The organism is Nocardia sp. GP40 (assembly GCF_050434125.1).
GTDB lineage: Bacteria > Actinomycetota > Actinomycetes > Mycobacteriales > Mycobacteriaceae > Nocardia > Nocardia albiluteola.
In genome coordinates this window covers 228408-285251 of record NZ_JBNPVW010000007.1, presented here as the reverse complement: position 1 = coordinate 285251, position 56844 = coordinate 228408, and the positions used below count along the sequence as shown (strand labels likewise).

The following is a 56844-nucleotide window of genomic DNA, read 5'->3' as shown; positions in this document are numbered from 1 at the left end:
GGCAATGATCCGGTCTCGATGCGCGAACCGGTTCTCGTCGGTGTCGACGGGAGCCAGAGCAACGCGCCGGCTGTCGCGATCGCGTTCGAGGAGGCGGCACTGCGGGGCGTCGGGCTGACGGCGCTGCGGTGCTGGAGTGATTCGAGCGACGGTGAACTGCTCGCCGGTGCATGGGAACAGGCGCGGGACAAGGAGCTGGCGCTGCTGGAGGAGGATCTCGCGGTCCACCGGGAGCGCTGGCCGGATGTCCCGGTGCGCAGCCTCGTCCGGCGCGACCGGCCCGCGCACGCCCTGCTGGCCGAATCGGACAACGCGCAACTGGTCGTGGTGGGCGGCCGCGGCCGCGGCGGATTCGCCGAGATGTCGCTCGGATCGACCAGCCGGGCGCTGGTGCAGTCGGTCGAATGCCCGATCCTCGTCGCCCGCGAGCCCGGTGCCGCGCCCCCGAGCCGATAGGAACCTGCCCGATGCGTCAGGACCGACCTCCCCGGCCGGGTGGTGTCGGGGCCTGGCATCCGGTGCGACGGCCCGGATGCTCGGCCGGGATCCGTGTATGCCTACTGGCACACCGCACCCCTGACAGAGCGGATCCGCAATGACCGAACTGGGACCGCTGGATACGGGATTCCTGGAGATCGAGGACGCCGATCGGCACGTCAGTCTGGCGATCGGCGCGGTGGCGATCATCGACGGGACCGCGCCCGGCCGGGACGAGTTTCGTGCGGGGGTGGCGGCGGGGCTGTCGCGGCAGCCGCGGCTGCGGCAGCGCATGCGCAGGGCACCGCTGGACATCGTCGCGCCGGCGTGGGAGGACGATCCGAATTTCGATCTGGCACACCATATTCGGTGGGTCGCATTGGCCGCGCCCGCGGACGAGGCGGCGTTGCGGGAACTGGTGGCCACCGAGCTGGCCAGGCGCCTGGACCGCGATCATCCGCTCTGGGAGATCGTCGTCGTCGAGCGCCTCGACGGCGGTCGCTGGGCGTTGATCGTCAGGGCGCACCACAGCATGGTCGACGGAATCTCGGGCATCACACTGTTCGAGGGCTTCTGCGATCTACCCGACAGCGAGGCGGAAACCCGCCGCTTACAACCTGGGAATGCTTCTGGCCGTGACCTTTTCGGCGTCCTGGCGCAGGTGCTGCGGCTGCCGTTCGCGCTGCCCGGATGGGCCGCCGCGACGGCGCGCACCCTGGCTCCGGTGGTGTATGCGGCCGTGGCACCGGCCGCACAGACGTCGCTGAACGGTCCGATCGGGCGGCAGCGGCGGTACGCCGTCGCGCGGGCCGAGCTGGCGCAGGTGCGGGAGATCCGCGCGGCCTACGACGTCACGGTCAACGACGTGGTGGTCGCGGCCGTTGCCGCCGCCTACCGGCGGTTGCTGCTGGCCCGCGGCGAGGATCCCGCATCGCACGGGCTGCGGATCCTGGTGCCGGTGGCGATGCGTGCCGCTGATGCGAAATACGTTCTGGACAACCGCGTCTCGGCGATGATCCCGCGCTTGCCGGTCGAAATCGACGATCCCGTCCAGCGATTGCGCGCCGTGCACGACAGGATCGGCCGGCACCGGGCGCGCGGCGAGGCCGAAGCCGAGGAATCGCTGCTGGCGTTCGCCGACAGGCTGCCGTCCGGGGTCGTGGCCTGGGTGTTCCGTCTGGCGTCGGCGCTCCCGCAGCGCGCGGTCGGCGCGCTGGCAACCAACGTGCCCGGGCCCGCGCACGCCCCGACCATGAACGGCCGGAGGGTGCTCGAGATCTGGCCGTGCATGCCGATCGCCATGCGCCTGCGCACCACGATCGCGATCCTCAGCTACACCGGACAGCTGGCGTTCGGCATCACCGGCGACTACGACAGCGTCCCGGACATCGAGGAGCTGGCGTCCGGCATCGCGAAGGAGATCGAAGTGCTGCTGGCTCACGCGCGGGGACGGCGCGTCCCGGGTGAGACACCGGGCTGAGCCGGGCCGATGGCTGCGCCCGGCAGCCCGGGGCGCCGGCGTGGATCTGGGCCAACGGCACGCTCCCGGCGCACGATGATGACGGCGCATCGTCAGGAGCCGGTGGCGGCGCACCCTTGGCCCTGCGGCATCGAATCCGCTGCCGCCTCGTCCAGGAGGGCGCCGATGGCGTCGAGGACCGTCGAGCGGGGCGGGAGGGGGAGGCGGCCCGGGGTGGGTTTCGAGGCCCAGCGCCCGCCGAATCCGTTGTCCGACATCGGCAGTAGGACGCGTTGTCCGGGGCGCCGCACGGTGACGCCGTAGTCGGAGAGGCGGTGTGCCCGCTGAGCGTCGAGGGCGCGGTCCGGGTGCGAGGCCACCAGGAAGGTCCATACTGTGTCGCGCGGATTGGTGACGACCGGGACGCTGTGCCGCCCGCCGAGGAGGCCGAGTACCTGGGCACCGAGGTGCACGGGCATGTCCACCGCGCCGATCCGGACATCGCATTGCACGGCGGGCCGGCCTGCCGCCAGGATCGCGGGCAGGTGGTATCGGAATCGCATCAGATGCGCGACATCGGTTGGAGTGTAACAGGATTCGAACATCGGAGTCCTCCCGAGACCTGCTGTGGCGGCCATTGGTAGAAGAGACAACCAGCTGTTCGTTGCGGTTCGATTTCCTGTGTATTGCTCGGCGATTGCTCCCGGCGGTCAGTGTTTCGGACTCGGCACTGTCGGCGTTCACGGCGACCGGTCTGGCCCGGGCACGCCCACGCGATCGCGGTTGCCGCGGTGGTGGCGTTGACCGCGGTGAACTACGGGGGAATCCAGAAGTCCGCGTGGCTGACCCGTGTGATCGTCGCGGTCGTGCTCGCGGTGCTGTCCGCTGTGGTCGTGGCCGGATTCACCAGCGGCCACGCCGATTTCGCGCAGCTGCGGTTCGGTGGTGATATCGCCGTGCCGGGAATCCTGCAGGCGGCAGGTCTGCTCTTTTTCGCGTTCGCGGGATACGCGCGCATCGCGACCCTCGGTGAGGAGGTTCGCGACCCCGCCCGCACGATTCCCCGTGCGATTCCTCTCGCGCTGGGCCGACCCTCGTCGTGTACGCGGCGATCGCGGTCGCGGCGATCGGCTTCTCCTCCTTCGGCGTGCTGCTCTACTGTGCGATCGCCAACGCCTCGGCCTGGACCCTCACTCCCACCGAGAACCGGCCGCCACTGGCAATACCTGCCATCGGTCTGATCGGCTGTCTCGCATTGGCATTCACCCTGCCCCATGCCTCGGCCGTCGGCGGGGCCGTGGTCGTTGCCCTCGGCGCCGCCCTGTATCTGTTCCGCCGCGCACTCACTCGCCGACAGCTTCGGTAACCAGATCCATCGGGATGGTCGGTGCAGTGTGGACTATTTTCGTTCCTGATGGACGACCATCACGGGGCAATATGCGTGCTGCACAAGGTAATTGGATGTCGACCCGAGAAGCAGGCCGCGAACTCCGCCGCGGCCGTGGCTGCCGACGACGATCAGTTGCGCCGTCTTCGAGTATTCCTGCAGCTTGGCGGCGGGCGCGGACAGGTATGTCTGCCGAGTCACCGGGACGTCGGGGTATTCCTCTTGCCAGCCTGCGAGACGTTCGGCGAGAATTGCCGACTCGGCTACTTCGGCGTCCGCGTCGGGAATCAGCGTGCCCGTACCGGCGAAGCGACCGAAATCCCAATCGGAACAGACGTGTACGGCCACGAGCTCGGTGTGGCGTTCGGCCGCCTCGGCGAAGGCCGCGGCGATGGCGGGCTCGCTGCGCGTGCGCGGTCACCGCCAGTAGCGTCGAGCCCAGATGGGCGAGGGTGCCGGCCGAACCGGTCGAACCCAGGACGACTGCGAATGCCGTCGCACTGCGGTCGATGAGCAGGTTTGCCGGGTTGTCGGCGCCCACCTTTCCGGATACCCGGAGCTCGGGTGCGGCGCGGCGCGCGACCTCCTCGGCGCGCTCGACCACGTCCCGGCCTTCGGCGCGGGCCGCTTCGGCGATGGCCTCCAAGGTCATCGCATACCCGGCGACACCGCTGGTGCCGACCCGCCCGGAAGGCAGAAGTGCCATCGAGTTCCCGGCGGCGCAGTGGCGTCACCGGCTGGACGACTGCCTCGCGGCCACCCGTTCTCGCCGCAGCGGATGGTGGGCGACTACATGCGCTGTATCAGCGAATCCTGTTGGGCGAGGACCGTACCGAGCTCGTCGCGTCCCGTATCGGGGTCCCGCCGTCCCGGTCCTGGGTGGCTCGAGCCGGTTCACCGACGGTGCCTGAGGGGGGCACACAGGCGCCGCGCTCGGCCCGTTGCTTGATGCCCAGCAACATCTTTCGTTCCATGAGCAGGCTGCCGGGCTCCATGACGACATGGTTGAACAGCCGCATCGGCCATGCGGTGCGCGGCATGGCGATGCGGTTGCGGCTGACCAGCCGGGTGCCGCCGGTGGTGGGGTAGAGGCCGAACGACCAGACCCACTGACCGTCCTCGGAGGCCAGTGCCATCGCGCGTTCGGGTTCGAGGATCGCCACCTGCAATCGCGGTCCGGTGGATCCCATTCTGAAGGTTGCGCCCCCACGCCCCGGACCCATCTGCACCAGCCACGGCCAGACTGCGCCGGGCCCGGCGGAGATGGTGACGGAGCGGGTGGCGAGGATGTCCGTGTCCGGCAGGAGATCGTCGCCGGGCATGATCCGGGCGATCTCCTCGCCGCTGGCGCCCCAGGTGAGGCATTTCGTCCGGCCGAGCCACCGATAGCCGGCCGCGAGGCCGCCCAGGAGTATCGCGGTGCCCGCGGCCGCGGCGGCGAGGGTCTTCGTCGCTTCGGAACGCATGGCTTCACCCCGCGGGTGTGGTGTCGGGCGAGGTCGTCAGTCCCTCGGCCAGGAGGATGCGGTGCGCGTACTGCGCGGCAATCGACGGCCTGTTCGCCGCGGTGTTGAAGGCCGGAACCTCCTCGAGTCCCCGGGCCAGCGCGGCCACCGCGTCGCCGAGTACCCGCAGCTTGTGGTCCAGCGAGTGGGCGGGCTCGATGGGTGGCGCCGTCTCCGGGACGTATTTGGCGTCGCCACGCAGCAGATCTCGCAGGTGAACGGGTAGCACGGTGAAGACGTGGTCGAGCTGTCCGGGGGAGCACAGGGTGTTCAGCGCGTCCGTGACGGCGCTTGCCAGCGCTGTGACCTGGTCCTGCCCGACGTCGGCGTCGTGGGCGAACTGTGCGACGAACGTGGCGGTGCGGTGACCGGCGGGTACGTGAGCGGGCACCCAGTTCTCGTAGTAGACGCCCCGCAGCAATTCGGGCAACTGTGCGGCGAGATGGGCGGAATCGATCACGCCGATCCGGTCCCGGACCGCGTGCAGCCAGGCACGCAGCACGCGATACGCGAACCGGCGGTCGTCGGTGCCGATGCTCTCGGCGACGGTGTTGAGCCACTGATGAGCGGTATGTAGGGCGGGTGCGAAGGGGTCGTTGTGGTGAGACATGCCTGCCATCGTCGGCCGCGGGGGGATCCCCACCTAGAGCCACAGGTCCCGGGCCCGGACGCGACAAGCCCTTCACGATCCGTGTCCTCCAGAACTTGGATATGGAACCTGCTGGTCCAACCATTGAAACCGGGTGATCGGCGGGTGTGATCATGCTGTACCCATCGTGCGGTGCCCGTCGCTGCGATGGGGAAAAGCGGGTAGGTGGTCCCGTACTTTTACGGATGCGTGCCGATTGCTCAGCCAAGGAGACTCGAAGATGTCGGCGGACAGCATCTCGCTCCGAAGATGTCACCGCCGAGTGCAGTGCCCGTTGACAGACGGATGCAACCCCTGCGGATGCACAACGAGGTGTGACCGAGATCGAGCAACGACGCTCGGTGGGGTCGTCGCACTCCCATTCGGCCGACGAAGCCGAGGTATGTGCTCCTGGCTCGAGCCAGGAGCGACAGGCAAACCGGCGACGAGCGTGACGGCCGAGCTCGGCTCCATGCTCGCCGTCCGGTGATAACAGATCAAGGCTGATGGACGGAATCTCCGATCGGCCGAGAACCCCTCGCTCCCTTACGCATCCGCACTGTGCGGCGCCTGCTTCGACGCCTGTCCGGTGCGCATCGATATTCCCTCGATCCTGGTGCACCTGCGCGCGCGGGCCACGGCTGCACGCCGGACACCGACCGCCGAGTCGGCCGGTATGGCCGCCGCGTCCTGGGTGATGCGCTCGTCCCGTCGCTTCACCGTCGCCACGCGGCTACTGCCCGCGCGCCCTCACCATCGTCATGCTCGACGACAATCGCTGAGAAGCGGTGGCGGCTCGAGCTGAACAGCTCGACGAGCCCGAACGGTGCGCGGTCACCGAGGCAGAGGTCGAGCACCTCCCACGCGTCGGCGTAGAACGCGGCGCCGCGCGCGAACATCGCGGTCTCGTAGGCGGTCAGCGCCGCCTCGATATCGCCCGGGTGCGCGGCGATCGCGAGGGCGAGTTCGGCGCCGTCCAGCATCGCCAGGTTCGCGCCGTCGCCCGAGGGCGGCATCAGGTGCGCGGCATCGCCGAGCAGCGTCACGCCGGGCACGCGGTCCCAGTGATGTCCGTCGGGCAGGGTGTGGATCATGCGAGGCACCGGCGCAGATTCGCCATCGGTGATGAGTGCGGTGAGTTCGGGTGCTCAGTCGTCGAATTCGGCTGCGACACGGGCGGTCGCGGCGGCGGCATCGGTGGTGGCCGGGTCTCAGCATCCGCTCGGCATCGGTCATCGGGCGCTGAGGACGCGCGCCCACGGCTCGTCGATGTCGGCCAGACCCAGCACGGCGACCACGTTGTCGAGCATTCCGGCGCCGAACCAGTGCCGCACGGCGTCGTCGTCACCGAGCAGCTGCCGAACGGTGTCGACCTGCTTGGCGTAGCACCGACGCACGGCCTGTCCTACCAGCGGCTCACCGGCGGCACAGTTCGCGTGCATGAGGAAACGCAGGATGGTCCGGTCCGCGACGAGCGCAGCGTAGGCGCCGCGCGCCGCATCCAACGCCGCGCCGGCACCAGCCGGCGCGGGCGAGTGCGCGACCAAGGTTTCCGTCATCACGACGGACACGTGGTCGACCGCCGCAGCGAACAACGCTTCTTTGTTCGGGTACAGCCGATAGAGATACGGCTGAGAGATGCCGACCCACTCGGCTATCTCATGCGTTGTCGTACCGTAGAAACCCTTCTGCGCGAAGCATTCGACCGCGGCGGCCACGATGGCCCGACGTCGTTCGTCGCTCTTGATTGTCGTACCACCAGGGCAGTGCGCAGTAGTGGGATGCGGATGGCGGGCTGCGGTTTCCCGCAGCGCCCGGCAGCCGATCCGGAGCCTGCTGCCGAACGCTACCGATCTGCGAGATCGTGCCGGTCAGCTGTTGCGATCGGGGCTGTGCACCAGGTGTCCGCCGAGGATGGTGTGGCTGGGTTGGAGGTCGCGCAGGGATTCGGCCGGGCCGGCGGCGGGGTCGCGGTCCCAGATCGTGAGGTCGGCGAGGCGGCCGGGACTCACTGTGCCACGGAGGTTTTCCTCCCGCATCAACCGCGCGGCGTTCGTGGTGTGCAGGGCGACCGCCTCGTCGTAGGTGATCGAGTGGTGTGGGCCTTGGACGCCGATGACCGTTTCGCGGGTCATCATGCCCCACACCGAGCGCATGGCGCCGAACTGTCCGACCGGGAAGTCGGAGCCGCCGGTGACCAGGGCGCCCTGGTCGAGCCAGCCGCGGGCCGGAAACAGGTCGGCCACTCGTTCCGGGCCCCAGTATTCGCGTTCGACCTCGGCGGTGTCGTGCAGTAGCGGCTGCTGGATCGTCACCGGGATGCCCAGGGCCACCGCTCGTGCCCGCTGTTCGGGTCCGGCCAGCCCGCCGTGTTCGATCACGAGGCTGTGCGGGGCCAAGCCCGGATTGTCTTGCAGCACACGCTCGTACACGTCCAGCAGGATGCGTACCGCACGATCGCCGTAGGCGTGAGTGCCGACTCGCCACCCGCGGCGAACCACGGTGTTCACCGCGTCGACCAGGCCGTCCGGTTCCCACAGCAGAGCGCCGGAGTAGCTGTGGTCGCACGCGTACGGCTCCTCGGTCGCGCCGGCTTCGAGGCCGCCGTCGATACCGAACTTCATGCCCCACACCTGAAGCCACGGATCCGCGGAGTAGCGCAGCTCCTCCATACGGTCGAGTGCTTCGTCCAGTAACGTCGCCGTGGTCAGTCCGAACCCCGCGATCAACGCGCGGACGCGGGTGCCGAGCATGGCCTGGTCGCGGGTGGCCCGGAGCAGGTCGTAGTCGGCGAACGACACCGCACAATCGCGGACGGTGCCGATTCCGGTCGCGGCGTACGCGTGGCTGGCCAGACGTAGCCCGTCGATGCGCTGAGTGCCGTCTTCCTCGGGAACGAACTGTTCCACCAGCGGCATCGCGCTGTCGATCAGGCGGCCGCTCAAGCGGCCATCGGACTCTCGGCCGATCACACCGCCCGGCGGGACCGGGGTGTCGGTGGTGATGCCGGCCAGCCGCAATGCCACGTTGTTGACCACATCGTTGTGGCCGCCGCGCTTGACCAGGACCGGATGCCGGTCGGTGGCGCGGTCGAGCTCGTCGGCGGTCGGCATCCGCCGTTCCGCGAGGTTGAGCTCCTGCCAGTTGGTCGTGGTCCGGATCCACTGGCCCGCGGGCGTCACCGCGGCCCGCTGCCGGATCAGGTCCAGGAATTCGGTGATCGTGCGGGCTTCGTGCACCGGAACATCGTGTGCGCCATGGGCGGCGAAGATCAGGTGGGTGTGGGTGTCGTCGAACGAGGGCAGGACCGTGGACCCGGGGAGATCCAGGATCTCGGTGTCGGTTCCGGCCAGGTCGTCGAGCCCCTTCGGGTCGTCGGACACCGCGAGCTCGATGAGACCGATCGTCGAATCGCGGCCGCACTGGTTGCCTCGCCACGAGCCTCGTGGCGCGTCGTCGCCGAGTGCCTGGGGCTGTCCGAGCGAACCGTCGTGCGGCGCGCGGTTCCGCTCTACGCCGACCGGACGCTGCGGGGCACCGTCGTCCGCAATCCGGCCGGTGCCCGGTGCGGCTCCGATGGCACTGCGTATCCGGTGTCGTCCCAACAGAATTCGTCAGGTAGCGACCGCGCTCGCCCGCCGTCGGGACACGATCTGGGTCGACATTCTCGGTGGCGGTGACGAGGTATCCGCGGTGTTCTTCCTCGACAGCCCGCAACGCCGGAACTCGCTGCTGTTGCAGGACTTGCCGGCGACCGATGCCGTGGACTCCTGGACCGCGCACACCCTGCTGCGGGTGTTCCCCGAGACCCTGCGCTGGAACGCGGGCCTGCTCACCCCCGAGGAGGCCGCGCGGCTGGCCCCGGAACCGGTGCGGGCGGCGCCCGCACCGGCCGCAATCGACGGCACGCTCATCGCGGCCCTCGCCGAGGACTGCCGAATGACCTACACCGACCTCGCCGCCCGGGCCGGAACCACCGCGCTCGCCGCCCGTCGCCGCCTCGATACGCTGGTGCGCGGCAACGTCGTTCGCCTGGCCACCGAGATCGATCCCGCACTGCTGGGCGCGCACAGTGAAGCGCTGCTGTGGCTCGACAACGACTTCCTCGTCACCACGATCGGTGCATTGGGTGCGATCACCGCCACCGACACCACCCCGATTCTTGCGACCGCCAAACGCACCGGTCTCGCGCGGCCCTGGTCCACGGTGCTCAGCTGATGAGCTTGACAGAGAACTCAAACAACTGTTTGAGTTCTCGTATGGGGACCGAACGGACGGACCTGCGTCGGGCGGCCGGCCGGCGCACCCGCGACAGACTCCTGGCCGCGGCGCTCGAGCTGCTGGCACAGCGTGGGGTCGAGGGGGTGACCCTGAGGGAGATCACCGACACCGCGGAGGCGAACGTGTCGGCGGTCAGTTATCACTTCGGGTCGCTGCGGGGCCTGTGCGATGCGGCGATCGAGCACGCGCTGGAACGATATCTGGACGCGCAGATCGAGGCGGTCGGGTCGCTGGATGTCACGGCGACCGTCGAGGAATTGGCTGCGGCGTTCGCTCAGCCGATGGCTCGGGCGTTCGCCGCGGGCGGCCGGGATCTGGCGGTGCTGCGGACGGTGGCGCGGATCGGGATCGATCCTCCCGAGGGGTGGGAACGGCTGAATGCGAAGTTCGAACAGTCGCGCCGGGACGTGCTTCGGGTGCTGTCGGTGCGGCTGCCCGAGGTCGACGAGCCGGAGATGGTGTTCCGGACGCGGTGTGCCGCGGGCCTATTGAACTGGCTCGCGGTGGCGCCGATCGGCGCGGAGCTGGCGGCGTTGCCGCAGGGGCAGATCGAGCGCTGGTTGGCCCCGGTGGTGGCGGGTGCGTTTCTCGGCGGTTCGTGGCAGTCCGACCAGGTCTGAGATAGCCTGTCGCGCAACAATTCAAATGATTGCTTGACATCTTTCCCTGTGCCGGTGAATAATTCAATCAAGCATTCGATTTGTTTCTTGAGGAGAGCAAGACCATGGCTATCAGTGCAGAAGAAGTGGTCCGGGCGGCGTACCACGCGGCCGAGGGCAACGTCCTCGACGTTCAGGGCTTCGCCGACCTGTTCACCGCGGACGGCGTATTCAACAACGTTGTCGCCGGCGAGGTCTACCGGGGAGAACACCTGGGCGACCTGGTCACCTTCATGGGACAGTTGGCGCCCGACATCCACCGCGAGCTGCACCGCTTCCATGTCCTGAACGACAACCTCGTCGCCGTCGAGTTGTCCATCCAGGGCACCTTCACCGGCCCGTTCCAGACCCCCGCGGGGGTCATCGAGCCGACCGGCGCCAAGCTCGACATTCCGACCGCCGACTTCTGGTACCTCGAGGACGGCAAGATCAAGGAATTCAACTGCTACGTCGGCGTCAGCGTCATGCTCGCCCAACTCGGCGTGCAGCCCGACTTCGCCTCCGCCGTAGCCGCATCGGCCACCACGGTCGGCTGATCCCGCGGCCCTGATCACGCGGCGGTTGCCCGACCGACCTGGGTCCTGGAAGGGGCACTGGTTCACCAGGATTCGGTCGGCAACTACGGCGTGATCTACCCCGGGCCGGCCCAGCGGATGAGCGCCGGAGGATCTGCTGTGACCCCTTCACCGGCCGAGCTCATGCGGCGCAATCTGCTCGACGTCTTCAACGAGCCGGACCCGGGGCGCCGGGCCGCGGTGATCGCCGACAGCTATGCCGACGATGTGGTGTGGCACGAGCCCGACCGGAAGGTCCTCGGGCGCAAGGAATTCGAACGACGTGCCACGGAACTGCGCGCCGAAAACCCGGGCTGGGTGTTCAGGGCCGCCGGTCCCGCGGTGGAACTCGACGACATCGGCCAGCTGGCCTTCCGGTACGGGCCGGACGGCGCGCCGCCGATGGTGAGCGGCATGGACATCGCTCGCACCGCGAACGGTGTGATCATCGAGCTGTACACCATCGTCACCGAGATCGATCAGCCGTCGTAGGTCACCGCAGCGAACGAATGCCGGGCGTTGCCATCGAGCGGCCGGCGTTCCGCTGACGGTGACCACGGGAGCACCGAGCCGTACCGGACCAGCTCGCCGTACTGGGCGGGATCCACCGGTTCGAGGGCCAGGTCGACGAGTGCGACCGCGGCCTGGGCGGGGGTGGGTGCGCCGGACACGTCCCACCACAGGGCGGAGGTGGGGGTGTTGATCATGCCGGGGCACACGGCGGCGATCAGAATGCCTCGGGCACGGTCGGTTTCGCGGCGCTGCGCGGCGAGCGCGCGGACGGCCGCGACCTGACCGATCTTGGACGGGATATTGACGAAGCCGGGCCACGCTCCCGCCCGCGCGCTCCCGTCGGCCACTGCCTCGACCCACCGCCCGACCTGGATGTCGACCTCGTCGAGGGTGGCCGCACCGTCGAACCGGTCGTGCAGGACCGGCGCGAGTTGGTGCAGCGTGCCGAGTGAGCTGGCCACCACGATCAACCGGCCGTCGTCGCGCAGGATCGGCGCGAAGGCGCGCAGCAGCCGGGTGGTGCCGAAGTTGTTGACCTCGGCGTACTCTCGCACGATCGTGCGTGGGTCGTCGTCGGGTCCCACTCGCATGACGGCATTGCCGAACACGATGTCGACGCCGCCGTGCCGCGCGACCAGCAGGTCCGCGAGGCGTTCGGCGCCACCCGGATCGGTGACGTCGAGGATCTCCCCGCGCACCTGGGCGCCGCCCGCGGGCACGGCCGCCACCGCGGCGGCCACCCGGTCGTGATCGCGGCCGGTGAGGTAGACGGTGTCGGCGGGAGCCGTCCGCTGGGCCAGCAGTTCGACGAGCGCGAGCCCGAGACCCTGGGTGGCGCCGGTGACCAGTGCGACCCTGCTCATTTCGCCCCCTCGGTGACCGTCTTCTCCGACAGCTCCCACAAGTGTTGCGCGCCATCGGGATCCAGCGCGTAGCGCGCGACACCGTGCAGGGTGCCGGTGCGCCGGTCGACGGTCTCGCTCTCATTGCAGTCGGCGAAGTACCGACCGCCGACACCGGCCAGCTGCGGTGCGGTGGCCAGCAGGACCGAGGTGGCCGCACCCTGCGGTATCGACTTGATCAGCTCCGGCGGGACCAGGCCGCTGCCGCGACCGCCGGTGTGCCGCTGCAGATTCGTGTAGATCGCGCCCGGCATGACGGCGTTGGCGGTGATGCCGTCGGCGGCCCAGCGGCGGGTCGCTTCGACGGCGAACAGCACGTTGGCGGTCTTGGACTGTGCGTCGGCCGACCACGGATCGTAGGTGCGGAATGCGAAATGGATGTCGTCGAACACGATCGGCGAGCGCTGATGCCCTGCGGAACTCATGCCTTGACGCTAGAAGCCCACCGGTCATGTCGAAAGCGAGAAATACGCATCTGTGGTATGCGTAAATATCATGACCTTCACGGCGGCGTCGTTGACCGCGTTGCGGGTGTTCCGGGAGGTGGCCGAGCGGGGCACGCTCACCGCGGCCGCCGCGGCGCTCGGCTACACCCAGTCCGCGGTGTCGCGGCAGATCGCCGCCCTCGAACGCGCGGCGGGTGTACCGCTCGTGCAGCGCCGTCACGACGGGGTCCGCCTGACCCCTGCCGGCCGGATCGTGGCCCGCCGCGCCGCGGTCGTGGTCGACCAGATCGACGCCACGGCAAGAGAATTGGCCGGGCTACCCGACGAGCGGGCGACGGTGCGGCTGGGCTGGTTCGCCAGCGCCGGGGCCGGCCTGGTGCCGACCGCGCTGGCCCGCCTGCGGCACACCCATCCCGGCATCACCGTGCTGGGCCGGGAAGGCGGCACCCCCGCGCTGATCCGCGCCTTACGCGCGGGCACCGTGGATCTCGCGGTGGTGTCCTCGGCGCCGCCGTATCGTCCGCTCGACGCCGAGACTCCCGCGCTGCAGGTGCAGGTCCTCACCGAACGCGGCCTGCGCATCGCCGTCCCGGCCGAGCACCCGCTCGCCCGGGGCGACCACATCGATGCCGCCGACCTCCGCGGCCAGTCGTGGATCGCGGGACCCCGCAGCGACGGCGGGATGGGTACCTGGCCGGGTCTCGACGAGCGGCCCACCGTCGTGCACACCGTTGGTGACTGGCTCGCGAAACTGAACCTCGTCGCGGCGGGCTGCGGAATCACCACTGTGCCGGCCGGTCTCGTGCCGGTCGCGCCGCCCGGGGTCCGGATCCTGCCCGTCCACGGCGGTCCTGCCGAACAACGCCGGATGTTGCTGGCCCGGCTGCCCGGCCCGCTACCGGAGCCGGTCGCCCGCCTGGCCGAAACCCTGCGCGCCGTCGCGGTCGACCCCGCCGGTGCCGGTGGTCGTCGCAGCCCCATCGACGACTGACGCAGGTCCGGATCTGTGGGGTACCGGTCGGTCTGAGCAGTGTCCGCCGGTGAACTCGGTGACAACACTGGGAGCTGTCGATTCGACAACTGAACCAGGAGTTGAGAATGTCAGAATTCATCGGCGGGGTCGTCGTCCCCGAGACCGACCTCGTACACGAGGCCACCGAGATCGTGCGGCAGGCCGTCGACGAGACGCTCTACAACCATTCCCGTCGGGTGTATCTGTGGGGTTCGCTGAAGGCCGCGGCGCGCGGACTCGATGTCGATCCCGAATTGGCTTATGTGGGAGGACTTTTCCACGACCTCGGGCTGGTATCGGCTTACGCCGACAAGACCCGCCGATTCGAGCTTGACGGCGCGGAGGCGGCACGGAGTTTCCTGCTGCGCCACGGCCGTTCGGAGCGCGAGGCCCGCGACGTCTGGCTGGCGATCGCCTTGCACACCACACCCGAAGTGCCGCACCACCTTCCGCCCGAGGTGGCCGTGGTAACGCTGGGGGTCGAAACCGATGTTCTCGGACTCGATCTCGACGAGATCACCGCCGCGCAGCGCGCCGAGGTACTGGCCGCGCATCCCCGACCGGACTTCAAGAACAGGATTCTGCGGGCGTTCAACGAAGGCATGGCCGACCGCCCCGACACGACGTTCGGCACCATGAACGACGACGTCCTCGCCCATTTCGATCCGACTTTCGTCCGCCAGGACTTCGTCGACATCATCCGCGACAGCGCCTGGCCGGAATAATCGACAATCAGAAAGGACCGACACAATGTTCGACGAGAACACCGATCCGTTGACCACCGCAGCCGGCGCCCCGGTCGCCGACAATCAGAACAGTCTCAGTGCCGGACCGCGCGGTCCGCTGCTACTGCAGGACCTGTGGCTGCTCGAGAAACTCGCGCACTTCGATCGGGAGGTCATCCCCGAACGCCGCATGCACGCCAAGGGATCCGGGGCCTTCGGCACCTTCCGGGTCACCCACGACATCTCCCGCTATACGAAGGCGGCGCTCTTCGGCAGCGTCGGCAACGAATGCGAGATGTTCGCCCGATTCTCCACCGTCGCTGGAGAACGCGGCGCAGCCGACGCGGAACGGGACATTCGCGGCTTCGCCCTGCGGTTCTATACCTCGCAGGGGAACTGGGACGTCGTCGGGAACAACACACCTGTCTTCTTCTTCCGCGACCCACTGAAATTCCCGGACCTGAACCGAGCGGTCAAGCGGGACCCGCGCACCAATCTTCGTGACCCGGAGAACAATTGGGGCTTCTGGACGAATCTCCCGGAGTCGCTGCACCAGGTGACGATCATCATGAGCGACCGGGGTATCCCCAAGTCGTATCGGCACATGCACGGCTTCGGCTCGCACACCTTCAGTCTCATCAACGAGGTCGGTGAACGGCACTGGGTGAAATTCCACTTCCGCACCCACCAGGGCATCGCGAACCTCACCGATGCGGAAGCGGCGAACATCATCGCCCACGACCGCGAGTCGCACGGCCGCGATCTCTACGAGGCCATCGAACGCGGCGACTTCCCGAAATGGTCGCTGTTCGTGCAGATCATGCCCGAGGCCGACGCCGCGACCTACCGCTTCCACCCGTTCGATCTCACCAAGGTCTGGAGCAAGCAGGACTATCCGTTGCTCGAGGTCGGTGAGTTCGAGCTGAACCGCAACCCCGGCAACTACTTCGCCGACGTCGAGCAGGCCGCGTTCACACCGGCCAACCTGATCCCCGGCATCTCGTTCAGTCCGGACAAGATGCTGCAGGGCCGCCTGTTCGCCTACGGTGACGCCGCCCGATACCGGCTCGGGGTGAATCATCACCAGATCCCGGTCAACTACCCGCGTGCGGCCACACTGGTCAACACCTACCACCGCGACGGTGCCATGCGGGTCGACGGCAATCAGGGTGGCGTACCGGGTATCGAGCCGAACAACTTCGGCCGCTGGGCCGATCAGCCCGCATACACCGATCCACCACAGGAAATCGGCTCGACGGCAGCCCATTTCGACTTCCGCGCGGACGACGACGACTATTTCACCCAGCCGGGTGATCTGTTCCGCGCGATGAGTCCCGACCAGCAGCAGGCGCTGTTCGACAACACGGCCCGCGCCATCACGGGCGCCCGGCCCGGCACGATCGAGAAGCACATCGAGAACTGTGCGCGGGCCGACACCGACTACGGTGCCGGCGTTCGAAAAGCCTGTGCGGAGCTCGGAATACTGTGAGGGTGTGCGCTCTACCCGGCTGCGCGAAGATCGAGCCTGATCACCGCGTGGCCCGCCGCGCGTGGGGCTGCCACTCGTCGGCGACCAGTACCGCCACTTCGGCGGTATCGCTGTCGACGGCATCCTGTGCGAACCGGGCGACATCCGCAATGCCCTGGCTGTCCGCGGCGACCACCGCTTCGCGCTGTCCGGACTCCAAGTCGAGCAACCGATTCAGCATCGGCTCGGTCGGCCGCGGCAGCAAGCTCCAGGCGGCGGCCGGAGTTGACTGCTGCGGCCGGTATTCCGTCGGACCACCCGACAGGTGGAACCGCGGCTGTGGTGACCGTGACCGACACCGTCCCTGCGGGGGCGACGGCGGTGATCTGCGTCGACGAGTTCACGGTGAACGAAGTCGCCGGTGTGCCACCGGAACTCACCGCAGTCGCACCGGGCGGTGCCGGTCAGCACGACGGTCGTCCCGCCTGTCAGGTTCTCAGTCGTGGAGGTCGAGTGCGGTGAGGATGTCGCTGGTTTCGGTGCGGGTGGCGTAGTTGGGGTGGACGTCGATCCAGCGGATCGTCTTGTCGGCGTCAACGATCAAGACGGTCGGCATCGGCAGGTCGTATCCGTTGTCGGCGTTGATCTTCGACAGGTCCAGGCCCAGTGTTCGCTGGGCCGCGCGCACTTCCTCGGTGGGGGCGGTGAGGATGCCCAGCGCTCGGGCGACCTGGTTGCCCGGATCGGACAGGACGGTGAAAGTCAGTTCGTTCTTCTGTGCCATGGTCAGCGAGCCATCGGGTTTCTGCGGGCTCAGCGCGATCAGCCCGATGCCGCGATCGGCGAGGGCGGGTACCAACTGTTCTTGGTAGGCGCGCAGTGCCAGGTTGCAGTAGGGGCACCAGGCGCCGCGGTAGGTGACAATGACCGCGGGGCGCCCGGCCAGGGCGGCGTGCAGGGTGGTGGGGTTGCCGTTGACGTCGAGCAGGTCGGCGTCGGGCATCGCAGTGCCTGGTTTCGCGACGTGGTCGGGGAATCCGTCGCTGGTGAGGCGAGCTTGTTCGGCGGCGAAAGCGGCCAGAGCCGGTTCGGGGAGTTGATGGGCCGTGGACTCGTGCATCAGGTCGATACGCGCGGCGATGGTGGGGTTCGTGCTGGTCACATCGGTCCCTTTCCAAGTGGGAAGCGAGCAGGAGGCGTCACCCGATCGGAGTGGTTGCCGGCGGATGTGAATCGGATCCGCTAATCCAGTCCTACTCAACAAAAAATGGAATATCAAATCCAATTTGTAGGTGCCGTGCCGTGCCGTGCGGCGGCCGGTGGTGGTCGCCACCGCGGGGTGAGCAACCGAGAAGGGCGCTGGGAGTCGTCAGGAGGTGGCGGTGTCGCCCGGAGCGGGGCGGGCTAGCGAGGCGATGTGGTCGATGATCGTGTCCAGCGACGTTTCCAGCGGCGCGGTGTCGCGGTGCAGCTGGGTCAGCAGCAACGCTCCCTGTAAGGCGGCCAGGGTGGTGGTGGCGAGTTTGTCCGGGTCGGCGGTGGGGTCGAGGCGGCCGTCGGCGGCCATGGCGCGTAGTCCCGAGCGCACTCCGGATTCCCAGCGATGGAACGCCGCGGCGATGTCGGTGCGGGCGGCGGGGTTGAGCTCGGCCAGTTCGCTGCCCAGGGAGCCGAGTGGGCAGCCGCCCCGGCAATGCATCCGCCGCTGATGCGCGACGAGAAAGTCACGCCAGGCTCGGAATCCCTCGATAGTGTCGAGCCGCGCGAACATGGATTCCTGCCCGCCGACGATGGTGTCGCTCTGGTAGGCGATCACCGCGCGGATCAGCGCATTCTTGTCAGTGAAGTAGTGGTAGACCTGCGAGCTGCTCGCTCCGGCCGCATCGCGCACATCCTCGACGGTCGTGGCGGCGACGCCGCGCTCGAACATCAGCTGCGCGGCCGCCACCAGGATCCGCTGTCGTGTCTGCTCACCCTTCGGCGTCAGGCGCCGGGTCTTTGCACTGCTCACGAGCTCCACGATAGCGAATTTGGATCAGTTGATCCAACATGCCGAAGTGTCAACCGCGCCCCCGGCGGGGCCTGCGGAGCCGACCTCACCCCTTCCCGTGCCACTGCATATATCAATTTATGGAATTGACATTCCATTTTTGGCGAATCATAATATGGATTATTAAAGCCAAAAACGGTCGTCGAAGGTGTGTTTCCATGAAGAGCCTGCAGAGGCGTTACGGTTCCTATGCGCTGGTGACCGGGGCTTCGGCGGGCATCGGCGCCCGGCAAGGTCGTCACCAACGCCCTGCGCAGCCTGGGACGCAAACCCCTGGTCGTCCCCGGCAGCATGAACAGAATCAGCGACTTTATCGGCAAGTACCTCACCCCACGCCGCATGCAGACAATCATGTTCGGACAGCTCATCGGCCGCCCCGCCGGGAATCGACACAGCCGGCCGGCCGAGTGATCACGGATTTGTGAATTGCCGTCGGTTGGCCTCGACCGCGCTGCTGTACCCGGGAACACTCGACTTCGACAACGGTCGCCCATACCAGCAGAAGGGGTGTTTTCCCGTGACGACCTCCTCCGACCCGCCACCGGCACGACCTCAGCGTGAGACCGGTCCCGTGGCCGAGGACACGGCGACGGAAACGGAGTCCGGGTCGTACGGATTCCCGTCGGCGGCGTGGCGGTTCATGGCGAAGAATCCGCCGCCGGGATTCGACCGGATCCGGTGGCGCAGCCCGCTGCGCGGTCCGTGGTTGACCTCGGTGTTCGGCCTGGTGTTGTTGGTGGTGCTACCGATCATCGCCATCACCGGTTTGTTGTCCTACATCGCCTACGGCCCCGGATTGGGACAGGCCATCCCGGGCCACGTCGGCTGGTTGACACTTCCCACCTTCGACTGGCCATCGCGGCCGTCGTGGCTGTACAGGTTGACCCAGGGTCTGCATGTGGGGCTGGGATTGGTGATCATCCCGGTGGTGCTGGCGAAACTGTGGTCGGTGATCCCCCGGTTGTTCGCCTGGCCGCCCGCACGCTCGATCGCCCAGGTCATCGAACGAGTCTCGCTGCTGATGCTCGTCGGTGGGATCCTGTTCGAAATCGTCACCGGCGTACTGAATATCCAGTACGACTACATCTTCGGATTCAGCTTCTACACCGCACACTACTTCGGGGCCTGGGTGTTCATCGCCGGGTTCGTCGCCCACGTCGCGATCAAATTGCCGAAGATGATTTCCAGTCTGCGATCGCGCACCCTGCGCAGCGTGCTGTCCACCTCCCGCGCCGACACCGAGCCCGAACCCCGCGACGCCGACGGTCTCGTCGCTGCGGATCCGATGCCTGCCACCCTGAGCCGCCGCGGCGCACTGGCCCTCGTCGCGGGTGGCTCTACGCTGGTCGCGGTCCTCACCGCCGGACAGACCCTGGGCGGCATCACCCGGCGAGCCGCGCTCCTGGTGCCGCGCGGCCGCAGCTACGGCAATGGGCCCAACGACTTCCAGGTCAACCGCACCGCCGTCGTCGCGAGAATCGACCCGGCGGCCACCGGCCCCGCCTGGCGCCTGGAACTGCGCGGTGGTCCGGTCCCACTCGATCTCGACAAATCCGCACTCGCCGCGATGCCCCAGCACACTGTCGACCTGCCGATCGCATGCGTCGAAGGATGGTCGACCGTGCAAACCTGGACCGGCATCCGCCTCGCCGACCTGGCTCAGCACGCTGGCGTCCCCACACCCGGTTCCGCAATCGTGTCGTCGCTGGAACAGGGGGGCCCTTTCGGTAGTGCGGCGCTGCACCGCAACCAGGTGCTCAACCCCGATTCGCTACTCGCTTTTCGCGTCAACGGGGCCGAGCTGTCCCTCGATCACGGTTATCCGGCCCGAATCATCGTCCCCGCGCTGCCCGGCGTGCACTGCACCAAATGGGTGCGCTCAATCGAATTCCGGAGCTGACTGATGCGACGCCTGATCGCGTTCAGCAAGTCCGTCTACGGCGCGCACCCACTGCACCTGCTCGTCCTACTCGCCTCCCTCGCGCTCGGTGCGTACGCCGTATACACCCTCGGCCTGCGCCAGCTGTTCAACCCGAACGTGTGGTGGCAGTCGATCATCGTCTGGTTTGCCGTCGCGATCATCGGCCACGATCTGATTCTCTTTCCGCTGTACACGCTTGCCGACCGCCTCGTGCCCAAACCGACCCGCGGCCATCGGATACCTGCGACGAACTACCTGCGCATCCCCACCCTCGCTGCCGGACTACTGCTGCTGCTCTTTTTTCCGGGCATCATCGAACAAGGCGCGACCGCCTACCACAATGCGACAGGCCTGACTCAACAACCGTTCCTTTCCCGATGGCTCGTCATCACCGCCGTCCTGTACGCCCTGAGCGCATCGGCCTACGCCATCGCCTCATTCACCGCGTCCAAGCGGCGCCGCGGGCGAGGGCGATCCCGCGAGCAACCGCATGCAACAACGTGGGCAAGACATCGCGGCCGCCGACGGCCAGTCCAGCCCAGGACGAAACGCTTCCGGGCCATGACCAGCGCGCGGCGCTGGCGGGCCGGTACACGCAACCTGGCATGGGCCGCGCAGCGACGGATGCAGCGAGCCTTTCGGCCCCGTTGACAGATCGCGGCCGCACCGGTGGCGGATCGCATAGCCCTCCCCGGCTCAGCCCGGAGTAGCAGTCCCCAGGCCGTCCGCGGAGGCCCCAACCCATCGCTCGGCTCGAACTTCAATGGGGCGTCACGGAATTGCGTCCGAGGTGTCTGAACAAGTGGGCAGTGGTAGCCGCGCGAGCGGCACGTCCACGCCACGAAGACCGAACTTGTTGTTGCAGTTGATAAGTGGATGAGTTTCGACGGTAGGGAACAGCGTGTCGGACGGTCCGCCAACTTCCTCGATGTTGCTGCGCCGCGTGCTCTGACCGACTTGGCGGCAGCGTGCACGGGAGTGCGCGCTCAATCACGCTGTGGCGCTTAGATGCCCGTAACGATGACCGCGTGACATTCGGCGGCGGAAAGGCCAACGTGACCTCGAGCTACACGGCGGACGCAGGATCGACGGCGTCGCCGCCCGCGTCGGCCAGCGTGTCCTGGCTCCGGCGAGGAATGCGGCCGGTCGTGATTCTCCGGTGGGTGCGGTACCGCTCCTGGAAGGCGGTGGCGCCCTCCGCAGACGATTGCGACCGGATCCGCCGGGGTATGGGTTGCAATTCGAACTCGGACCGGAACAGTTCCAGTTACGCCATGATAGCCTCGCGATAAACCCTCGGTCGGGGATGCGTGGCCCTGGGTGCGTGGCGTCAGCGAATCCGGTTCGCTGCCTGCAGATTTCGCAATGCCCACGGCGACGGACGCGGCCGAAGCCCCGATATGGACCCGAAACACGTTCGCTACCAATCGATTCAGACGCCTTCGGGGCGGGCGGATTGTCGGACCATCCGGGTAACTTGGCAGTTATCAGCGCCCTATCGAAAGTCTCTGGGGCAACGTACTAAGGGGGCGGAGGGTCGTGTCGAACATCGACGAGCGTATCCGGATGGCTGTGGAATGGCTGCGCGGCAGCCAGATACCGCATATCAGCGGGGGTGCGGGCTGGGGCTGGATACCTGATGTGCCACCCAATCCGCAGAACACCGCCGAGGTGGTCTGCGTTCTGCATCGCGCCGGTTGCGAGATCCCGCGTGCCGCAAAGGTCGCCATGTTGGTGCGGGCAACGGTCGTGCAACGGCCGAACGGCGACGAATGGTACTTCCGTACCCCGATCGATGTCGCGTGGCGCATCCGCGCGCTACGCTGCCTGCAGGTCGAGGAGTCCGATCCCGATCTGGCCGGAGCTGTGCGATCCCTACTGGATCAACAGGATTCCGAAACCGGCGGATGGCGGATATCGGGTTTCCTCGGCCCGGTATCGATCACCGCGACCGCCGCCGCCGTCGAGGCGCTCATCGGTGACAGCGGCTTCGACGGTGAACGGCACCAAGCCATCTCGCGTGGCATCGGCTATCTGGTCTCGGCGATCTATCAGGACCCACGTTCGCTGCCGATCTACGCGGCGGCGCACATCGCCACGGTGCTCGCTCGCCCCGAGGTCGTCCGGATCGGTGACAAGCGTGCTGAGCGGGCGTGCGCGCTGGCGGTCACACGGCTGCTGACCGGGCTGCGCCGCGGCGAATGCGAGATCGAGACCGAGATCTTTCGTCGTGACGATCTCGTCGACACCTGGCGCCATCTCACTTTGCATCTGGCGGTCGGCGCGGTGATTTCCGCCGACAGCCGCACCATTTTCGATCCGGCGGTGCGTGCGGCGATCGTCGTGCTGCTCGATATGCAGGAGATGGATGCGCTGGCCATCTATCGGGGCGGCTTCCGCATCTCGGACGAGGGACCGGTCACCTCCTACGCCACCACGCAGGCGCTGGAAGCCCTGCTGCAGGTGCGGCCGGCGATCAACGAGCGGGTGAACCCGGGAAGGGTGTACGACGAGATCTGCCGGGCCGACGGTACCCATCGCACCGATCCGCAGGCGATCGCCTCGATGCGCGGCCACCGCATGCTGATGAATTCCACTGCCGGAGCGGCGTTGTTGCTGATCGGTACGGCGGCCGGTACCACCGTATTCGCGTTGGCGGTGGGCTTCGACACCGTATACGGCACGATCGGCAGTCGGGCCCTGGTGGTGTGGGGCACGGCGCTCATCGCCTTCGGCACCTACTGCGGGCTGGCCACGTACTTTCCGCGACTACCGAAAGGGCGGGTGGCGAGCGCGGTGTTCGCCGCGTTCACAGCGCTTGTGCTGCCTGTGGTCACTTATTTGCTGGCCTAGCCTCTGGCCTACTCGGGTTGCCCTGCCTCTGGCTACTCGGATCGCCCTGCCTCTGGCTACTCAGATTGCCCTGTCTCTGGCTACTCCGATTGGTCTGCCCATGGCTACTCCGATTGCCCTGCCCAGGGCCGCTCCGATTGCCCTCATGATCGCCGTGACCTGTCTGTGGGGTACCTCCAGCGCACTGCTGGCGGCACTGGCGGCCCCGACCACGGCGGGTCTGGTCGCCCTCGGCGGGGCGGTGCCGCTGCTGGTGTCGGCGCGATTGCGCGGACAGCACCCGTGGGCAACGCTCACCGCCCACCCGGCGTTGTACCTCGAGTTGGGCCTGCTGGAAGCCGCGAATCTGGCGCTGTACGTGGCAGCGCTGCGGATCGGCCCGCTGCCGGTGGTGGTCGCTCTGCACCTGACGGCGCCGGTATTGATCATCGCCGTGGCGCTGCTGCGCGGACGACGGGCGCCGACGCTTCCGGTACTGCTCGAACTGCTCCTGGTCGCGGCGGCGATCTGGCTGGTCACCGGACGCCACCCGGGCGGTACGGCGGCGGGGTCGGCCGTGGCCGGATGTGGACTGGCGCTCGGCAGCGCGGCGTGCGTGGCGATGCTGGTCAGTGTTATTGCGCGGCAGCCGGGTCCGAGCCACACGACCACCTCCGCGGGACTGCAGCTGTTGCTGGGTGGGGCCGCGAGCAGCCCACTGCTCGCGCTCGATCCACCGTCGGTGCCGGTTGCGGCCGAGCTGGCCGCGGTCGGCGCACTGCTCCTCGGGCCCGGATTCGCCCTGTATTGGCGGGCGCTGCGGTGGCTGGACGCGGCGACGGCCAGCGTCATCGGGCTCAACGAGGCGGTGGTGGCCACACTGGTGGGGGCGGTGTGCACCCGAAGTCTGCCCGGCTCCGCGACCGCCGCAGCGGGCGTGCTCATTCTGATCGCGGTCGGGCTAGAGCAGCGTTCGGCGCCACGACGGCGTGTGCCGCCCTGACGAAGTCGCTGCAATCCGATGGATCCTTGTCGCCGCGCGCGTCGTCGACGCCGGAGTTGACATCGACCCAGGACGGTCCCACCGCATCGATGGCCGCGGTGAGGTTGCGCGGGTTGAGGCCCCCGGCCAGCATGACCGGGAATTCCGAGTCGGCGAGCAGGTCGACGATGCGTGCGCTGATCGACCAGTCGTGCGTGCGCCCGGTTCCGCCGAGCCGGTCGGCGGACCGCGAGTCGAGCACTATCCCATCGCAATTCGGCGCCGCTCGCATGGCTGCGTCGATCGCCTCCGGCCCGGTCACGTGGACCGCGCGGATCACCCGCCGCCCGGCCGCCCCCCGCCGGACCGCGCGCACGGTGTCGAGCGAGATCAGCCCGTGTAACTGGATGCAGTCCACGCCGATCCGGTCGGCGAGGCGCAGTACGGCGCCCGCATCGGTGAGATGGGTGACCAGCACGCGCTCCATCGACGACGGCACCAGTCGCGACAGTCGCCGGGCCCGCTCGACGTCGAGTTCATCCTCACTGAAATGCGTCGTGCCCGAAATGAACCCGGCCGCATCGGCATTGGCCGCGACAACGGCCCGGAGATCCGATTCGCTCCGGATGCCGCAGATTTTCGCTCGGACGTTGATCATCGACACACGATACTGCCCAGACTGTGCCTACCCGCCTGGTTGTTGGAGGCGCGCCGAAGCTGACCGATCACCAGCCTGGGTCCGCCCTACCCCACCCTAAGGTGCGAACCGACGCCGGGCCTACCGCACGAATCCGATTGCTACCGGTACAGATCCATTGACAGTCCAAATGGACTGTGAAACCGTTTCGACACCATCGCTGCCGAGGTTTGGGATGCCGACATGACTTTCATCGGAGACACCGTCGACTACGAAGTGCGTGAACGTCGTGCTTACCTCACGTTGAACCGCCCGGACAGGCTCAACGCGATCACCGCCGACATGGCCCGAGAGATCGAGGACGCGGTTGCCCAGGCGAATGCCGACGATTCGGTGCGCGTCATCGTGGTCCAGGGAGCGGGGCGTGCGTTCTGCGCAGGCTACGACCTGAAGCTCTATGCCGAGGGCGGCGTGGAACACCAAGGCACGGTGTGGGATCCGATCAAGGACTTCCGGATGATGAAGGGCAATACCGACCACTTCTTCTCGCTCTGGCGATCGGCGAAGCCGACTGTCGCCAAGGTTCACGGGTATGCCGTTGCGGGTGGCAGCGATATCGCTCTTTCCTGCGATCTGGTGGTGATGGCCGAGGACGCCCGGATCGGATATATGCCTGCACGGGTGTGGGGGTGCCCGACGACCGCGATGTGGGTCTATCGTCTCGGCGCCGAACGTGCCAAGCGCATGCTGCTCACCGGCGACACCATCGACGGTGTCCGGGCCCGGGAGTGGGGGCTGGTCATCGACGCTGTTCCCGCAGCCGAACTCGACGCCGCGGTCGAAAAGCTCGTCGATCGTATGGCGGGTATCCCGATCAACCAGCTGGTCATGCAGAAGATGATGATCAACCAGGCCTATGACAACATGGGCTTGCAGACAACCCAGAATCTCGCCGTGTTGTTCGATGGCATAACACGGCATTCTCCAGAAGGTCGCTGGTTTGTCGACTTCGCCCAGAAACACGGCTTCGGCACCGCGGTCCAGTGGCGCGACAGCGGCCGCTTGATTCCCGACGGCGGAGGTGACATCCCCACCGAGGACGAAATCGCCCGAATGAAACGAGAACTCGACGAGAAGGCCGCGGCCCAGGCGGACCGATGAGGGCGCTCACCGAATCCACCTGGCCGGCGGATACCAGCCGGCCTGTCCTCGATATCTCCGTGGGCGAACTGTTGAAGCAGGCCGCAGCCGAGGTGCCCGATAGGCTCGCTCTGGTATCGGTTGCCCCGGAACGCGAAGCTCGCACCTGGACCTACGCAGAGCTGTGCGACGATGCCGAGCGGGCGGCCGCCTGGCTGCTCGACCGTTTCCGGCCGGGCGAACATGTCGCGGTATGGGCCCCGAACGTCCCGGAATGGATTGTGCTCCAGTACGGTGCCGCGCTCAGCGGACTGGTGCTCGTGACCACCAATCCCGCACTGCGCGGACCCGAACTCGAGTACGCCCTGGACAGGTCGCATGCGGTCGGCATCTTCTTCGTCGACGGCTTTCGTGGTTTCGATATGGCCGCACTGGTCCGAGCCGTACTTCCCGCGGTGCCCGCGGTGCGCGAGGCAATCGCCTTGGAGGGTTGGCTCGCAGAGGTGCGGAGTACCGCCAAGCGAGCGGAGCTGCCGGTTGTCGACCCCTGGTCCGCCACCCAGATCCAGTTCACCTCCGGCACCACCGGTGGCGCGAAACCAGCGGTGCTCTCGCACCGGGCGATGGTCACCAATGCTGCCTTCGTCCGCGACCGCTGCACCGAGGCGCGGGCGGCGACGTTCGCCACCGCCCTGCCCCTGTTCCACACCGCAGGTTGCGGTCTGGCCGGGATGGGATCGGTGTATAAGCGGGGCACACTGGTCCTCGGCGAGATCTTCGATCCGGCGACGATGCTTGCGGCGATACAGAATTACCGAGCTGAGATCTTCGGTGGCGTGCCTGCCATGCTGCACGCCATGCTCGCGTATCCGGCGCTGGCCAGTTTCGATCTCGGTTCGCTGAAGGTCGTGATGTCCGGAGGCGATGCGGTCCCGCCTGCCCTGGTCGATGGGTGGGCGACGGCCTGCGGTGCTGTGACCAGCGCGGTCTACGGCCAGACCGAACTCGGTCCGATCGTCTGCCAGACGCGCCCGACGGACAGCCGCGAGGACAATCTCTTCACGGCGGGGCAGCCGCTTCCCCAGGTCGAAGTATCCATCCGCGATCCCGTTACCGGCGCGGTGCGGGCCACCGGGGTCGAGGGCGAAATCTGCGCGCGCGGATACCAGCAGATGATCGGCTATCTCGATATGCCGACCGAGACCGCCCACACGATCGATGCCGACGGCCGGCTGCACACCGGCGACCTCGGAACGATGGACGAACGCGGATATGTGCGGGTCACGGGACGGCTGAAGGACATGATCATTCGTGGCGGGGAGAACATCTATCCGCGCGAGATCGAGGAGGTCTTGGCCGCGCACCCCGCGATCACCGACGCGGTCGTGCTCGGTCTGCCCGATCCTGCGTGGGGCGAAAGTGTGGCAGCCGTCGTCCGGCTCGACCCGGCGCAGCAGTCTCCCGCCTCGGGCGAACTGCACGACTATCTGCGAGAACGCCTCGCGCCGCATAAAACCCCGAAGTCCTGGTTCATTGGCGAGAGCTGGCCGGTGACTGCGCTGGGCAAGGTCCAGAAATTCCGGCTTCGCGATCAGATCGCCAACGGTGAGCTCAGGCCGTTGTGAACCGGAAACCGGGAGGCCCGACGCGTAGAGAACAGCGCGCGAGAACGCGTCAGGTCCTTCTGGACGCCACGATCAGATGTCTGGTCGACCATGGTTACGCGGGCACGACAACACAACGGATCCAGGACGTGGCCGGGGTCTCGAGGGGTGCGCTGCTGCACCATTTCGGCTCGAAATCGGAGTTGCTCGTCGCTGCGATCCACCACATCGCCGATATCCGACTGCACCACGTCGGTGAACTCGTTACCGATCTCGGCGACGGACCCGAGGCCCTGGAGCAACTGGTGCACGCGATCCGATCGGCGATGGCGGGCCCTCCCTTTCAGGCCGCTATCGAACTGTGGGCCGCCGCCCGCACCGACCGGGAGTTGCGCGCCGCGCTGCTGCCTGCGGAGACGAGACTGGGCTCCGCACTTCGCACGCTTTTCCACCGTCACGCGGGCATCCCCGATGCCGGGGCAGCGCGGATGGCATTCGAGTCGCTGATGGCCCTTATCCGCGGGCTCGAACTGACCCGCATCATACGAACCGATCAGTCCCTGGCCGACCAGATCATCGAGGACTGGCTCAGCAACGTCGCCCGGCTGCGCCGAGAATGACGGCTACACCGGCGGGAGCGGAGGCGACGCGGGGAAATGGACGGGTAGCGTAGTCAGTGCACGATGGAAAGCGCCTGTCCGCCAAGTCAGCTCGGCGGCCGGCACTCCGAGACGCAGCTCGGGCAAGCCGTCGAGCAACTGGTCGATGGCGTCCTGAGCGATCAGGTAGGCCAGCGAATTGGCCGGACACCGATGCGGCCCGCCGCCGAAGGCCAGGTGAGCACGATTGCCGATGTGCTGCTCCGTGCCGATCACCGGATCTGTGTTGCAGCCCGCCAAACTGATGACCACGGGCTGGTTGGCAGGCAACCAGAAGTCATCAATGAGGATCGGCTGCCGCGGGAAAACGAAACAGAAGTTGGCCATCGGCGGATCGTTGAACAGGACTTCATCGAGAGCGTCACGGGTCGACAGGCTTCCGCCCACGACGCTGCCCCCGAACTGTTCGTCGGTGAGGATGACGCGCAGCGCATTGGCTATCAAGTTCTGCAGCGGTTCGATGCCTGCCCCGTAGAGCGTGGCCACCTGGTTCACGATCTCGGAGTCGCTCAGGTCGGTCGAGTACCGAATTATCCGGGTCGTCACGTCGTCGCCGGGCTCGGCGCGCTTGAGATCGATCAACTCCAGCAACGACTCGATGAGAACCCTGCCTCCGCGCTCGGCATCGACGCCCTCGAACATCGCCGCCATCCCGGCAGCGGCGCGCTGCGCGATCTCGGTCGGGCACCCCATCAGAACATTCAGCACGCCGAACGTGAGCGGAAAAGCGTACTGCTGGATCAGGTCCGCGGATCCGTCCTCGCAGAACGAGTTGATCAACTGGACAGCGACCCGTTCGACCGTGTCGTGCACGCGGTACGGATTGACATCCGCGAGGCCCGCGACGATGGCCTGCCGATACCGGGCGTGAACGGCGCCGTCGTTACGCCGCGCGTTCGGTCGCCACTGCATGAGTGGAAGCACCGGGCAATCCGTCGCGATGTTCTGTTGCCAGGCACGCGGATCGGCCGGAAACCGCTCCGGATCGTTGAAGATCTGCAACGCCGTGTAGTACCCGATCACCAGTGTGGCAGGCACGCCAGGCGCCAATTCCACCGGAACCAGAGACCCGTACTGTTCACGCATCGCTTGATAGGCGCTGTGCGGGTCCTTTGCGAAATCCTTTGCATACAGGGAAATTCGCGGTCCGTCGATATCGATCGGTGAACCGTGCAGAGGCCGGCCCGATCGATGGCTGGAAGTCGTCACGAACGAATCCTAGGCGGTAGACCGGAGTTATCGGCCGAGATGCGAACGATGTGCCCAGGTTGCGTAGCGGGCGGAACAGCTCTCGACCGGCCGGACTCATCACGAAACTCTATGCCGCCCAACAAGATCGTGAAGTGATGCTGGAGTACCGAGGTGTCCGGCGCGCGCGGCGGCGGGCGCCGTCGATGGCGAGGTCGGATATTCGAACGGTCCGAATGCCTGGCGCCGTCATGGCTTTCACCGATCCGTGTCAACTGTGGATCTCAGTGGTGGTGTGGCCGGTTCCGCCACGGCCGTCTGCGCCGACGAGCTGGGCCCGGTCTCGCCCCGCACCTTCGGACCCGCACCGGGGTGGTCGGTCGATGGGCACCGGATCGAGGCGCCGCTGGAATACTCGCGAGGCCCGGGCAAGATCTGAGTCTACGGATCGATCCGCGTCCGCGACGGCCAGGCGGTCACCCTCACCGACCACACCGAAATCGAGGTCGTGGTGGGTGTCGAGTTTGCTTCGCGCCTACTGTGCGTGTCGTATTGACCGACGCCCGTCCGACTCTGAGGATGGGCGGCGTGACCTGGATCGGGAGCATAGTGCGGGCGCGGGGTGGGTGGCTGTGGATGGTGTTGGTCGTACAGGCCAGTGTGGTGGTCCCGGTGACGCTGGTGCCCGGTATCGCAGGCGCGAACCACGGCGCGGATGCGGAGTGGTCGGCCGCTTCGGATATGTTCGCGCCGAACGATTTTCGAGCCGCCCCGTATCTGGGTAACGGGCGGATCGGCACGATGCTGCCACCCAGCGGCGGTGGGTATCACGATTACGGTGACACCGCACGCACGGCGTATCCGTTGCAGCAGCCTCGGTATACCGGCACGTACTTGGCGGGTTTCTATGCGCAGGCGGCTCCGTCACCTCAGTACACACAGGTGATCGCGGCGTTACCGGCCTGGTCGGGGTTCACCGTCGGCGTCGCGGGTCACCAGTATCAACCCGAGGTGGATCCCGCGGCGGTACACGACTACCGGCAGACGCTGCACTACCGGACCGCCACGGCGACAACACAAGCCACCTGGGCACCGGATGCCGAGCATCGGGTACGGCTGCGTTACGACACATTCGTGTGCCGCTCGCGACCCGATCTGGCGGTGCAGCGGTTGATCCTCACCCCGGAGTTCTCGGGAGATCTCGATGTCACCGATCTGATCGACACCGCCGCCGCGCGACGGGTGTCCCCGGTGACCGCCCACGCCGATCCGGCCCGCAAACAGAGCGTCGCCGGGGTGCGCGCGGACGGTTCGGCGGACACCGCATTCGTGGTTTCGGCCGTCGACACGCCGCGGCACACCGCGCCCGCAGCGCTGCCCGGCACCAGCGGGATCCGCTACACCACGCCGGTAACCAAGGGCGGCAGTTACACCTTCACCAAGTACGTGGGGATCTCGTCGACCGACTACGGCCCCGATCCGCAGGCCGCGGCCACCGCAGCGGCCGAATCCGGGCGTGCGACGGGCTACGACGCCGTGTACAGCGCGCATACCGCCGCGTGGGACCAGCTGTGGCAGAAAGGGATCGATATCCCCGGCCGCGGCGACTACACACGGTGGATCCACGCGGGCCTGTATGCGGTGCTCTCCAGTGTCCGTGCGGGCGAGCGGTGGGCAGTGCAGCCCGCCGGTCTGTCGTCCGACGACTACGGCGGCATGACGTTCTGGGATGCCGACACCTGGATTTTCCCGACACTGCTGGCGCTGTATCCGGACCTGGCGCGCACGATAGTGGACTTCCGTAGCGCCGCCCTGCCCGTCGCGCGGGCCAACGCCCGCGGCTACGGGCTGCCGGGTGCGTTGTATCCGTGGAGCGACGGCCCCGCCCAGCGGTGCGCCTCACCGCTGGCCTGCGGACTCACCGAGGAACATCTGCACAACGAGATCGCCCTGGCCCAATGGCAGTACTACACCGCTACGGGTGATCGACAATGGCTGCGCACCAGTGGTGCACCGGTGATCACCGCGATCGCCGACTATCTCACCGCCCGGGTCGGCCCGAAAATGCCCGACGGCAAATACCATTACGTGCCCGCGGCCGGTGCCGACGAGTATGTCACCCTGTCGGTCGACAACGCCCTCACCAACGGCGGCGTGAAGAACACGATGCGCATCGCCGCCCAGGCCGCTCGGTTGGCCGGGCTGCCGATCGACCCGCGCTGGGCCGACATCGCTGCCAACATGGCCATGCCACCCGACATCGCCCCTGGCGTACCCGCCGAATACCTCGGGTACGCGGGCGCGCCGATCAAGCAGGCGGATACCGTCATGCTCAGCTACCCGTTCTCCTACGCCGCACCCGGGTACTCGCCGGTCGACACCCTGCACTACTACTTCGGCCGGACCGACCCGGACGGCCCGAACATGAGCAACGCCGTCGGTGCGATCCTCAGCGCCGAATACGATCCGTGCGGCACTCAGCATTACCTGGACCAGTCGGTGCAGCCGTACGTGCGCGGGCCCTACAACTTCCTGTCCGAGGCCCGCGGCGAGCGCTCCGGCGCCAACGTGATCGGCCAACCGGCGTGGATCTTCGTCACCGGCACAGCGGGTTTCCTGCAGGGGCTGCTCTACGCCCCCACCGGTCTGCGCTGGAGCGATACCGGTCCACGACTGAACCCCATGCTGCCCAACGGATTTCCGCATGGCATGACCATCCGCGGGCTCTCGGTGGGCGCGGGCACCGTCACCGTCCGCATCGCCCCGGACACAACGACGCTCACCCTCACCTCCGGTGACCCGATCACCTTCGACACCCCCGCAGGCCCGAAAACCGTCACCTCGACACGACCGCTACGGATACCCACCCGATCAGCCTGCTAACCACAGTTGCAAGCCCGGTTCGGGAGTGGGCCCGCCAGAACGGCTACGACGTGTCCAGCCACGGGCGGATCCACGATACGATGCCACGTCATGGGTCGGCTGGGCTCGCTGCGGCGATACCCGGAGACTGGAAGCTCGAGCCGAATTGGCCGCAGCCGCCAGGGTGTCGCCGTCCTGGCTGGGTGAGCTGTCGCACGCATGGGTCTGGTTGCGGTCGCGGGAGTACCTCTATTGGAGTCGGCCACGCCCCAGCGCTCGAACTCACGGAGGGCCATATAGCGCCCATAGGCAGCCATCGTTCTCGACCCACCGGCCCCCTTCGTCCATGCCCCGGGGGCAGTTGGATGACTTCGGGGAGGTGGTTAGGGTTGGAGCTGGGATCTCGAAAGGGACTGCATGCGACGCGGAGAAGTCTGGTGGGCCGAGTTCGATGAACGGCGCCCTGTGGTTCTGCTCGGCGGCGACGAGTCGTCCGGCTTCCAGGTGTTGCAGATCGTGCCGCCGTCGGGTATCGACATCAGCGGGTTGGGCATCGAGGTACAGATAGGTGCCATTGAGGGGCTGCCGTACCAAGGTGTATTACGGCTTGGGTTCCCGAATCCGGAATTCGCCTTCTGTACCTGGCTGACCACCGTCACCGCGGAATCGCTCCGTGAACGGGCGATGGTCTTGACGTCGGCCAAGCTCGACGAGATCGATGAGGCCCTGCGGCTGACTGCCCAGCCGCAGGAATCGACCCCTGAGGCGACGGCCAGGCTCAACGAGATCAGGGATGCGCTGCGGCGGGGCGAGTTTCAGAACTGATTTGCGTTCTTGTCGGCCATGGCGCGCACGTTGCCGGCCGAGTGCCGACGGCAGGCCCGCTCCTCGGCAATAGGGCGCGTTCGGCTCGGCGCCCTCGAGGTCGACATCGACGCCGAGCTGGCGCGGCTCGGGCCGACCGGGTGTCGGCCCCTTGCGAATGCGCGACACCCTGTTCTGACCAGCTGCCCCGGTCACACGCTGTCTCTGAACCCAGCCCATCGCGAGTTGCAGGAAATGCGAATGCCGGGGTTTCGCCAGCCTGGAATCGACTGTCCAGCTACGGGTTCGCGACTCGAGCTTGTCGGTCGGGCCCCGGTTGATCACCAGACGCCGGCGCGAAAGGAGGATGCGAAGCCTGGACTTCCGACCAGGTGTCGACGTCGCACTGACCGTCGGCGTTGTTCCCGGTGCTGAGGACCGTGCCGTCGGCGCGCAGCCCAAGGGTGTGCGTCGAGCCGCCCGCCACGGCGACGATGTCGCGCCAGCCGCTGACCTCGCACTGCCCGAAGCTGTTGTCTCCGGCCGCAAGGACCAGGCCGAACTCCGTGACACCGACGGTGTGATAACTGCCTGCGCTCAGCGCGACAACGTCTTCCCACTGCTCGACGTCGCACGCTCCGGTAGTTCGATCTCCGGTTGCGATGACCCGCCCGTCGGCCTGGAGGCCGACGGTGTGGAGATATCCGGCTGCGATGTCACACAGGTCACGCCAACCGCCAACCGAACACTGCCCTCGTCGACTGTTCCCCGCTGCCAGAGCCGTGCCATCCGACCTCACACCGACTGAATGCCAGTCGCCGCACGAGACAGCGACTACCTCGCGCCAGCGCTGCACATCGCACGCTCCTTCGGAGGTCCTGCCGGCTGCGAGCACGGTGCCATCGGTAAGGACTCCGAGCGTGCGACGCCAGCCTGCTGCGACTGCTACGATCTCTCGCCACGCAGCTACGTCGCATTGGCCGTCGCCATTCCATCCGCTCGCCAGCAAGGTGCCATCGGATCGAAGTCCGACGGTGTGAGACCTGCCCGTGTTGTTCGCCGTGTGAACGTTGCCCGCAGCAACGGCTATGACGTCTTTCCACAGTTCGACGAGGCATTCGCCAGCGGCATTGGCCCCCGCGGCGACAACTGTCCCGTCCCGGCGGCAAGCGACAGAGTGTCGCCTTCCGGCCCCCAGTGCCGACGTGCGCGCTTGCATCCTGACCTCCTGACGAACTCAGGGTAATGGACGATCAGCCCCTCGGCCTTCTCTGAACGCGCGGAACAAGCGGTGGAACCGGTGCGGGCCAGCGGTATCGGCGATCACTGTAGGTTCGGATTCGCTGTTGTCGAGGCACTCGGCAACGGCCCAAAATCCCGCGATTGCAGTGGCCCAGGAGCCTCCCGGCGCCGAGTGCGCACTCGCGGCGTCAACCAGTCATAGCGTTACGCTCTTGATTATGATCCGAATGCGTATCCGGGTCCCACCGGCAGCGTCGTCGCGTTTGGTCGGCGGCCGGCGGGAAGGGCCGAACATTCGATGCTGTGCGTGAATGAGTTCTGGCCGCGGTCGTTGCCATCGTCGCGGTGGGGTGGTTTCATGCATCCGTCAGGTAGTGCTCCTTACGCACGAAGGGGTTCACCATGAGTTCCCACTCGACAATCTCCCCGCAGCAGGCCGCCGACCGCCTCGCCATTCGTGAGCTGATCGACGCTTACGCGCACTGCGCCGACCGCAGGGACGCGACAGGGCAGCGGGCACTGTTCACCGAAGACACCCACTTCGTGGTGTATATGGACACCACCGCGCCGGAACCGACACAGGATCTACACGGACGTGACGCACTGATCCCGGTGTTCGACAACCTCAATATCTACGCCACGACAACGCATTTCAATGGTCAGAGCACCGTCGCGCTGGACGGAGACCGCGCAACTGGTGAAAGCTACTGTTTGGCCCATCACATCTCGTTCGACGCGACTGGGCAACGCACGCTCATGATCGCCTCGATCCGTTACCTGGACGAGTTCGTCAAACAAGGCGGCGAATGGTTCTTCGCCGAGCGACGGCTCATGGTCGACTGGACCGAAACACGGTCGAGCACACCGTAATTGCGCGGGCTCGGCGAGAGGAGGGGATGCAGTCTCCTGCCGGATTTCAGGGCCTCGATATATCCTCGAAGCTCGACCGCTGACAGTGCCGATCAGTGACCGGTGAGATGCCCCGAGGTGTAGTGCGGCTACACAATAGCGATCCCCGAGTCCCGCTCTGCTGCACCGGCGGCCATGGATCCGCTCGGCACCCTCATGGTGACGGTCGCCGTCGGCCTGCTCGTCTGGGCGCTGATCGTGGTCGCCGATTGGGGCTGGTCGGATCCGCGCGTCATCGCCGGGTTCGCCGGCGCCATGGTCGCGGCGGATCGAGGTCGATATCGACGCGGAGCTGGCCCGCCTCGGCCCGACCGGCTACCGACCACTACTGGTGCGCGACATCTTGTTCTGAGCTCTGCACATCGAGAGGAACTCCGATGCCAGGGCAGACCGACGGCGAAGCCCGTGACGCGGCGGAGCACCACCCGCCCGATCCCGACGACGAGTATCGGGACCCCGGTCAGCGCTCTCGCCAGGCGAGTATCTTTTCGAGCTCGGAGAAGTTGTAACCGGTGCTGTCAGGGTGGATTTCGGTTGTGAAGAAGGTGACGCCCTCCTCGACGAAGGCATCGGCGGTGGCCGGGTCCGTCCACGCCACTGCTCGTTCGATACCGGCTTCGTCACGTCCGGCTTCGGTGGCGAGACGCTTGAGCAGGTCGTTCTTCCGGCGGAACTCGTCGAGTGGCTCGAAACTGTGCCAGATATCGGCGTGGCGTGCGGCGGCGGGAATTGTTCGGCGCTCGCCACCGCCTCCGATGAGGATGGGGATATGGCGCTGCGGTGCCGGCGTCAACTGGCTGAGCCTGTGTTCGATACGCGCCAGGCCCGCATCGAACTGGTCCATCCTGGATTTCACTGTGCCGTAGTCATATCCGTAGACAGTGAAGTCTTTCGGATACCACCCGGCACCTACGCCCAGGATGAGTCTCCCGCCGCTGATGTGGTCGACGGTGCGGGCCATATCCGCGAGAAGATCCGGGTTGCGATAGGGAATCCCGGTGACGAGCAGTCCGATCTCGGCTCTGGTGGTGATTTCGCCCCACGATGCCAGGGCCGTCCAACCCTCGAAATTGTTGACGTCAGGTTGTTCGTCACTCAACAGGGGGGCGCCATCGACGATCTCCACGAAGGGCTTGTGGAAGTGGTCGTAACCGAAAATCGCGTCTACTCCCAGGTTCTCGGCGTGCACAACTGCGTTTCTCCACGTCTGGTAGTCCGGCGTACCGCCCGGCCACAACTGCACGCCGATCCGAGCTTTTCTCGCTGCACCTGCGACGGAATTCGGCATGCTGGCCTGGATCGACTCGGTCATTGCTGGTCTCCTCGAATTCACTGTTTGGTTTTTGAATCACCCTGCGGTCCTTCGGCAGACACGAATGTCGTGCGCGGAAGACGTGGAATTGGGTGGTGTTCAGTGGTCTGTGGTGGCGCGGGCGAGCAGTCGGCCGAACATGGCCGTCTGGACGCGACGGGGGGTTAGGTATTTGCCCATGAAATCGCTGATCTTGTTCATGCGTCCCGGGATGATCAGAGGTTTACGCCCCAGGGCTCGCAGGGCTTTGCGGACGACCGCGTCGGCGGGGGCCATGGGGAGTGGCAGTTTGGCGAAGTCGATGCCTTCGGCGTTTTCGACGCCTTCGGTGCGGGTGGGACCCGGTGCCAGGGTGAGCACATCGACGCCGGTGTGCCGCAATTCGTAGTGCAGGGCCTGGCCGAAATTGGCGATGTAGCTCTTCGCCGCAGCATAGTTGGCTAGGTAAGGGGCGGGCGCGAACCCGATGATGGAAGCGACCAGGATCAGCGCGCCGCGGCCGCGGGCGGTGAACCGATGACCGTAGGCGTGTGCGAGTTCCACGGGAGCGACGAGGTTGAGCTCGATCAGGGCGGTCTCGGCGGCGGTCGAGTTGTCCAGGAACCGGCCCGCGGTGAGCACCCCGGCCGCGGCGACCACCAGGCCGATGTCGAGATCCCGGGTCCGCCGGGTCAGCTCGCCGACCGCACCGGGACTGCCCAGATCCAGCTCGATGATCTCCGAGGTGGTGCCGTGCTCGACGCGCAGACGCTCGGCCAGCGCGGACAAACGGTCCTTGCGCCGCGCCACCAGCACGAGGTCGAACCCGGCGACGGCGAGCTGAGCGGCGAACTCGGCGCCGATGCCTGACGATGCCCCGGTGACCAGTGCGTAGGTGCCGTACCGCGCGTGCAGATCCTTCATGACGCTCTCCCTCGACGAGAAGGCTTGGCTTGGATAGGCCAATCGTGAACCCATAAAAATGGACTGTCAATTCCAGAAAATTCGATATCGTCGAGGGATGAGCGGTACGAAGACCCGGCGCTTGACGCCGAAGGGTGAGCAGACGCGGCTGCGGATCGTGATGGCGGCGGCGCAGTTGATGTTCGAGCACGGCGTCGCCGCGACGACCGTCGAGGACGTGCGCGATGCCGCGGCGGTGAGCAGCTCGCAGGTCTACCACTACTTCATCGATAAGAACGCGTTGATCCGCGCGGTGATCGCCTATCAGAGCGACACGGTCGTCGGCGGGCAGGAACCCATGTTCGCCCGCCTCGACACCGTCGACGGTTTCCGGGCCTGGCGGGATTTCCTCGTCGCGCACCAGCGGCGGCTGCACTGCCGGGGCGGCTGCCCCCTGGGGTCGCTGGGCAGTGAACTGGCCGAGATCAATTCGGTCGCCCGGGGCGATCTCGCCGCCGGGTTCCAGCGCTGGGAAACCGGGGTACGTTCCGGACTGCGAGCGATGGCCGAGGCTGGGCGCCTGGACCCCGCCGCCGACCCGGACAAGATCGCCACCACTACCTTGGCGGCCCTGCAGGGCGCACTACTGCTGACTCAGCTGCACCGCGACACCGCGCCGCTGGAAACCGCCCTGGACACGATGATCGACCACATCGCATCCCGCACGCTCCCGGTTTAAATTGGCATTGATATTCCATTTTCATGTCTGTAGGACTGGAGAAGCAAATCCATTTCTGCCGGGCTCCCACCGACGAGGTGCGCGAGGCCCAGCTCAGCCTGGGTCTGGATCTGTCGATGATCAACGCCGACAACGGATTCGGCCTGCCGATGCCGACGGTACTGATCATCGGCGCGGACAAGACGATCCGATGGATCGACGTCCACCCCAACTACGCCACCCGTACCGAGACCTCCGACATCCTGGCCGCACTCGACAAGCTCGGCTGACCGTCCACGGTCGGCGGCTCGAACGGAAAGCCCAGTCGGCTACGGCCGGCTTTTCGCCAACCACGGTCACCGTCCGGTTCTCGCCGACTACATCGAAAGGACCGTGCGTTGAGGTACGCCGGGGTTATCGCCCGATTGCTATGGCGCGCCCGGATTGTCGGTCCGACCGTCGGATCTGAAGATGGGCCAGCCGACTTCGGTGACGAGGTCTTCGTCTCGGGTCGCGTCGAGCGGGTTGCGCAGGTAGTACTCGCGTAGTGGTCCGTCGACGCCGATCTCGTGCCGTGCGGTGTAGGTGCCCAGATCGCCGTAGGTTACGTCGATGGTGGTCAGCGGGCCGTGGTGGGTGGCGACCGCGAGTTCGGCGCCGGGCACAACGAGCGGCTCGACCCGGCCGACCGGACGCGCGGGTGTGCTTGTCGGAGCGTCGACCGGAACGAACACCAGCGCTTCGCCCTGTTCGGTGGTGAGTATCTCGTTGGCGAATACGCCCCCGGCCGGTCCGGTCGGGCGCAGTTTCCGGGCTGTGGTGAGACCGTAGAGTTCACCGAGCGCGCCCTGCCACCAGGTCGCGATGTCCTGGCGGTTGACGATCTCGCGAATGGCCAGCGCGGGTTGGGCAGCGACCGTGCGGTGCTCGATGGCCGATCCGCCGGCCGGCTGGCTCAGCAGGTCGCGCAATGCGTCGACGGCACTTTGCGTTTGGGAAAGCTGGTGCTCGAGCCGGGCGAGGTGCGCGCTGATCAACTGGTTGCGCGCGGCGGCGTCCCGGGTGGCCAAGACGGCTTTCACGTCCGGAACCGGCATGTCCAGATTGCGCAGCCGGACGATCACCTGTGCGATCGGGACCTGGTCGAGCGAGTAGTAGCGGTACCCGGTGTCCTCGCCGACGTGTACCGGTGCGAGCAGCCCCACGTCGTGGTAGTGGCGCAGCGTCTTGACGGTCAAGTGCGTCACCCGGGAAAACTCGCCGATCGTCAGGCCCTCGCGCATGCCGTCAGTATCAACCCTCCCGTTACGGGAGGGTCCAGCGAACGGCCGACGGTTGACCCTCCGGCAACCGTACGGTCGAAGGTAATGGCATGGAAACCGTTACCGGCCAGCTGCCGGACCTCATCGCCGCACACATCGCGGCCGTCAACGCCTTCGACCTGGACGCGATCATGGCTACCTTCGCCGGCGACGCCCTGGTCAACGATGCGCAGCGGGAATTCTCGGGCGCTGCGGCGATTCGCGCGTGGGCCGGGCGCGAGTTGGTCGGTGACAAGGTCACGATGGCGGTGACCGAGGTCGTGGCCCACCGCACGCTGACGATCGTGCGAGCGCGCTACGACGGCGACTACGACAAGACGAACCTGCCGGCCGAGCTCATCCTGACCAACTACTTCACCGTCGCGGACGGCGAGATCACCAGCCTGATCACCCTGCACAACCGGCCCGCCACCGCCGAGCAGCACGCTGGATCCGCATAGGCGAACACCGGGAAAGGAGCACCCGTATGAGCACGACCGTTGTCACCGAGTTGTTCGCGCAGCCGGGCCGCGGGGATGACGTCGCGAAACTTCTCCTGCAGATCCTCGGGGAAAGCCTCGAGCACGCGGGATGCGAGGACATCCGCATCCTGCGTGATCAGGACGACGCCGATCATGTTGCCGGACTGACCCGTTGGACCGAACGGCACGACTACACCGACTATCTCGCCTGGCGCACCGAGCACGGCTTCACCGCCCAGTTCGAAACGATGCTGACTCGGCCGCTGGTCATCCATTTCTACGACGAGGTCTTCCAGGGCGAGGGCATCGCGCTACGCAACCGCTGAACGCGCGGCCACGGGCGACGTCGGGCCCGGCTCCTCAGCCGACCGCGCGGCCAGGAACGCTGAGGATCCTGGCCGCTCGCCTCGCCACCCCCATACGTCTGGCAAAAGCACCGATAGCAAGGGAGCGACATGACCGAGATCCGCCCATTCCGCGTCGAGATCAGCGACGCGGTGATCGACGACCTCCGCGAACGGCTGGCACGGACACGGTGACCGGAAACCGAGCCCGTCGACGACTGGTCGATGGGAATCCCACTGGCCTACGTGCAGGATCTCGCCGGGTACTGGGCGCGGTCCTACCGGATGCGCCGCGTCGCCGATCAGCTCAACCGCTACGAACAGTTCACCACGACCCTCGCTGCCCGGCTACGGATGGAGCGGCAAACCGGCGACCACCGGCTGGAACGTCGACAAGATCGCACACGCGTGGATCGAGCTGATGGACCGGCTCGGCTACCAGAGCTGGACAGCTCAGGGCGGCGACTGGGGAGCCCTGATCAGTTCCGCGATCGGACGGCTCGCCGATCCCGCGAAGCTGATCGGGATCCACATCAACTGGGCACTCGCCGACCCGGCAAAGCTCACCGAGCTCGGCGGACCGACCGAAGACGAGCAGCGCTACCTCGCGCGCATCGAGCATTCCAGCCAGGCTGAGGTCGGATACGCGATCGAGCAGGGGACCAAGCCGCAGACGCTCGGATACGGCCTGACCGATTCCCCGGCCGGACAACTCGCCTGGATCGTCGAGAAATTCAAGACCTGGTCCGACTGCGGAGACGACCTGGAGAGCTCGTTCACCAAGGACGAGCTGCTCGACAACGCGATGGTCTACTGGACGTGCGCCGCGGCGGCCTCCTCGGCCCGCCTGTACTGGCACTCCCTCGAATCGAGCCTAGGCAGCTTCGACGAGGTACCCGCACCGTCCGAAAATGAGTTCGACCAGTATGTCCCACTCGTAGCTCTCTTCCACGCGTTTCCCTCCCTGATCGTCAGCGTCCCGTTGACGCAAAGCGCAGCAGAATCCGCTGCGGCAGAAGGGAAACCACCGTGGCTGCTGTCCCGCTTCGCCGGAGCCGCATCCGACCGCCACCGACCTCCACACGGCCACCGGTTACGGATCCGCGCCGAACCTCAGCATCAAAGCCGCCGACGGCGCGGACTACGCCTACCGCCACATCGGACCCCACACCGGCCGGCCGCTGGTCCTTCTGGTGCACTTTCGAGGCAACCTCGATAACTGGGATCCGGCCCTGATCGATGCCCTGGCGCAACACCGTCGCGTGATTGCCGTCGACTACCAGGGCGTCGGCGGCAGCAGCGGCACTCCGGCCGACACCGTCGAACAGATGGCGCGCGAGGTACTGGCCTTCACCGCCGCCCTGCACCTGGAGACGTTCGACCTGCTCGGCTTCAGCATCGGCAGTTTCGTCGCACAACGAATCGCACTCACCCGCCCCGATTCGATAGGCAAGGTGGTGCTGGCCTCCACTGCGCCCCAAGGCGCACCGGACATGCACGGCTGGGCCGCCGACGTCATCGGCGCCATCGGCGGACCGGAAACCTCCGGCGAGCAATATCTGGACGTGTTCTTCACATCCTCGGAGTCCAGCCGCGCGGCCGGACAGGGGACCTTGTCGCGGATCTACGGACGCACTGAAGGCCGCGATGCCCCGACCGATTGGGCCACCCGCATGGCCCAATACGACGCCGTGGCCACGTGGGGTATCCCGAACATCGCCCGCCTGTCCGAGCTCACGACGCTCACCGCACCGGTCTTCGTGGCCAACGGCGACAGCGACCCCATGATCCTGCCGAAGTACTCCTACCTCGTTGCCGGCCTGCTGCCCAACGCGACCCGCGCCCGGGTGACCGTCGAAACCGGCAGCCAGAGAACGTCGTTGACACCCTTCGGAGGAGAACAACGCCGCACCTCCTACAGCCCTGATCTGGCCGCGGTGCTGTTCGGCGACGGGCGCGTGGACCAGGCCCGGAATCGGCCGCGCGCCGCCTTCGCGACCGATCCCCGACCACATCGCGACCCACAACCGCACGCAGGCACTGTATTTCGACGAAAACCACATCCTGCAGCGGCTGGACTACAACTCGGAGATCTTCGGCGGGCAAGCGACCGCCCACGTGCTGTCCGGTTACAAGACCGTCGACGGCATCCCCTTCCCGACGCGACGGGAAATCGTGCCGCGCCTCGCCGATGGCAGTGCCGCCGAGCCAGTCCTGATCGGCATGTCCCTCAGCGACATCGAAGTCGTCGACGGCTGAGGGCCAAGGGATCCGATGGTGCCCGCCGGGAACGGCGACTACCGGCTAAGTCACAGAGGACCCCTACCGAACGTTCTCCTGCGACGCGGTGGCGGCCAGGAGCTCCGGCGGCGCCTCGCCGCCGAGCAATTGAATGAGGGTGGCCAACAGGCCGTCGAGTTCACGACCAACCGAATCGACGACGGGATCGTCGAAGCTGGCGAATAACAGGCTGGGCTGATCGACAGCCAATGTCGTTCCGCCGTCGGGACCGACGAACACCAGGATCCGCAGGGGCGCGTGCAGCATGACCGCTGGATCGTGCCGGAACATGCGTTCGGCGATCGTGTGATTTCCCATCAGATACTGCGTGGCCCGCCATGTGGACGGCGAGCCCGCCATGGCGGAATCGACATCGCCTCGGTAGTAGCGCATAAATCCGTGGGGAGCGGCGAGCGCCGCGATCTCGAGGACTTCGTCCCAGGATCTCGCCTTTTCGAACGCGGCGGAATCCACTGGAGGAACAAGCTTTTCGAATATTTCCAGCGTTTCGAGGTAGGCCTGGGGCAACGCCACCAGCAGCCTGCGGGTTTGGTGTTCGGTCGTAGATGAGGTGCCCATGTCTGAACTTTCTGTGATCTTTACTGAATTCAGCGGCCATGAATCCGAAGACTCGGCGCCGAACAGTTGCGCTGGGAGCAGAGCTAGGAGGCGCGCAGCTGTTCGAGCGCCGTTGTCCAATTCTCGACGTGGTAGCCGGTCGCGAGCTTTCCGTCACGGACCGTGAACAGGTCGATTGCCATTGTGCGGAAGGACTTTCCGGTCGGCTTCATACCCCAAAACTGCGCCACCGGCGTGCCTGTCGCCTCGCCACGCACGATCATCATGTTGTCGACCACATGTATCTCGACCACCTCCCAGGCCAGATCGGGAACGGCCTCGCCCATGCTCTTGAACACATCGGCCAACTGGTCACGAGTCAGAAAATCCTGGTTCGTGTGGTAGGACCGGTAGTCGTCGTTGCACGCTGCGGCCAGCAGCGCGGAAACGTCCTTTTCCGAGGGCCTGTTCAGAGCCGAATAGAGCGGGGCGGAAATTTGCCGCGCCTGGTCCACCGTCATGACCGATTCATCACTCTTGACCATCGAACAGCTCCTTGTCGCAAACAACTTCTGATTCGGGACTCACGGCCCCGGACAAATATCAGCCTGCCCGGTCCGCGATAGCATGTGCATCACCCGTTTGAGTGATGGAGCGGCACTCGTCACCTTCGGGCGGTGACCTTGCGCAGCAGTCAGAAAACATCGGCACCGGAAATGCGGCGTCGCTCGAAGACCAGCCGCACCGCCGCAGAGCCCTCGCCGACGGCGGACGCTACCCGTTTGACGCTCCCACTGCGCACGTCTCCGATGCAGAACACACCCGGCTCGCTCGATTCGAACGGCAGCGGTTCTCGATCCTGCGTCCACGCTGTTCGCAGGTCGTAACCCGTGAGAATGAAGCCGTCGCGGTCGGTCGCCAGCTGTCCATCGAGCCAGGATGTGCACGGTGTCGCGCCGATGAATACGAAGGCGGCACTGACGTCGAGGGTCGAGCGGCGGCCCGATCGCCGGTCTATCAGGTCGAGTCCGGTGACGGCCGAGTCGGCGTGCAGGGCTGTGGCTTCGGTCCTGGTCCGCACGTGAACTTTGGGGTTGGCGGTGATCGCGTTTATCAGATAGCGCGACATCGAATGGTCCAGATCTTCTCCACGCACCAGGAGATGAACGGCAGCCGAGGTTCGCGAGAGGAACATTGCTGCCTGTCCGGCGGAATTCGCGCCGCCGATGACGGCCACCGGCCGCCCGAGGTAGTGCTGAGCCTCGGTGACGGTCGCGGCGTAGTGGACACCGTTGCCCTCCCACGCTTCGATACCCGGTACGCGCAGGCGACGATATTCGACGCCAGTGGCGACAATAACGTCGCGAGCCTTGAACATGCGTCCGTCATCGCAAGTCACACAATACTTTCCGGCGCTACTGGAGAAAGCTGCGACTCGAGCGTTGCGATGCAGTCGCACGCCGAACTTGTCGGCCTGCAGGGCTCCCCGCGCGGCCAGCTCCGCACCGGAAAGACCGGCCGGGAATCCGAGATAGTTCTCGATCCTCGACGATGTACCGGCCTGGCCGCCGAACGCCGCGGCGTCGAGCAGGACGGTCCGGAGTCCTTCGGAGGCGCCGTACACCGCGGCAGCCAAACCGCCCGGCCCTCCGCCCACTACCAGCAGATCGCAGACTTCACTGTCTTCGTCGGCCGCTTCGGCAGCTGGTTCACCGAACTCGGCGGTGAGATCCGCCGGCTGGGGATTGCGCAGCAGCGGTCGGCCGGGGATCAGGACGATGGGCAGGTCCGCCACGGGGACTTGCAGTTCGCGCAACAGCGTCTCGGCATCGGGATCTTCCTCGAGATCGATCCAGTGGACCGCGACGCGGCTGAGTGAAAACCGCTGGAGCAGCGCACGGAGCCGTTCGTCGTAACGAGAGCCGATCAGGGTCAGCCCCGCTCCCTTGCGCTGGAGATTCGCCCGTCTCTCGAGAAAGGTGTGCAAAATGATCTCGCTGAGCTGAGGGTCTTGCGCTATGAGTTCTCGGACCTGGGGAAGCGGCACCCGGATGACTCGGCCCGCTGTCGTCGAAACCCCGGCGAAGCGTGACCGTTCCCCGGTCAACATGCCGATCTCGCCGAGGAACTCCGAGGGGCCGTAGGTTGCGACGACGTGCTCTTCCGATTCGCCGCGTCGCTCCACGATGCTGGCGGAACCCTCGAGGACAACGAAGAGGTCGTAGGAGTCGTCTCCGGCCTCGAACAACACTTCACCAGCGGTGATCGTCTGCTCCGCGCCCAGCGTCGCCAGTTTCGCGAGCTGGTCGTCGGCAAGCGGGGTGGCGGCGGTCCACGCCGGGTTTCCCTGGCGCCCTGGTTCTTCCGTCATTGCGGTCACGACCTCATTCCGAGAATTGAAAGCGGTCACCGAAGATGGGTAGGTACACCGATCTGCTCGGTGATCCACGAGGCTGCCAGAGCCGTCCAGGCGGCAGTGTCGCCAGCACCCTCGGCAAGGCCGAGGCTGTGGGGCCCATGTGCGAATACATGGGCTGTGTGCGGCACCTGGTGCGCGGCCAGCGCGGCGGCCAGGCGGTAGGTGTGCTCGGGCGGAACATAGGCGTCCTCCGCGGTGTGCCAGAGGAAGAAGGGCGGGGCGGATGCCGTGACCATTTTGTCGAGTGAAGTCGCGCGACGCAGCTCCGGTGACGGATGCTCGCCGAGCAGTATCAGCTGTGAAGGTTTGTAGGTCTCGGTTTCCATCGAGGTGATTGGGTAGCCGAGAACAGCGAATTCTACCGACTGGCGGATGTCGGTGGTCGGAGTGAGCGCAGCGAGCCCGGCAAGATGCCCGCCGGCCGAGAAACCGATGACACCGATCCGACTCGCGCCCGCAGCGCGACGGCGCTGGATCTCGTCTTGCAGCGCCAGTAAGGGCCCTGGATGCCGTGTATTGAGCGGGTAACGGAAGACGCTTGCCGACACACCGAAGGTAGCGAGCCAGTCGACGATCGGCTCGGCCTCATGTGCAGCGTGCAAGCTGTATCCGCCACCCGGTAGCACAATCACATGCGACGACCCGGCACCCGACTCGCGGCTATGGTGCGACGGTCTGGTCTCGAACCTGGCGTTCACGGCCACCTCCTCCTGGACTCACGGCACCGCCGGCTTTGCCCCGCGCTGCTGCCTTCAGATCACCATCGCACGGAGTTCCGATCGAGCGCGGATCGATTCCGCTGCGATCGATGAGGGAGGTCAATGCGTGTGCGTGCAGATCCACGGGGTGAACACCGGCGAGTGCACCGTTGGATTTTCCTTTGCCGATCGATGTGCGGACAGCGTCGATGATGACTGCATCCATGCCTGACTCCTGAAAGGGTTCGCGTAATTGATTTATATTGCAGCGCAGGGACTTTCGGACAAGGAGCGCCGCTCATCCGCTGCCGCCGCGGGAATGTTGGGCGTCAGGCCCGGCCGGCTGCGATCTCCGCGAGTTGGGCGCGCGCCTCCGCCACCAACTCCTCGTCCCGGTCCAGCGCACCGGCGTTTTCGACCGCGTACACATCGATCATGGGCATGGCGGCTCCTCCTCGATCGAATTCTCGCGGGTGCGGTGCACGAGGAGGCCGGCACCGGGCGGCTACCCGGAAAGACCGTCCTGGTCGCTACCTGATCACGCCGCACACTCCACCACCCCGAACCCGGAGCCCCGGTCGGATTCACGCCCGTCGATCACCGCGCGAATATCGGCGTGTGCAGCCGCTCGTGCGCCGTCGGCGGTGGTTCGACGGTGTTGTGCTCCAATGCCGGCTGTTCGCTGGTATTCGCCTGGCTTTCGGTCGATGGCCTTGCAGGCGAGTGGACGATCTCGATTCGGTGCAGGTTCATGGCTGTGTTGCGGAGGGTGGCCATGACCTGGGGGGCGTGGCCGGCGGCGACGGTGGAGCGGTCTTCGTCGAGCTGGGCCAGGACCGGTCGGGTGCGGTGAGCGAACATCGACACCAGCGACGCTGCCGCCCGGCCACGGCGAGCACCACGCAGGGTCTTGCCGTCCAGCGACACCACCACCGAACCCACGGTATCGGGAACCGCGGCAGCGAGCCCGGTGAAATACGCGTCCAGCCGTCGGTCCAGATCCGCGGCATCCAGGCCCGACAACACCCGCCGGAACGTCTTCTCGCTGGGACAGCGGTGCCGAATCCCCAACCGGGCCAGCGTATCCGGTGACGCAGTCCGAGCTCAGGTCGCGAACCCAGCCGCGCATACCCGCCGCGACGGCCAGGATCGCGACCGTTGAGGGATCGGCCGGTCTGGATTCCGGGGTGCCCACTGGGTCCTGGTCGGCGGGCTGAGCCCGGATCCAGCCTCAGGTCGCCAAACCCGTATACGCAGGCGAATCCGAATTCTGGCGCACCGAGCATGCCCCGTCCGCAGTCATCGAGCCTTCCAATGGACGCCGTCACCCATCAGCTCGACGGCCTGCTGCTGGGAGACGTCGCTGCCTTGCCATTGCAGCGTGCCGGGCTCATTCTCGGCCTTCTTGGAGTAGTTCTGCCAGCTGGTGATCACATCCTCGAATGGTGGGGTCTTCCATTGCCGGTCGTTGGCGGGACCCCATTCGAATCCTGAGGCGAGGCGGACCTGCTGCGATATCCCCACTTCCCAGTTGCCGCGCAACTTCCGGCAGAACGACCCGAACCGTGCCATTTCCGAGGTCGTGCGGGCCAGGAGGTGGAAGGCCGTCGTCACATTGTCGATATTGGTGACGTCGTACCCGAGAATTGTGTTTTTCAGGTATCTGTGGAGCACATCGAGGTTCTTGAAGAAGTCGTACCGCGACAGCCGCGGTCCGCTGGCGGCCCGGTTGTATTCCGACGGGATATAGGCAGGCTCTCGACCCATGTAAGAGTCAGCCGGGCATGGCAGCAGGCTCAGCCGTTCCCGTGTCCAATTCTCTCTTTCCTCACTCGACCAGGCCGCCACAAAAGACCAACCCCTGCGGCTGATGGTCCAGCCGCGCAGATAGAGATTCCTGGTCTCGAAACACAATCGAATGATCCGGGGTTCGTATACATGGGTAACGTTCAGATTGAAGGCAACCCACATGAATTCGCTGCCGGGTGCGTAGTTGTCGAACCCATCACGCAGATGCTGGATCATCATCATGTAGGCATTGGGCCCGAACGCATCTCGCTGGAACACTCCGCGTTTGGGGTCATCGGGACTCCACATCACCATATCCGGTCCCCTCGACTACTGCAGCCGTTCGACGAACGAAACTCGTTGCCAGAGAGGACATTCCGAACCGGAGAGATGTTCCGACTCCCTCTGACGCATCCGAGAACTCAGTGTGCGGGATCGACACGCAGCGGTCAAGGGCAGGGCGACCGGCCCGCTGTGGACCGATGACACATCAGCGCGCGCGGTTTGCTTGACGGACCGCGAAGCATGACGCAAACTGGACGGGGCGCCCACATGCAGGTGTAATGCATTCTCCTGCAAGGTTTTTAACTATTCTCTGGCGGTTACGACTGCACCGGACCGACATCAGCCTTGCCGCATCCTGTCCCGGGAAAGGGCGACGCTACACGTAGGGGAGGGCGACCTGTGGGCAACGACGGTTCGATCGACCTGGACGCGCTCGCGGCCCATCTCACGGGGCTCGGCGACCCACCCGTTCTCGACGGGGCGGATACCGCATTGCCCGACCGATTACGCAGTGCGCTCACCACCTTTTCCGGCCGCACACTGGCGGGTATCGCGGGTTCGGGCCGACCGCAGATCGACCAGGGCCGCACCACTTTGACGCTGGCTCTGACCTGCGTCGCATCGGCCTGGCCCGCCGACGCCAAGGTGGCCACCACCGTACAGTCCGCGAACCTGACGGTGACCCGGTCGGGTGCGGTCACGCTGACGCTCGACGGCCGGTTCGACGGGATCGCGGTCGTGGTCACCCTCGAGGCCACCGATCCCGGCGGGTCTCGAGCAACGGTGCGGCCACCGCACCCCGGCGCATTCACGCTGGATGCGCTCGCAGGCAAGCTGGCCGGGAACGAAATATGGCGCAGCATCGAGACCGGCCTGAAGGATCTGGGTTTGGAACGTGCGCTCGGACTGGTCTCCGGTATCGACTATCACTTCGAGCAGGACTCTTCGGACGGACCGGACAGCGAGGTGGTGACATCCACGGCGGTGGCCACCGCGTGCACGCTCGGCGATCTCGCCCTGGACGTCGAATTGTGGCCGACCGAACGGCGTCTCAGCGGCGGTCTGCACGAGCGTCGGCCGCTCGGCGTCACGCAGCTGCTGAGTTCCTTCGGCCTTCCGGTCATCGATGTACCGACAGCTCTGACCATAACCGAACTCGACTTCGCCGCCGGGCTCGGCGACACCTATCGAATCACGGCGAGCCTCGCCGGTGACTGGTCCATCGGTCATCTCACCCTGCGCGAGTTGTCGGTTTCCGTCTCCTACAACACATTCGAGAAGTTCGTGGTCCGCTTCTCGGGTAGCGCACAGCTCGGATCGGTTCCGGTGGCCGTCAGCGCGGCGAAATCCACCGGCGCGGAGGGTAACTGGAGCTTCGAAGGCGGGATACCGGCCAATGACCAGCTCACGATGGGGGCACTGCTCGCGCACATGGGCCTGACCGGAGCGCCGCAGCCTGTGGAAACCCTGGCGCTGAAAAGTCTTTGGTTCTCCTACCGTACTGGCGGCGGCGACTTCAGTGCCAGCTGCCAGGGCGGACTGGAGATCGCCGAGGGCATCACGGCATCGGTCGGCATCGCCATCACCCGCGACGGGAAAGGTTCCCGATACCAGGGAACGCTGCCGGTAGGCGAGGTCGAGCTGGATCTGCTCTTCGACGCCGAGCGTGGCACGGACGCCTTCGTCGCCGCCTATCGCAATTCCGGCGGCGACGCAATTGCGTTGCGGGACTGGGTAGCTGCCATATCCACCGAACTGGCGGCGGAGATTCCGGGGAGCCTGCGCATCGGGTTGACCGACGCCAAAATCATCCGGGTCAAACCGGCCGCCGGGCCCGCGGTGTTCGCCATCGGATTCGATCTGTCGGCCGGTATCGATCTCGCCCAGCTGCCGCTCATCGGCGGATTCCTGTCCAGCATGGGCGCTCTCGGTGTCGATAACCTCCAAATCCTTTACAGCACAGGCGCAATCGATGCCACGACCACCGCCGCGCTCGACGCGCTGCTCGCGCGTTTCAAGGTGGTACCCCTGCCGAGTAAGGGCCTGGCCAAAGGCATTGCCGTGCAAGCAGAACTGCGGATCGGCACGAGCACCACACCGGTGGCGCTGGGCCTTCCCGCCGATTCGTCCGGCTCACCGGGTGCCCCGGCATCCGGTACCTCCGAGCCCTCCGCTACCCCTGCTGCGTCCGGGCCGGCCGGTCGGGCGTCCGGGGGCGTCCCGGCGACCGCGAATACGCCGCCTGCCGCATCGAGCGGGCCGGGCGTATGGATATCGGTGCAAAAGCAACTGGGCATCCTGCAGGTGAACCGGATCGGTGTGCTCTACCAGAGCAGTACGCTGAAGTTCGCACTCGATGCCGCGGTCACGCTGGGTCCGCTGCAGCTGACATTCGACGGCCTGGTGGTCGGCTCACGACTGGACAAATTCGCCCCGACCTTCGGGCTGTCCGGGCTGAGCCTGGCCGTCACCACCCCGTCGATCACGATTTCCGGTGGCCTGCTGCATGTTCCGACGCCGCCCGCCGGGGTCGAATTCCAATACGACGGCACCGCCGTCATTGCCGGACAGTCCTTCGCGCTCGGCGCGGTCGGCTCCTATGCGCAGCTGGTCGGCGGAGATCCTTCGCTGTTCATCTTCGCTCAGCTCAATGCCCAGCTGGGCGAGCCGCCGGTGGTGGTCAGTGCGCTGATGGCCGGATTCGGATACAACCGCGCACTGGTCGTGCCCAGCGCGCGCGAGGTCCCGAATTTCCCGCTGCTCGCACTCAACGGCCCGGACCGCAAACCCACCGAGGTTCTGGACGTGCTCGAAGGCCGTCTTCCGGCCTCGCCGGAAATGCCTGCGCGACAATGGATTCCACCGGACAAAGGCAGTTACTGGCTGGCTGCGGGGGTAGAGCTGACCCTGTTCGAGCTCGTGAAAACCAAACTGGTGCTCATCGCCGAATTCGGCCACGAATTCATTATCGCCCTCCTGGGCACCGCGACCCTGCAACTTCCGCAGGCCGGGCAATCGCCGCGCACGTACGTCTATGCCGAGCTGGGACTACAGGCGTCCCTGCGTCCCGCCCAGGGCACCCTGATCGCGCAGGCCCAATTGTCCGACGCCTCCTATGTGCTGGTGAAGGATTGCCATCTGACCGGCGGATTCGCCGCGGCGGTGTGGTTCGGGCCCAACCCGAACGCCGGACAGTTCGTGATCACGCTCGGCGGCTATCACCCCGGATTCAACCGCCCGTCCTACTACCCCGTGGTACCCCGGCTGGGTATCAGATGGATCCCCAGTACCGCGGTGTCGATAATCGGCGGGGCTTATCTGGCCGTCACACCGTCGTGTGCCATGGCGGGAACCGGGATCGATGTCCTGTTCCACGAGGGTCCGATCCGGGCCTGGTTCACCTCACACGCCGATCTCCTGGTGGCCTGGAACCCGTTCCACTTCACCGCCACGATCGCGATATCCGTCGGCGCCTCGGTGCGCATCGACACCTGGTTGTTCCACGGGGAGGTCGGCGTCTCGGTCGGGGCCCGGCTCGCCCTGTGGGGGCCGCCGACCGGCGGTTCGGTGAGCGTCCACCTGCTCGTGTACACCGTCACCATCGGCTTCGGCGCCGACCCCGACCGAGGCCGCACCGCTCCGCTGACCTGGGTGCAGTTGGCCGGCATGCTGCCCGAGCGCGCGAAAATCCTGGGCCTCACCCCGGTAAGCGGTCTGGACGGCACAGTGCCGGACACCGGCTCGGGTGAGCGCAGCAGCAATGGACAGCGGTGGCTGATGCGCGCCCGCGACCTGCGTTTCACCACCGGATCCGCGATTCCCGCCAGCCGGTTGCAGATGGGCGGCGAATCCGTGGAAACCGGTGCCGATATCGACGTGCGGCCCATGAACCTGACCGGCGTGACCGGAGTGCACCAATTGACCGTGCGGTATCAGGGTCGGCCCGTCGAGGGGTGGACCGTCACCGCGCGCAGGCAGCATCTGGCAGCGTCACTGTGGGGCGCGCCGCCGGTCCCGTTCAGCCATCAGCCCGCGCGACCGAGCGCCGACCTCGTCGCGAATCTGCTGTTCGGATGCGCGGTGCAGGCACCCCGGCCGGTGCTGGCCGGCTCACGCGGGGTGTTCCCGCTGAGCGAGTACGACGGCGAGGAGATCCCACCCGGGCTTTCGCCATTACCACCGGACCCCGCGGTAGACAGTGACCACCTCTTCGCACCCGATCCGGCCGCCCTGCAATTGCTCGGCGAGATCGACAGCGATCAGGTACGAGGCCGCCGCGATCAGGTGTTCGCGGCGCTCGCCGATGCCGAACTGTGCACCGGCTCCAACGACCGCCTGACGGGATTGGCATCCGGCGCGGGTCACCTCTACAGCCAGGCGCCGATGATCCGGAAAGCGGGTGCCCCCCAATGAATTCGAGCCCTGCCCATCCCGCACGGGACTCCCTCCCGATCGGCGATATCGAACTGCACGACAACTATCTCCCCGGCGTGCCGGCGGGTGACTACACCGCCGAGGTCACACACGACCTGCGGGCGGGTCCGGGTGGGTCGTCGATCATTGCGGATGGGGCGTTGCGGACCGTGCAGCGGTTCACCGTCCGCGCCCCGCAGGTGGCGATCGACACCGGCGCGATAGTCGCCGCCCAGCCTGCGGACGGCAGCATCGGGCGATTCGCGGAAGTCCTGCCGCATGTGGTGCTCGGTGACCCCATGCTGCCGTGGGAGCGCGCTATGGGCGCCGCACCCGGCACGCCGTGGCTGGCGCTGCTGGTGCTGACCCACGACCAGCTCGTCGGCGACTCTCAGGATCCCACTCGGGCGCTGTCGGCGACCGTGCAGGACTTCACGGCCCCCGACCCGGCAGTGCTCAAACCCGCTCTGGTGCCGGAGTCCGATATCGAGCCGAGCGCACCGTGCCGCTACATCCAGGTCACGACCGAGGCGTTCCGCGCGGTCGCACCCAGACTGGACGAGGCGCGCTGGTTCACGCACTGTCGCGGCGCCAACACCGGTGACCGGCCTATTCTGGGTATCGAGGAGGACGGACTGTTCTCCGTGGTCGTCTCGGGCCGTTTCCCGGCCGTCGGCCCGCCGGGATCCGCCGACGCCGTCGAGAACATCGCACACCTGGTCTCGCTGGAAGGCCACGAGCAGATCCTGACCGAGAACCCCGACTTCGGCGGTCATACGTCGGTCGCGCTGCTATCGCTGTACAGCTGGACGTTCCGGTGTCGGGCGGACCGGAAGATCGACTTCCGCGAACTCGCCGAGGGGCTGGCCCACGACCCGCACACGGGCAATCCCCTTGCACGCGAACAGATGTGGTTGCGGCTGCCCAATCCCTACCCGAACGCCGATATCGCCGACGCGCGAGGTCAGGTGGCGCGGCGGATCGACGATGGTTATGTCGCACTGCCATACGTGACCCGATCCGGGGAGAACACCTACGGCTGGTATCGCGGCCCCTGCACCCCGGTCGTGTCCGAAACGACCCCGCTGACGGCCACCGCCACCACTGCGGACGCACTCATCGGCTACGACCCGGTCTGGGGAAGTTTCGACCTGTCACGGGCGACCGCATTCGAGACCGGCCGAGCGCTCGCCATCGCCGATTCGGCATTCGCCCAGCAGCTGATGAGCTTCAAGCATGCGGCACGGGCGCTGGTGGACACACTCCACCATCAGGAGATCAGCACCCACCTCCCGGACCCGGATGATGGCGTGCCGAAGGCCACGACCGCGCGCGCGGCGTTCGGCGCGATGCTCGACGGCCCGCTGCTGACCGTGCTGGGCGGGCCGCCACCGGTCCCGACCCGGCCGTGGTCACCACCCACGCCCGATGCCGTGGCGAGCGACCCCGCAGCGGCTCTGGCGGATTTTCTCGACTCCCCCGGCACGAGGGCTGCGCTGGATCGAGCGCTGAGCACGGACCCGCTCGCCGGCGAACTCGAACCGATCGCGGCCTGGCTCGCGCAACGGATACTGCTGCAAGGCATTCCGTTCATCCACCTGGTTCCCGACGAGCGGATGCTGCCGCCGGAATCGCTGCGCTTCTTCCATATCGATCACATGTGGCTGGACGCATTGGTTTCGGGTGCGCTGAGCGTCGGTGCGCAGTCCAGCCGCGACACCATGCAGGACCGAATCATCAGCGCCGCAGTTCGTTCCGTGGCGGCCATGCAGGCGAACACCCATCGCGACACGCTACGGGGTGGGGGCGACTCACCGGCGACGAACGAAGGAACAGGAGCGGCACGACAGATCTCGGGCATTCTGCTGCGGTCGGCAATCGTCTCCGGGTGGCCGAATCTCGCTGTGCAAGGCTATGATTCGGCCGGCGGCAGGCTGCGGATACTGCGGCTGGATCACATGTCACCCTCGGTGCTGCTGTGCCTGTACGACGGCATACCGCAGGCGGTCGAGCTGGCCGAACCGCAGGAAGGGTTCCGGTTCGGCGTCGACGACGAGGGCCTCATCCCGCTGCGCAACCTGCGGCCGAGCGACTCCGGTCCGGCGCTGGGCGCGCCGTTCGATCCCGAGATCGCCTTTCCGGTGCTGGATCATCTGCGCGGCGACTGCCGTGTGCTGGCGCCGGGTTCGCTGGTAACCGCCATCGGCGGGGCCCTCGATACCGCACACGGGACCGCGGTCGGCCCGCTCACCCCGGCCGATCTGGCATTGCAGCTGGTCCGGGTTCCCGAGAAGATCCGCTTCGTCGGACCCACCGATCCACCGAAAGGCCGGTGACCGTGCATCCCACCCTCGTCGTCCCGATCGCGCTCGATGCCCTGATGATCACCCCGGCTGTCAAGGGCGAGAACACCTTTCGCATCTGGCCGCGGACCTACCGAGCGTTGGAGGACTATGCCGGTCTCGACCCCGACGTCGGCGACCGGCAGCTCGAGGATTCGCAATTCACCGCTGCGGGAGTCCATTTGCACTGGACGCTGCCGCGTGGGCTCCGCCACGGTACGCAGGACCCGCGCACCGGGAGGCTGCGGTACCCGCTGGTCCCCAACCGCTGGCTGCTCACCCGATTCAGCGGAACCACCGACCGGCGGATGAAGGCGTGGGTGATCGAAAGCGACTGCCCGCACAGCACATACGCTCGCAAGCAGGGCCACGACGCCGCGCACTCCAGCGACTTCCTGGTCGGCCAGGACACTCTCGACAGCTGGCATGCCAGCGCCGACCCGTACCGCAATCAGGTCAAACCGCGCAAGCCGGAGCCGGGGTTCTATCAGCTGCCGCTCGGACTTGCCTTCCCCGCCGACACACCCGGAGCATGGTCCGAACGCGCCGCTGCCGATCGACTGTTCCTGACCGCCCTCGGCCCCGGAGATCCGTACTTCCCGACCTACGTTCCGCACAACAGCAATGTGTTCTCCTTCGTCGACGAGGTCACCGACCTCGGTACAACCACCCTCGGCTATCACCTGCTCGGCTGGTATTCCAACCCCGACGCCGACCTGCTGGCCCCGTCGGCGGACACCTCCTACGCCGACCTGCTCACCCACCTGAACTGGCGGGATCCGCGCCTCACCGGTGACCCCGGCCACGACGCCGCGGTCGAACCCGCCACCCGCAGCCTCTATTGCGGCCACGTGCTGTCGGTGGCTTGGGAGCCCGACGCCACGACCGCACCGTCCGACGACCCGCTGCGCCGCATTCGCGACGAGGGCAGGATCGACGTCGCGCTCGCCAACTCCACCGAGGACGCCTTCGCGGCACTGGCCGGTCGCGCGCAGGACAACGCTGGTCGCGCACCCAGCGCCGGTGATATGCAGGTGCTGCGGGCGTTCCTGCACGGCCTGCTGCCCCTGGCCGATGAGAAGGGCGGCGACGCACGAATTCGACGCCGCATTCACGCCGGATGGTTCGCGGCGTCCGCGGGCAGCCACCGCTGGACCGTGACGCCGCCGCCCACCACGGACGAAACACCACCGGCCTTCGCCGCGCCGGCATGGCTGGACACCCTCAACGACGATCAACATCACCTGGACGCGCAGCTGAGCGAATTGTCCGCGCTGCAATGGCAATTGAACGCGCTGTGGCTCAAGAACGGCATCTACGCCAACCTCCTCGTCCCACCCGGCGATGCACCCGATCCACAGCAGATGCAGGACCATCTCGACCCCGGTCTCGACGGCTCGCTGGCCCAGCGGGTGCAGCGCCGGACCTCCGCTGTCCGGGACCTGGTGGCCAAGGTGCCCCAGCCCGATCCGGGCGGCTCACCCGCCGACGCACAGGAAGCATTGCGGTCCGCGATCGATGCCTTCGCCGCGGACCGGGGCCTGCCGCCGGGCGCCATGCTCACCGCAGTACCTCGAAATTCCTTCTGGCAGAGCAATAATCCGGCAGTCACCGTGTCGGGCGTGCTGCCTCCCCCGGACACCGCCGACACCGATCAGCCGCTGTCGGTGCGGCTGGTCATCGCGGGCACCTCCGGCCTGATCGCCGCCGTCATGATCGACGGCACGCCGATCACCGTCACCCCCGGTAACCCACCGATGCCCGAAATCCCTTCGAGCCCTTCGTTTCCCGATCTGCTGGAGGCATTGCTCGGCGAATTCTTCCTGCTCGATCCGGGTAGCGCCGCCGCCCTGGCCGCTGCCACGGGCCTGCCCGCCGACAAGGTGACCGCGACCCTCACCGCGCACCGGCCCGGCGACTACACGGGGACTCTGCCCGCGCTGGGCCCGACGCTGTGGAGTCAGCCCTGGCAGCCGGTGTTCATGGAATGGAAGGTGGCCTATCTCCCCATCCCCTACAGCGTCGGCGATCAGCGCTGCTGGAGTTTCGACGGCACCGACTACCGCTTCACTCCCGGCACCGCCCGATTGCAGCACTCCCTGGACGATATCGTCGAGGTCGGCGGGATCACGGGGCTCGGCCCGCACCCCCGGTCCCTGTTCGCCGCCCGCCTGGA

The 56844-nt window shown here is 66.7% G+C and carries 53 protein-coding genes and 6 pseudogenes (2 of these 59 running past the window's edge); 33 read left to right on the top strand and 26 right to left on the bottom strand.

The window, feature by feature from the left end; translation table 11 throughout:
* Positions 1-456: the 3' portion of a universal stress protein gene (locus tag ABH933_RS23070; protein ID WP_429419829.1), read on the top strand. It extends 450 nt beyond the left edge of the window; 456 of the gene's 906 nt are visible here — the last part of the coding sequence; the start codon falls outside the window, past its left edge; its stop codon occupies positions 454-456.
* Between the two features lie 139 nt (positions 457-595).
* A complete protein-coding gene (locus ABH933_RS23065) occupies positions 596-1957 on the top strand; it encodes a wax ester/triacylglycerol synthase family O-acyltransferase (RefSeq protein WP_429419831.1) in 1362 nt (453 codons plus the stop codon).
* Positions 1958-2049: 92 nt separating this feature from the next.
* On the opposite strand, the gene ABH933_RS23060 is transcribed toward ABH933_RS23065, so the two are convergent.
* Entirely contained in the window at positions 2050-2541 is a 492-nt protein-coding gene (locus ABH933_RS23060; RefSeq protein ID WP_429419833.1) for a hypothetical protein, read from the bottom strand.
* Positions 2542-2688: 147 nt separating this feature from the next.
* On the opposite strand from ABH933_RS23060, the pseudogene ABH933_RS23055 reads away from it, so the two are divergent.
* Positions 2689-3302, top strand: a pseudogene (locus ABH933_RS23055) (amino acid permease); the annotation flags it as partial.
* 33 nt (positions 3303-3335) lie between these two features.
* On the opposite strand, the gene ABH933_RS23050 reads toward ABH933_RS23055, so the two are convergent.
* From ABH933_RS23050 to ABH933_RS23025, 6 genes are all read right to left on the bottom strand, one after another.
* Positions 3336-3671, bottom strand: coding sequence for a universal stress protein (locus ABH933_RS23050; protein ID WP_429419835.1), 336 nt, complete (start codon positions 3669-3671; stop codon positions 3336-3338).
* A 455-nt stretch (positions 3672-4126) separates the two neighbouring features.
* Entirely contained in the window at positions 4127-4789 is a 663-nt protein-coding gene (locus tag ABH933_RS23045) for an SRPBCC family protein (RefSeq protein WP_429419837.1), read from the bottom strand.
* Positions 4790-4793: 4 nt separating this feature from the next.
* A complete protein-coding gene (locus ABH933_RS23040; protein ID WP_429419839.1) occupies positions 4794-5438 on the bottom strand; it encodes a DUF2267 domain-containing protein in 645 nt (214 codons plus the stop codon).
* A gap of 734 nt (positions 5439-6172) precedes the next feature.
* Positions 6173-6550 carry an FAD-dependent oxidoreductase gene (locus tag ABH933_RS23035; protein ID WP_429420199.1) on the bottom strand — a complete coding sequence of 126 codons (378 nt, stop codon included), beginning with the start codon at positions 6548-6550 and terminating at the stop codon, positions 6173-6175.
* Positions 6551-6688: 138 nt separating this feature from the next.
* Positions 6689-7174: a TetR/AcrR family transcriptional regulator gene (locus ABH933_RS23030; RefSeq protein ID WP_429419841.1), complete on the bottom strand. Its 486-nt coding sequence runs from the start codon at positions 7172-7174 to the stop codon at positions 6689-6691.
* A gap of 153 nt (positions 7175-7327) precedes the next feature.
* Positions 7328-8839 carry an amidohydrolase gene (locus tag ABH933_RS23025; RefSeq protein WP_429419843.1) on the bottom strand — a complete coding sequence of 504 codons (1512 nt, stop codon included), beginning with the start codon at positions 8837-8839 and terminating at the stop codon, positions 7328-7330.
* On the opposite strand from ABH933_RS23025, the gene ABH933_RS23020 reads away from it, so the two are divergent.
* The 5 genes and pseudogenes from ABH933_RS23020 to ABH933_RS23000 form a co-directional block, all read left to right on the top strand.
* A complete protein-coding gene (locus ABH933_RS23020; RefSeq protein WP_429455084.1) occupies positions 8732-9136 on the top strand; it encodes an AsnC family protein in 405 nt (134 codons plus the stop codon). The two genes, ABH933_RS23025 and ABH933_RS23020, sit on opposite strands and share 108 nt — an antisense overlap.
* A complete protein-coding gene (locus tag ABH933_RS23015) occupies positions 9033-9674 on the top strand; it encodes an AsnC family transcriptional regulator (RefSeq protein ID WP_429419847.1) in 642 nt (213 codons plus the stop codon). The genes ABH933_RS23020 and ABH933_RS23015 overlap by 104 nt, the downstream gene beginning before the upstream one ends.
* 41 nt (positions 9675-9715) lie before the next feature.
* Complete coding sequence (locus tag ABH933_RS23010; RefSeq protein ID WP_429419850.1) at positions 9716-10357, top strand: TetR/AcrR family transcriptional regulator; 642 nt, start codon at positions 9716-9718, stop codon at positions 10355-10357.
* Positions 10358-10461: 104 nt separating this feature from the next.
* Positions 10462-10932 carry an ester cyclase gene (locus ABH933_RS23005; RefSeq protein WP_429419852.1) on the top strand — a complete coding sequence of 157 codons (471 nt, stop codon included), beginning with the start codon at positions 10462-10464 and terminating at the stop codon, positions 10930-10932.
* 36 nt (positions 10933-10968) lie between these two features.
* Positions 10969-11442 (top strand): annotated as a pseudogene (locus ABH933_RS23000) (pirin family protein); the annotation flags it as partial.
* On the opposite strand, the gene ABH933_RS22995 reads toward ABH933_RS23000, so the two are convergent.
* Positions 11430-12326: an SDR family NAD(P)-dependent oxidoreductase gene (locus tag ABH933_RS22995; RefSeq protein WP_429419854.1), complete on the bottom strand. Its 897-nt coding sequence runs from the start codon at positions 12324-12326 to the stop codon at positions 11430-11432. The pseudogene ABH933_RS23000 and the gene ABH933_RS22995 overlap by 13 nt on opposite strands.
* Positions 12323-12790, bottom strand: coding sequence for a hypothetical protein (locus ABH933_RS22990; RefSeq protein WP_429419856.1), 468 nt, complete (start codon positions 12788-12790; stop codon positions 12323-12325). Before ABH933_RS22990 ends, ABH933_RS22995 begins: the two co-directional genes overlap by 4 nt.
* Positions 12791-12860: 70 nt before the next feature.
* Here ABH933_RS22990 and ABH933_RS22985 point away from each other — a divergent pair, with 70 nt between their 5' ends.
* From ABH933_RS22985 to ABH933_RS22975, 3 genes are all read left to right on the top strand, one after another.
* Positions 12861-13802 (top strand): LysR family transcriptional regulator, encoded by a 942-nt coding sequence (locus ABH933_RS22985; RefSeq protein WP_429419859.1) that lies wholly within the window; start codon positions 12861-12863, stop codon positions 13800-13802.
* A 107-nt stretch (positions 13803-13909) separates the two neighbouring features.
* Positions 13910-14548 (top strand): HD domain-containing protein, encoded by a 639-nt coding sequence (locus ABH933_RS22980; RefSeq protein WP_429419861.1) that lies wholly within the window; start codon positions 13910-13912, stop codon positions 14546-14548.
* Positions 14549-14573: 25 nt separating this feature from the next.
* Positions 14574-16037, top strand: a complete 1464-nt coding sequence (locus tag ABH933_RS22975; RefSeq protein WP_429419863.1) for a catalase — start codon at positions 14574-14576, stop codon at positions 16035-16037.
* A 40-nt stretch (positions 16038-16077) separates the two neighbouring features.
* Here ABH933_RS22975 and ABH933_RS22970 read toward each other — a convergent pair whose 3' ends face one another.
* The 3 genes from ABH933_RS22970 to ABH933_RS22960 all read right to left on the bottom strand — a co-directional run bounded on the left by ABH933_RS22970 (position 16078) and on the right by ABH933_RS22960 (position 18027).
* Complete coding sequence (locus tag ABH933_RS22970) at positions 16078-16245, bottom strand: hypothetical protein (RefSeq protein WP_429419865.1); 168 nt, start codon at positions 16243-16245, stop codon at positions 16078-16080.
* Between the two features lie 267 nt (positions 16246-16512).
* On the bottom strand, positions 16513-17178 hold the full coding sequence (locus ABH933_RS22965; protein ID WP_429419867.1) for a peroxiredoxin-like family protein: 666 nt from the start codon (positions 17176-17178) through the stop codon (positions 16513-16515).
* Between the two features lie 207 nt (positions 17179-17385).
* Positions 17386-18027 carry a TetR/AcrR family transcriptional regulator gene (locus ABH933_RS22960; RefSeq protein WP_429419869.1) on the bottom strand — a complete coding sequence of 214 codons (642 nt, stop codon included), beginning with the start codon at positions 18025-18027 and terminating at the stop codon, positions 17386-17388.
* 679 nt (positions 18028-18706) lie between these two features.
* Here ABH933_RS22960 and ABH933_RS22955 point away from each other — a divergent pair.
* The 4 genes and pseudogenes from ABH933_RS22955 to ABH933_RS22940 all read left to right on the top strand — a co-directional run bounded on the left by ABH933_RS22955 (position 18707) and on the right by ABH933_RS22940 (position 23822).
* The gene (locus ABH933_RS22955) at positions 18707-19966 is read left to right on the top strand and encodes a molybdopterin-dependent oxidoreductase (protein WP_429420201.1); all 1260 of its coding nucleotides are present in this window, start codon (positions 18707-18709) and stop codon (positions 19964-19966) included.
* A 3-nt stretch (positions 19967-19969) separates the two neighbouring features.
* Positions 19970-20467, top strand: a pseudogene (locus ABH933_RS22950) (hypothetical protein); the annotation flags it as partial.
* 1059 nt (positions 20468-21526) lie between these two features.
* Complete coding sequence (locus tag ABH933_RS22945; protein ID WP_429455083.1) at positions 21527-22840, top strand: hypothetical protein; 1314 nt, start codon at positions 21527-21529, stop codon at positions 22838-22840.
* Between the two features lie 145 nt (positions 22841-22985).
* Positions 22986-23822, top strand: a complete 837-nt coding sequence (locus tag ABH933_RS22940) for a DMT family transporter (RefSeq protein WP_429455082.1) — start codon at positions 22986-22988, stop codon at positions 23820-23822.
* On the opposite strand, the gene ABH933_RS22935 is transcribed toward ABH933_RS22940, so the two are convergent.
* Positions 23761-24459 (bottom strand): phosphoribosylanthranilate isomerase, encoded by a 699-nt coding sequence (locus ABH933_RS22935; protein ID WP_429419875.1) that lies wholly within the window; start codon positions 24457-24459, stop codon positions 23761-23763. The genes ABH933_RS22940 and ABH933_RS22935 overlap by 62 nt on opposite strands.
* Positions 24460-24681: 222 nt before the next feature.
* On the opposite strand from ABH933_RS22935, the gene ABH933_RS22930 reads away from it, so the two are divergent.
* The 3 genes from ABH933_RS22930 to ABH933_RS22920 are packed head-to-tail and all read left to right on the top strand — an operon-like array spanning position 24682 to position 27802.
* Entirely contained in the window at positions 24682-25599 is a 918-nt protein-coding gene (locus ABH933_RS22930; RefSeq protein WP_429419877.1) for a crotonase/enoyl-CoA hydratase family protein, read from the top strand.
* Positions 25596-27203: an AMP-binding protein gene (locus tag ABH933_RS22925; RefSeq protein ID WP_429419879.1), complete on the top strand. Its 1608-nt coding sequence runs from the start codon at positions 25596-25598 to the stop codon at positions 27201-27203. The genes ABH933_RS22930 and ABH933_RS22925 overlap by 4 nt, the downstream gene beginning before the upstream one ends.
* Entirely contained in the window at positions 27200-27802 is a 603-nt protein-coding gene (locus ABH933_RS22920) for a TetR/AcrR family transcriptional regulator (protein WP_429419881.1), read from the top strand. The genes ABH933_RS22925 and ABH933_RS22920 overlap by 4 nt, the downstream gene beginning before the upstream one ends.
* Before the next feature lie 3 nt (positions 27803-27805).
* Here the strand turns inward: ABH933_RS22920 and ABH933_RS22915 are convergent, their stop codons facing one another.
* Entirely contained in the window at positions 27806-29050 is a 1245-nt protein-coding gene (locus ABH933_RS22915) for a cytochrome P450 (RefSeq protein WP_429419883.1), read from the bottom strand.
* A gap of 247 nt (positions 29051-29297) precedes the next feature.
* Here ABH933_RS22915 and ABH933_RS22910 point away from each other — a divergent pair, with 247 nt between their 5' ends.
* The 4 genes from ABH933_RS22910 (at position 29298) to ABH933_RS22895 (ending at position 32716) form a co-directional block, all read left to right on the top strand.
* Positions 29298-29468, top strand: coding sequence for a hypothetical protein (locus ABH933_RS22910; protein WP_429419885.1), 171 nt, complete (start codon positions 29298-29300; stop codon positions 29466-29468).
* 149 nt (positions 29469-29617) lie between these two features.
* Positions 29618-31912, top strand: a complete 2295-nt coding sequence (locus tag ABH933_RS22905; RefSeq protein WP_429419888.1) for a haloacid dehalogenase — start codon at positions 29618-29620, stop codon at positions 31910-31912.
* The gene (locus tag ABH933_RS22900) at positions 31900-32346 is read left to right on the top strand and encodes an Lsr2 family DNA-binding protein (protein WP_429455092.1); all 447 of its coding nucleotides are present in this window, start codon (positions 31900-31902) and stop codon (positions 32344-32346) included. The genes ABH933_RS22905 and ABH933_RS22900 overlap by 13 nt, the downstream gene beginning before the upstream one ends.
* A gap of 10 nt (positions 32347-32356) precedes the next feature.
* Positions 32357-32716: a hypothetical protein gene (locus tag ABH933_RS22895; RefSeq protein ID WP_429419890.1), complete on the top strand. Its 360-nt coding sequence runs from the start codon at positions 32357-32359 to the stop codon at positions 32714-32716.
* A gap of 277 nt (positions 32717-32993) precedes the next feature.
* Here ABH933_RS22895 and ABH933_RS22890 read toward each other — a convergent pair whose 3' ends face one another.
* Together ABH933_RS22890 and ABH933_RS22885 are read right to left on the bottom strand one after the other, a co-directional pair.
* Positions 32994-33551, bottom strand: a complete 558-nt coding sequence (locus ABH933_RS22890; RefSeq protein ID WP_429420205.1) for a hypothetical protein — start codon at positions 33549-33551, stop codon at positions 32994-32996.
* Between the two features lie 21 nt (positions 33552-33572).
* Positions 33573-33914: pseudogene (locus tag ABH933_RS22885) on the bottom strand (chromosome condensation regulator); the annotation flags it as partial.
* A 425-nt stretch (positions 33915-34339) separates the two neighbouring features.
* Between ABH933_RS22885 and ABH933_RS22880 the strand changes: the two are divergent.
* Positions 34340-34807 carry a nuclear transport factor 2 family protein gene (locus ABH933_RS22880; RefSeq protein ID WP_429419892.1) on the top strand — a complete coding sequence of 156 codons (468 nt, stop codon included), beginning with the start codon at positions 34340-34342 and terminating at the stop codon, positions 34805-34807.
* Positions 34808-35306: 499 nt separating this feature from the next.
* On the opposite strand, the gene ABH933_RS22875 is transcribed toward ABH933_RS22880, so the two are convergent.
* A complete protein-coding gene (locus ABH933_RS22875) occupies positions 35307-36158 on the bottom strand; it encodes an LLM class F420-dependent oxidoreductase (protein ID WP_429419894.1) in 852 nt (283 codons plus the stop codon).
* A 99-nt stretch (positions 36159-36257) separates the two neighbouring features.
* Positions 36258-37061, bottom strand: coding sequence for an SDR family NAD(P)-dependent oxidoreductase (locus ABH933_RS22870; RefSeq protein WP_429419896.1), 804 nt, complete (start codon positions 37059-37061; stop codon positions 36258-36260).
* Between the two features lie 97 nt (positions 37062-37158).
* Between ABH933_RS22870 and ABH933_RS22865 the strand changes: the two genes are divergently transcribed.
* On the top strand, positions 37159-37779 hold the full coding sequence (locus ABH933_RS22865) for a TetR/AcrR family transcriptional regulator (protein ID WP_429419898.1): 621 nt from the start codon (positions 37159-37161) through the stop codon (positions 37777-37779).
* A gap of 23 nt (positions 37780-37802) precedes the next feature.
* Positions 37803-38048 carry a hypothetical protein gene (locus ABH933_RS22860; RefSeq protein ID WP_429419900.1) on the top strand — a complete coding sequence of 82 codons (246 nt, stop codon included), beginning with the start codon at positions 37803-37805 and terminating at the stop codon, positions 38046-38048.
* 138 nt (positions 38049-38186) lie between these two features.
* Here the strand turns inward: ABH933_RS22860 and ABH933_RS22855 are convergent, their stop codons facing one another.
* Positions 38187-39041: a MerR family transcriptional regulator gene (locus ABH933_RS22855; RefSeq protein WP_429419901.1), complete on the bottom strand. Its 855-nt coding sequence runs from the start codon at positions 39039-39041 to the stop codon at positions 38187-38189.
* 89 nt (positions 39042-39130) lie between these two features.
* Here ABH933_RS22855 and ABH933_RS22850 point away from each other — a divergent pair, with 89 nt between their 5' ends.
* The 5 genes and pseudogenes from ABH933_RS22850 to ABH933_RS22830 all read left to right on the top strand — a co-directional run bounded on the left by ABH933_RS22850 (position 39131) and on the right by ABH933_RS22830 (position 42281).
* The gene (locus tag ABH933_RS22850) at positions 39131-39520 is read left to right on the top strand and encodes a nuclear transport factor 2 family protein (protein ID WP_429419903.1); all 390 of its coding nucleotides are present in this window, start codon (positions 39131-39133) and stop codon (positions 39518-39520) included.
* 26 nt (positions 39521-39546) lie between these two features.
* The gene (locus tag ABH933_RS22845; RefSeq protein ID WP_429419905.1) at positions 39547-39867 is read left to right on the top strand and encodes a putative quinol monooxygenase; all 321 of its coding nucleotides are present in this window, start codon (positions 39547-39549) and stop codon (positions 39865-39867) included.
* Positions 39868-40101: 234 nt separating this feature from the next.
* Positions 40102-40215 (top strand): annotated as a pseudogene (locus ABH933_RS22840) (epoxide hydrolase N-terminal domain-containing protein); the annotation flags it as partial.
* A gap of 91 nt (positions 40216-40306) precedes the next feature.
* A complete protein-coding gene (locus ABH933_RS22835) occupies positions 40307-41104 on the top strand; it encodes a hypothetical protein (protein WP_429419907.1) in 798 nt (265 codons plus the stop codon).
* Positions 41079-42281, top strand: a complete 1203-nt coding sequence (locus ABH933_RS22830) for an alpha/beta fold hydrolase (RefSeq protein WP_429419909.1) — start codon at positions 41079-41081, stop codon at positions 42279-42281. The genes ABH933_RS22835 and ABH933_RS22830 overlap by 26 nt, the downstream gene beginning before the upstream one ends.
* On the opposite strand, the gene ABH933_RS22825 is transcribed toward ABH933_RS22830, so the two are convergent.
* The 7 genes and pseudogenes from ABH933_RS22825 to ABH933_RS22795 form a co-directional block, all read right to left on the bottom strand.
* Positions 42208-42864 carry a DUF302 domain-containing protein gene (locus ABH933_RS22825; RefSeq protein ID WP_429419911.1) on the bottom strand — a complete coding sequence of 219 codons (657 nt, stop codon included), beginning with the start codon at positions 42862-42864 and terminating at the stop codon, positions 42208-42210. The two genes, ABH933_RS22830 and ABH933_RS22825, sit on opposite strands and share 74 nt — an antisense overlap.
* Complete coding sequence (locus tag ABH933_RS22820) at positions 42828-43244, bottom strand: ester cyclase (RefSeq protein WP_429419913.1); 417 nt, start codon at positions 43242-43244, stop codon at positions 42828-42830. The genes ABH933_RS22825 and ABH933_RS22820 overlap by 37 nt, the downstream gene beginning before the upstream one ends.
* Before the next feature lie 173 nt (positions 43245-43417).
* On the bottom strand, positions 43418-45094 hold the full coding sequence (locus ABH933_RS22815) for an FAD-dependent oxidoreductase (protein WP_429419915.1): 1677 nt from the start codon (positions 45092-45094) through the stop codon (positions 43418-43420).
* A gap of 35 nt (positions 45095-45129) precedes the next feature.
* Entirely contained in the window at positions 45130-45840 is a 711-nt protein-coding gene (locus ABH933_RS22810) for an alpha/beta hydrolase (protein ID WP_429419917.1), read from the bottom strand.
* A gap of 28 nt (positions 45841-45868) precedes the next feature.
* A pseudogene (locus ABH933_RS22805) lies at positions 45869-46066 on the bottom strand (steroid 3-ketoacyl-CoA thiolase); the annotation flags it as partial.
* A gap of 371 nt (positions 46067-46437) precedes the next feature.
* Positions 46438-46911 carry a hypothetical protein gene (locus ABH933_RS22800; RefSeq protein WP_429419919.1) on the bottom strand — a complete coding sequence of 158 codons (474 nt, stop codon included), beginning with the start codon at positions 46909-46911 and terminating at the stop codon, positions 46438-46440.
* A gap of 228 nt (positions 46912-47139) precedes the next feature.
* Complete coding sequence (locus ABH933_RS22795; RefSeq protein ID WP_429419921.1) at positions 47140-47943, bottom strand: hypothetical protein; 804 nt, start codon at positions 47941-47943, stop codon at positions 47140-47142.
* Positions 47944-48312: 369 nt separating this feature from the next.
* Here ABH933_RS22795 and ABH933_RS22790 point away from each other — a divergent pair, with 369 nt between their 5' ends.
* The 3 genes in view from ABH933_RS22790 to ABH933_RS22780 are tightly spaced (each overlapping or abutting the next) and all read left to right on the top strand, a layout consistent with a single transcriptional unit that may run on beyond the window.
* The gene (locus ABH933_RS22790; protein WP_429419923.1) at positions 48313-52326 is read left to right on the top strand and encodes a DUF6603 domain-containing protein; all 4014 of its coding nucleotides are present in this window, start codon (positions 48313-48315) and stop codon (positions 52324-52326) included.
* The gene (locus ABH933_RS22785) at positions 52323-54662 is read left to right on the top strand and encodes a hypothetical protein (RefSeq protein ID WP_429419925.1); all 2340 of its coding nucleotides are present in this window, start codon (positions 52323-52325) and stop codon (positions 54660-54662) included. Before ABH933_RS22790 ends, ABH933_RS22785 begins: the two co-directional genes overlap by 4 nt.
* Positions 54659-56844: the 5' portion of a hypothetical protein gene (locus ABH933_RS22780; protein ID WP_429419927.1), read on the top strand. The gene runs 1627 nt beyond the window's last position; the window shows 2186 of its 3813 coding nt (coding positions 1-2186); the start codon lies at positions 54659-54661; the stop codon falls past the right edge of the window. Before ABH933_RS22785 ends, ABH933_RS22780 begins: the two co-directional genes overlap by 4 nt.

Bases quoted from the DNA above. Each gene is read 5' to 3' on its own strand.
- ABH933_RS22835 (WP_429419907.1), top strand. From the start codon at position 40,307: ATGGACCGGCTCGGCTACCAGAGCTGGACAGCTCAGGGCGGCGACTGG.
- ABH933_RS23045 (WP_429419837.1), bottom strand. From the start codon at position 4,789: ATGCGTTCCGAAGCGACGAAGACCCTCGCCGCCGCGGCCGCGGGCACC.
- ABH933_RS22935 (WP_429419875.1), bottom strand. From the start codon at position 24,459: ATGATCAACGTCCGAGCGAAAATCTGCGGCATCCGGAGCGAATCGGAT.
- ABH933_RS22860 (WP_429419900.1), top strand. From the start codon at position 37,803: ATGTCTGTAGGACTGGAGAAGCAAATCCATTTCTGCCGGGCTCCCACC.
- ABH933_RS22865 (WP_429419898.1), top strand. From the start codon at position 37,159: ATGAGCGGTACGAAGACCCGGCGCTTGACGCCGAAGGGTGAGCAGACG.
- ABH933_RS22855 (WP_429419901.1), bottom strand. From the start codon at position 39,041: ATGCGCGAGGGCCTGACGATCGGCGAGTTTTCCCGGGTGACGCACTTG.
- ABH933_RS22955 (WP_429420201.1), top strand. From the start codon at position 18,707: ATGGCGAAGAATCCGCCGCCGGGATTCGACCGGATCCGGTGGCGCAGC.
- ABH933_RS22850 (WP_429419903.1), top strand. From the start codon at position 39,131: ATGGAAACCGTTACCGGCCAGCTGCCGGACCTCATCGCCGCACACATC.
- ABH933_RS23065 (WP_429419831.1), top strand. From the start codon at position 596: ATGACCGAACTGGGACCGCTGGATACGGGATTCCTGGAGATCGAGGAC.
- ABH933_RS22975 (WP_429419863.1), top strand. From the start codon at position 14,574: ATGTTCGACGAGAACACCGATCCGTTGACCACCGCAGCCGGCGCCCCG.
- ABH933_RS23015 (WP_429419847.1), top strand. From the start codon at position 9,033: ATGGCACTGCGTATCCGGTGTCGTCCCAACAGAATTCGTCAGGTAGCG.
- ABH933_RS22940 (WP_429455082.1), top strand. From the start codon at position 22,986: ATGATCGCCGTGACCTGTCTGTGGGGTACCTCCAGCGCACTGCTGGCG.
- ABH933_RS22845 (WP_429419905.1), top strand. From the start codon at position 39,547: ATGAGCACGACCGTTGTCACCGAGTTGTTCGCGCAGCCGGGCCGCGGG.
- ABH933_RS23010 (WP_429419850.1), top strand. From the start codon at position 9,716: ATGGGGACCGAACGGACGGACCTGCGTCGGGCGGCCGGCCGGCGCACC.
- ABH933_RS22815 (WP_429419915.1), bottom strand. From the start codon at position 45,094: ATGACGGAAGAACCAGGGCGCCAGGGAAACCCGGCGTGGACCGCCGCC.
- ABH933_RS23060 (WP_429419833.1), bottom strand. From the start codon at position 2,541: ATGTTCGAATCCTGTTACACTCCAACCGATGTCGCGCATCTGATGCGA.
- ABH933_RS22980 (WP_429419861.1), top strand. From the start codon at position 13,910: ATGTCAGAATTCATCGGCGGGGTCGTCGTCCCCGAGACCGACCTCGTA.
- ABH933_RS22820 (WP_429419913.1), bottom strand. From the start codon at position 43,244: ATGACGGTGGACCAGGCGCGGCAAATTTCCGCCCCGCTCTATTCGGCT.
- ABH933_RS23005 (WP_429419852.1), top strand. From the start codon at position 10,462: ATGGCTATCAGTGCAGAAGAAGTGGTCCGGGCGGCGTACCACGCGGCC.
- ABH933_RS23040 (WP_429419839.1), bottom strand. From the start codon at position 5,438: ATGTCTCACCACAACGACCCCTTCGCACCCGCCCTACATACCGCTCAT.
- ABH933_RS22875 (WP_429419894.1), bottom strand. From the start codon at position 36,158: ATGACCGAGTCGATCCAGGCCAGCATGCCGAATTCCGTCGCAGGTGCA.
- ABH933_RS22985 (WP_429419859.1), top strand. From the start codon at position 12,861: ATGACCTTCACGGCGGCGTCGTTGACCGCGTTGCGGGTGTTCCGGGAG.
- ABH933_RS23035 (WP_429420199.1), bottom strand. From the start codon at position 6,550: ATGATCCACACCCTGCCCGACGGACATCACTGGGACCGCGTGCCCGGC.
- ABH933_RS22925 (WP_429419879.1), top strand. From the start codon at position 25,596: ATGAGGGCGCTCACCGAATCCACCTGGCCGGCGGATACCAGCCGGCCT.
- ABH933_RS22870 (WP_429419896.1), bottom strand. From the start codon at position 37,061: ATGAAGGATCTGCACGCGCGGTACGGCACCTACGCACTGGTCACCGGG.
- ABH933_RS22795 (WP_429419921.1), bottom strand. From the start codon at position 47,943: ATGGTGATGTGGAGTCCCGATGACCCCAAACGCGGAGTGTTCCAGCGA.
- ABH933_RS22995 (WP_429419854.1), bottom strand. From the start codon at position 12,326: ATGAGCAGGGTCGCACTGGTCACCGGCGCCACCCAGGGTCTCGGGCTC.
- ABH933_RS22990 (WP_429419856.1), bottom strand. From the start codon at position 12,790: ATGAGTTCCGCAGGGCATCAGCGCTCGCCGATCGTGTTCGACGACATC.
- ABH933_RS22880 (WP_429419892.1), top strand. From the start codon at position 34,340: ATGAGTTCCCACTCGACAATCTCCCCGCAGCAGGCCGCCGACCGCCTC.
- ABH933_RS22785 (WP_429419925.1), top strand. From the start codon at position 52,323: ATGAATTCGAGCCCTGCCCATCCCGCACGGGACTCCCTCCCGATCGGC.
- ABH933_RS22930 (WP_429419877.1), top strand. From the start codon at position 24,682: ATGACTTTCATCGGAGACACCGTCGACTACGAAGTGCGTGAACGTCGT.